The 55,278-nt window shown below is 68.7% G+C and carries 58 protein-coding genes and 1 pseudogene; 30 read left to right on the forward strand and 29 right to left on the reverse strand.

The window, feature by feature from the left end; all coding sequences use genetic code 11:
- Positions 1-291: pseudogene (locus tag BM228_RS09990) on the reverse strand (transposase); the annotation flags it as partial.
- 654 nt (positions 292-945) lie between these two features.
- On the opposite strand from BM228_RS09990, the gene BM228_RS09995 reads away from it, so the two are divergent.
- The 6 genes from BM228_RS09995 to BM228_RS10020 all read left to right on the forward strand — a co-directional run bounded on the left by BM228_RS09995 (position 946) and on the right by BM228_RS10020 (position 7,203).
- Positions 946-1,242 (forward strand): hypothetical protein, encoded by a 297-nt coding sequence (locus tag BM228_RS09995; protein WP_139234073.1) that lies wholly within the window; start codon positions 946-948, stop codon positions 1,240-1,242.
- On the forward strand, positions 1,196-2,635 hold the full coding sequence (locus BM228_RS10000; RefSeq protein ID WP_244537088.1) for a COG3904 family protein: 1,440 nt from the start codon (positions 1,196-1,198) through the stop codon (positions 2,633-2,635). The genes BM228_RS09995 and BM228_RS10000 overlap by 47 nt, the downstream gene beginning before the upstream one ends.
- A gap of 90 nt (positions 2,636-2,725) precedes the next feature.
- Positions 2,726-3,523: a MetQ/NlpA family ABC transporter substrate-binding protein gene (locus tag BM228_RS10005; RefSeq protein ID WP_092039525.1), complete on the forward strand. Its 798-nt coding sequence runs from the start codon at positions 2,726-2,728 to the stop codon at positions 3,521-3,523.
- Between the two features lie 293 nt (positions 3,524-3,816).
- Positions 3,817-5,526, forward strand: a complete 1,710-nt coding sequence (locus tag BM228_RS10010) for a methyl-accepting chemotaxis protein (RefSeq protein ID WP_092039527.1) — start codon at positions 3,817-3,819, stop codon at positions 5,524-5,526.
- Positions 5,527-5,677: 151 nt separating this feature from the next.
- Positions 5,678-6,700, forward strand: a complete 1,023-nt coding sequence (locus tag BM228_RS10015) for a substrate-binding domain-containing protein (protein WP_092039529.1) — start codon at positions 5,678-5,680, stop codon at positions 6,698-6,700.
- Between the two features lie 218 nt (positions 6,701-6,918).
- On the forward strand, positions 6,919-7,203 hold the full coding sequence (locus BM228_RS10020) for a DUF1640 domain-containing protein (RefSeq protein WP_092039531.1): 285 nt from the start codon (positions 6,919-6,921) through the stop codon (positions 7,201-7,203).
- A 103-nt stretch (positions 7,204-7,306) separates the two neighbouring features.
- Here the strand turns inward: BM228_RS10020 and BM228_RS10025 are convergent, their stop codons facing one another.
- The 8 genes from BM228_RS10025 to mdcA form a co-directional block, all read right to left on the reverse strand.
- Complete coding sequence (locus BM228_RS10025; protein ID WP_092039533.1) at positions 7,307-8,788, reverse strand: aldehyde dehydrogenase; 1,482 nt, start codon at positions 8,786-8,788, stop codon at positions 7,307-7,309.
- Positions 8,789-8,867: 79 nt separating this feature from the next.
- Positions 8,868-9,851 carry a GDP-mannose 4,6-dehydratase gene (gmd, locus tag BM228_RS10030; RefSeq protein ID WP_092039535.1) on the reverse strand — a complete coding sequence of 328 codons (984 nt, stop codon included), beginning with the start codon at positions 9,849-9,851 and terminating at the stop codon, positions 8,868-8,870.
- 175 nt (positions 9,852-10,026) lie between these two features.
- On the reverse strand, positions 10,027-10,947 hold the full coding sequence (locus tag BM228_RS10035; RefSeq protein ID WP_092039537.1) for an ACP S-malonyltransferase: 921 nt from the start codon (positions 10,945-10,947) through the stop codon (positions 10,027-10,029).
- Entirely contained in the window at positions 10,944-11,639 is a 696-nt protein-coding gene (gene mdcG / locus BM228_RS10040) for a malonate decarboxylase holo-[acyl-carrier-protein] synthase (RefSeq protein ID WP_092039539.1), read from the reverse strand. Before mdcG ends, BM228_RS10035 begins: the two co-directional genes overlap by 4 nt.
- Positions 11,640-12,007: 368 nt before the next feature.
- Positions 12,008-12,724 carry a biotin-independent malonate decarboxylase subunit gamma gene (gene mdcE, locus BM228_RS10045; protein WP_092039540.1) on the reverse strand — a complete coding sequence of 239 codons (717 nt, stop codon included), beginning with the start codon at positions 12,722-12,724 and terminating at the stop codon, positions 12,008-12,010.
- The gene (locus BM228_RS10050) at positions 12,711-13,640 is read right to left on the reverse strand and encodes a biotin-independent malonate decarboxylase subunit beta (protein WP_092039542.1); all 930 of its coding nucleotides are present in this window, start codon (positions 13,638-13,640) and stop codon (positions 12,711-12,713) included. Before BM228_RS10050 ends, mdcE begins: the two co-directional genes overlap by 14 nt.
- A gap of 2 nt (positions 13,641-13,642) precedes the next feature.
- Entirely contained in the window at positions 13,643-13,951 is a 309-nt protein-coding gene (mdcC, locus tag BM228_RS10055; protein WP_091859811.1) for a malonate decarboxylase acyl carrier protein, read from the reverse strand.
- A gap of 149 nt (positions 13,952-14,100) precedes the next feature.
- Positions 14,101-15,747: a malonate decarboxylase subunit alpha gene (gene mdcA, locus BM228_RS10060; protein ID WP_092039544.1), complete on the reverse strand. Its 1,647-nt coding sequence runs from the start codon at positions 15,745-15,747 to the stop codon at positions 14,101-14,103.
- 225 nt (positions 15,748-15,972) lie between these two features.
- Between mdcA and madL the strand changes: the two genes are divergently transcribed.
- From madL to BM228_RS10080, 4 genes are all read left to right on the forward strand, one after another.
- The gene (gene madL / locus BM228_RS10065) at positions 15,973-16,410 is read left to right on the forward strand and encodes a malonate transporter subunit MadL (RefSeq protein ID WP_092039546.1); all 438 of its coding nucleotides are present in this window, start codon (positions 15,973-15,975) and stop codon (positions 16,408-16,410) included.
- Between the two features lie 23 nt (positions 16,411-16,433).
- The gene (gene madM, locus BM228_RS10070; protein WP_092039914.1) at positions 16,434-17,198 is read left to right on the forward strand and encodes a malonate transporter subunit MadM; all 765 of its coding nucleotides are present in this window, start codon (positions 16,434-16,436) and stop codon (positions 17,196-17,198) included.
- 29 nt (positions 17,199-17,227) lie between these two features.
- A complete protein-coding gene (locus tag BM228_RS10075) occupies positions 17,228-17,899 on the forward strand; it encodes a GntR family transcriptional regulator (protein WP_092039547.1) in 672 nt (223 codons plus the stop codon).
- A gap of 413 nt (positions 17,900-18,312) precedes the next feature.
- On the forward strand, positions 18,313-18,636 hold the full coding sequence (locus tag BM228_RS10080) for a hypothetical protein (RefSeq protein WP_092039549.1): 324 nt from the start codon (positions 18,313-18,315) through the stop codon (positions 18,634-18,636).
- 49 nt (positions 18,637-18,685) lie between these two features.
- On the opposite strand, the gene BM228_RS10085 is transcribed toward BM228_RS10080, so the two are convergent.
- From BM228_RS10085 to BM228_RS10095, 3 genes are all read right to left on the reverse strand, one after another.
- Positions 18,686-19,537 (reverse strand): outer membrane protein, encoded by an 852-nt coding sequence (locus BM228_RS10085; RefSeq protein WP_342030170.1) that lies wholly within the window; start codon positions 19,535-19,537, stop codon positions 18,686-18,688.
- A 234-nt stretch (positions 19,538-19,771) separates the two neighbouring features.
- A complete protein-coding gene (locus BM228_RS10090; protein WP_092039551.1) occupies positions 19,772-20,167 on the reverse strand; it encodes a cell division protein ZapA in 396 nt (131 codons plus the stop codon).
- A 38-nt stretch (positions 20,168-20,205) separates the two neighbouring features.
- A complete protein-coding gene (locus tag BM228_RS10095) occupies positions 20,206-20,496 on the reverse strand; it encodes a DUF4164 family protein (protein WP_092039553.1) in 291 nt (96 codons plus the stop codon).
- A gap of 485 nt (positions 20,497-20,981) precedes the next feature.
- Here BM228_RS10095 and gap point away from each other — a divergent pair, with 485 nt between their 5' ends.
- From gap to BM228_RS10130, 7 genes are all read left to right on the forward strand, one after another.
- Positions 20,982-21,986 carry a type I glyceraldehyde-3-phosphate dehydrogenase gene (gene gap / locus BM228_RS10100; protein WP_007568089.1) on the forward strand — a complete coding sequence of 335 codons (1,005 nt, stop codon included), beginning with the start codon at positions 20,982-20,984 and terminating at the stop codon, positions 21,984-21,986.
- Positions 21,987-22,071: 85 nt separating this feature from the next.
- Positions 22,072-22,530: a hypothetical protein gene (locus BM228_RS10105; RefSeq protein WP_092039555.1), complete on the forward strand. Its 459-nt coding sequence runs from the start codon at positions 22,072-22,074 to the stop codon at positions 22,528-22,530.
- Between the two features lie 15 nt (positions 22,531-22,545).
- On the forward strand, positions 22,546-23,748 hold the full coding sequence (locus BM228_RS10110) for a phosphoglycerate kinase (protein ID WP_092039557.1): 1,203 nt from the start codon (positions 22,546-22,548) through the stop codon (positions 23,746-23,748).
- Positions 23,749-23,851: 103 nt separating this feature from the next.
- The gene (locus tag BM228_RS10115) at positions 23,852-24,109 is read left to right on the forward strand and encodes a hypothetical protein (RefSeq protein ID WP_092039559.1); all 258 of its coding nucleotides are present in this window, start codon (positions 23,852-23,854) and stop codon (positions 24,107-24,109) included.
- 151 nt (positions 24,110-24,260) lie between these two features.
- Positions 24,261-25,331: a class II fructose-bisphosphate aldolase gene (gene fba, locus BM228_RS10120; protein ID WP_092039562.1), complete on the forward strand. Its 1,071-nt coding sequence runs from the start codon at positions 24,261-24,263 to the stop codon at positions 25,329-25,331.
- Positions 25,332-25,347: 16 nt separating this feature from the next.
- The gene (locus BM228_RS10125) at positions 25,348-25,992 is read left to right on the forward strand and encodes a thiamine phosphate synthase (protein ID WP_092039564.1); all 645 of its coding nucleotides are present in this window, start codon (positions 25,348-25,350) and stop codon (positions 25,990-25,992) included.
- Positions 25,989-27,011: a tetratricopeptide repeat protein gene (locus tag BM228_RS10130; protein ID WP_092039566.1), complete on the forward strand. Its 1,023-nt coding sequence runs from the start codon at positions 25,989-25,991 to the stop codon at positions 27,009-27,011. Before BM228_RS10125 ends, BM228_RS10130 begins: the two co-directional genes overlap by 4 nt.
- 178 nt (positions 27,012-27,189) lie before the next feature.
- On the opposite strand, the gene BM228_RS10135 is transcribed toward BM228_RS10130, so the two are convergent.
- From BM228_RS10135 to BM228_RS35825, 9 genes are all read right to left on the reverse strand, one after another.
- Positions 27,190-27,630 (reverse strand): cupin domain-containing protein, encoded by a 441-nt coding sequence (locus BM228_RS10135; RefSeq protein ID WP_092039568.1) that lies wholly within the window; start codon positions 27,628-27,630, stop codon positions 27,190-27,192.
- Positions 27,627-28,037, reverse strand: coding sequence for a carboxymuconolactone decarboxylase family protein (locus BM228_RS10140; protein ID WP_092039570.1), 411 nt, complete (start codon positions 28,035-28,037; stop codon positions 27,627-27,629). Before BM228_RS10140 ends, BM228_RS10135 begins: the two co-directional genes overlap by 4 nt.
- A 16-nt stretch (positions 28,038-28,053) precedes the next feature.
- Entirely contained in the window at positions 28,054-28,479 is a 426-nt protein-coding gene (locus tag BM228_RS10145) for a DUF779 domain-containing protein (protein ID WP_092039572.1), read from the reverse strand.
- 337 nt (positions 28,480-28,816) lie between these two features.
- Entirely contained in the window at positions 28,817-30,340 is a 1,524-nt protein-coding gene (adh, locus tag BM228_RS10150; protein WP_092039574.1) for an aldehyde dehydrogenase, read from the reverse strand.
- A gap of 347 nt (positions 30,341-30,687) precedes the next feature.
- Positions 30,688-31,035, reverse strand: a complete 348-nt coding sequence (locus BM228_RS10155; protein ID WP_092039576.1) for a DUF3325 domain-containing protein — start codon at positions 31,033-31,035, stop codon at positions 30,688-30,690.
- Positions 31,032-32,558, reverse strand: a complete 1,527-nt coding sequence (locus tag BM228_RS10160) for a PepSY-associated TM helix domain-containing protein (protein WP_244537089.1) — start codon at positions 32,556-32,558, stop codon at positions 31,032-31,034. Before BM228_RS10160 ends, BM228_RS10155 begins: the two co-directional genes overlap by 4 nt.
- Positions 32,555-32,866 (reverse strand): iron transporter, encoded by a 312-nt coding sequence (locus BM228_RS10165; RefSeq protein WP_092039580.1) that lies wholly within the window; start codon positions 32,864-32,866, stop codon positions 32,555-32,557. Before BM228_RS10165 ends, BM228_RS10160 begins: the two co-directional genes overlap by 4 nt.
- Positions 32,867-33,267: 401 nt before the next feature.
- Positions 33,268-33,531 (reverse strand): hypothetical protein, encoded by a 264-nt coding sequence (locus tag BM228_RS10170; protein ID WP_092039582.1) that lies wholly within the window; start codon positions 33,529-33,531, stop codon positions 33,268-33,270.
- A gap of 95 nt (positions 33,532-33,626) precedes the next feature.
- Positions 33,627-34,424 (reverse strand): cold-shock protein, encoded by a 798-nt coding sequence (locus tag BM228_RS35825; RefSeq protein ID WP_092039584.1) that lies wholly within the window; start codon positions 34,422-34,424, stop codon positions 33,627-33,629.
- A gap of 313 nt (positions 34,425-34,737) precedes the next feature.
- On the opposite strand from BM228_RS35825, the gene BM228_RS10180 reads away from it, so the two are divergent.
- The 4 genes from BM228_RS10180 to BM228_RS10195 all read left to right on the forward strand — a co-directional run bounded on the left by BM228_RS10180 (position 34,738) and on the right by BM228_RS10195 (position 37,905).
- Positions 34,738-35,211, forward strand: coding sequence for a response regulator (locus BM228_RS10180; RefSeq protein ID WP_092039586.1), 474 nt, complete (start codon positions 34,738-34,740; stop codon positions 35,209-35,211).
- Between the two features lie 123 nt (positions 35,212-35,334).
- Positions 35,335-36,417 (forward strand): Ppx/GppA phosphatase family protein, encoded by a 1,083-nt coding sequence (locus BM228_RS10185; protein WP_092039588.1) that lies wholly within the window; start codon positions 35,335-35,337, stop codon positions 36,415-36,417.
- The gene (locus BM228_RS10190; protein WP_092039590.1) at positions 36,414-37,139 is read left to right on the forward strand and encodes an RlmE family RNA methyltransferase; all 726 of its coding nucleotides are present in this window, start codon (positions 36,414-36,416) and stop codon (positions 37,137-37,139) included. The genes BM228_RS10185 and BM228_RS10190 overlap by 4 nt, the downstream gene beginning before the upstream one ends.
- A 10-nt stretch (positions 37,140-37,149) precedes the next feature.
- The gene (locus BM228_RS10195; RefSeq protein WP_092039592.1) at positions 37,150-37,905 is read left to right on the forward strand and encodes a hypothetical protein; all 756 of its coding nucleotides are present in this window, start codon (positions 37,150-37,152) and stop codon (positions 37,903-37,905) included.
- A 200-nt stretch (positions 37,906-38,105) separates the two neighbouring features.
- Here BM228_RS10195 and BM228_RS10200 read toward each other — a convergent pair whose 3' ends face one another.
- From BM228_RS10200 to BM228_RS10220, 5 genes are all read right to left on the reverse strand, one after another.
- Entirely contained in the window at positions 38,106-39,233 is a 1,128-nt protein-coding gene (locus BM228_RS10200) for a DUF4167 domain-containing protein (RefSeq protein WP_092039594.1), read from the reverse strand.
- Positions 39,234-39,653: 420 nt separating this feature from the next.
- Positions 39,654-40,547 carry a peptide chain release factor N(5)-glutamine methyltransferase gene (gene prmC / locus BM228_RS10205; protein WP_092039596.1) on the reverse strand — a complete coding sequence of 298 codons (894 nt, stop codon included), beginning with the start codon at positions 40,545-40,547 and terminating at the stop codon, positions 39,654-39,656.
- An 8-nt stretch (positions 40,548-40,555) separates the two neighbouring features.
- Positions 40,556-41,641, reverse strand: coding sequence for a peptide chain release factor 1 (gene prfA / locus BM228_RS10210; protein ID WP_092039598.1), 1,086 nt, complete (start codon positions 41,639-41,641; stop codon positions 40,556-40,558).
- A 225-nt stretch (positions 41,642-41,866) separates the two neighbouring features.
- Complete coding sequence (gene ptsP, locus BM228_RS10215) at positions 41,867-44,128, reverse strand: phosphoenolpyruvate--protein phosphotransferase (RefSeq protein ID WP_092039600.1); 2,262 nt, start codon at positions 44,126-44,128, stop codon at positions 41,867-41,869.
- A gap of 305 nt (positions 44,129-44,433) precedes the next feature.
- On the reverse strand, positions 44,434-45,669 hold the full coding sequence (locus BM228_RS10220; protein ID WP_092039602.1) for an aspartate kinase: 1,236 nt from the start codon (positions 45,667-45,669) through the stop codon (positions 44,434-44,436).
- Between the two features lie 264 nt (positions 45,670-45,933).
- Between BM228_RS10220 and ubiG the strand changes: the two genes are divergently transcribed.
- The 6 genes from ubiG (at position 45,934) to BM228_RS10250 (ending at position 50,116) form a co-directional block, all read left to right on the forward strand.
- Positions 45,934-46,695, forward strand: a complete 762-nt coding sequence (ubiG, locus tag BM228_RS10225; RefSeq protein WP_092039604.1) for a bifunctional 2-polyprenyl-6-hydroxyphenol methylase/3-demethylubiquinol 3-O-methyltransferase UbiG — start codon at positions 45,934-45,936, stop codon at positions 46,693-46,695.
- Between the two features lie 46 nt (positions 46,696-46,741).
- On the forward strand, positions 46,742-47,314 hold the full coding sequence (locus BM228_RS10230) for a YbhB/YbcL family Raf kinase inhibitor-like protein (protein WP_092039606.1): 573 nt from the start codon (positions 46,742-46,744) through the stop codon (positions 47,312-47,314).
- A 153-nt stretch (positions 47,315-47,467) separates the two neighbouring features.
- Positions 47,468-48,085 carry a PAS domain-containing protein gene (locus tag BM228_RS10235; protein ID WP_092039608.1) on the forward strand — a complete coding sequence of 206 codons (618 nt, stop codon included), beginning with the start codon at positions 47,468-47,470 and terminating at the stop codon, positions 48,083-48,085.
- Positions 48,086-48,251: 166 nt separating this feature from the next.
- Positions 48,252-48,377, forward strand: coding sequence for a type B 50S ribosomal protein L36 (gene ykgO, locus BM228_RS10240; RefSeq protein WP_003601867.1), 126 nt, complete (start codon positions 48,252-48,254; stop codon positions 48,375-48,377).
- A 129-nt stretch (positions 48,378-48,506) separates the two neighbouring features.
- Complete coding sequence (locus BM228_RS10245) at positions 48,507-49,109, forward strand: tetratricopeptide repeat protein (protein ID WP_092039610.1); 603 nt, start codon at positions 48,507-48,509, stop codon at positions 49,107-49,109.
- Positions 49,106-50,116 (forward strand): alpha/beta fold hydrolase, encoded by a 1,011-nt coding sequence (locus tag BM228_RS10250; protein WP_092039612.1) that lies wholly within the window; start codon positions 49,106-49,108, stop codon positions 50,114-50,116. Before BM228_RS10245 ends, BM228_RS10250 begins: the two co-directional genes overlap by 4 nt.
- A gap of 3 nt (positions 50,117-50,119) precedes the next feature.
- Here the strand turns inward: BM228_RS10250 and pyk are convergent, their stop codons facing one another.
- From pyk to BM228_RS10265, 3 genes are all read right to left on the reverse strand, one after another.
- Complete coding sequence (gene pyk / locus BM228_RS10255) at positions 50,120-51,556, reverse strand: pyruvate kinase (RefSeq protein ID WP_092039614.1); 1,437 nt, start codon at positions 51,554-51,556, stop codon at positions 50,120-50,122.
- Between the two features lie 122 nt (positions 51,557-51,678).
- The gene (locus tag BM228_RS10260; protein ID WP_092039616.1) at positions 51,679-52,104 is read right to left on the reverse strand and encodes a DUF1036 domain-containing protein; all 426 of its coding nucleotides are present in this window, start codon (positions 52,102-52,104) and stop codon (positions 51,679-51,681) included.
- Positions 52,105-52,135: 31 nt separating this feature from the next.
- Positions 52,136-53,455, reverse strand: coding sequence for a glycerate kinase type-2 family protein (locus BM228_RS10265; RefSeq protein ID WP_092039618.1), 1,320 nt, complete (start codon positions 53,453-53,455; stop codon positions 52,136-52,138).
- A 193-nt stretch (positions 53,456-53,648) separates the two neighbouring features.
- Here BM228_RS10265 and BM228_RS10270 point away from each other — a divergent pair, with 193 nt between their 5' ends.
- The 3 genes from BM228_RS10270 to BM228_RS10280 all read left to right on the forward strand — a co-directional run bounded on the left by BM228_RS10270 (position 53,649) and on the right by BM228_RS10280 (position 55,181).
- Positions 53,649-54,413 (forward strand): N-formylglutamate amidohydrolase, encoded by a 765-nt coding sequence (locus BM228_RS10270; RefSeq protein WP_092039620.1) that lies wholly within the window; start codon positions 53,649-53,651, stop codon positions 54,411-54,413.
- 61 nt (positions 54,414-54,474) lie between these two features.
- Positions 54,475-54,783 carry a DUF1244 domain-containing protein gene (locus tag BM228_RS10275; RefSeq protein ID WP_092039622.1) on the forward strand — a complete coding sequence of 103 codons (309 nt, stop codon included), beginning with the start codon at positions 54,475-54,477 and terminating at the stop codon, positions 54,781-54,783.
- A gap of 101 nt (positions 54,784-54,884) precedes the next feature.
- A complete protein-coding gene (locus BM228_RS10280) occupies positions 54,885-55,181 on the forward strand; it encodes a DUF2312 domain-containing protein (protein ID WP_092039624.1) in 297 nt (98 codons plus the stop codon).
- The last annotated feature ends 97 nt before the right edge of the window (positions 55,182-55,278 follow it).

Genomic DNA, 55,278 nt, shown 5'->3' on the forward strand with positions numbered 1-55,278 from the left:
GTCGGCGCGCGGGGCTCAGAAGTTTCCCCGGGACGCCTCCTGCAAGATCAGCTTGTCCAGTGTTAAGTCGGCAATAGCTTTCCTGAGACGTTGGTTCTCCGTCTCAAGATCCTTCATCCGCTTCACTTGATCCGACTTCAGGCTGCCGTACTCCTTGCGCCAGCGATAGTACGTCACCTCGGTCACGCCGATCGCCCTGATCGACGCGGCAACGCTCTGTCCTTGTGAGACCAGCACGTCGACCTGACGCAGCTTGCTCACGATCTCCTCGGGCTTGGGTCGTTGGGCCATCGGTTCCGTCCTCTGTCGGCTCAAAAGCCATACTTCAGGGCGGACCACTCCCAAGGGGGCCGGTCATCGCGCCGGTCGACAAGCCGGATCGGCATGATGCGTCCGCTCGACGACAGTTAAATGGTGCGGTCAAGCTTACGTCCGACCTTCCTGAATGACCCGCTCCTTGCCGAGCATTGCTGGGACTGGTGCAAATCATACGGCAATCGGCACCGCATTGTCGGGCAAATACCGGAGCAGAACGGCTCCGCCGTGATGCAACGGCAGTGGGCGGTCGAATCACTCTCCGCCTCCGAGCTGCGTGAGCGGACGATATGATTTGTCATTCGCGCCCTTTGTCATCCGGTCAAGATCCGAACGCCATCCGCCCCCGCAACTGCCAAAGCGCAATTCCATCCCAGAACCGCTCTCTGCTGCGGTATGGCGGTTGCGCGAAGGATCTACTCTGCGGCGCAACCTTAATTTGGGAGCACATTTCCGGCGCGCGATACTAATCTGCCTTCATCCCCGATGCAGATCGGCACAGCTGTCGGATGGAGGGTCGAGTGGTCGTCTACGCATACAAAGCCATCGCGGCGACGTCGTCCTGGGCGCGGTGTTGTGGGTTCGATGAACCGACGCTGACACGCACCCCCACATTGGAGACGACCGACGATGCGCACGCACACCACTCTGAAGTCCGCCACGCCTCATAATCCGGCGGCCCCTCAAGGGATCTTGTTCTTCGAGTCCGCGCTTGATGCGGCTCCAGCCGGCGATCTGCCCCGCTATCATGCGCATGGGCGCGCGGCCCTGGCGAATGCCCTCGATGAAGGGCTGATGGCCGACGAGGTCGAGCAGATCCTCGACGGGCGGAAGATCGTCGACGCCTTCCCGGTTTGGCGGGGCGAGAGCCCGGCGGATTATGCGGCGCGTGCCGTGGCCGAGATGTTCGTCGCCTATCTGCAGTAAGCCTTCCGCTTTCGCCGAACGCAATCATTCCAAAACTTGCATCCTAAGAACTCGGCTGCCGCCTCGGTGGACGCCGCGGAGCATTCTTGCCCGCGGCGTATCCCGCGCACAGCGCTATGGGCTGGAATCTCTCGCCATGCCGACGATGGACATGCCCGGGTGGGATCGCCCGGCGAAGGCGGTTCTGCGTGCCCTTGTGATCGGGGTCGCCGGCTTCGCCGCGATCTTGCCCCTGGCGGAAGTGACAGCCTCGGTGCCTGTTCCGGCGATCGCTCCGCAATCCGGTGGATCTGGCGGCGAACCGCCCGAGGTGGCGGCGCGGGTGGCCCTCGGTCCGGGCGGTCGGGATATCCGGCTGGCCGGCGACCTCACCGAGGGCGTAGCGACCCGCGTGGCGGCCCTGCTGGCGGCCAATCCGGGGGTGGAGCGCCTCCATCTGACCAGCGATGGCGGCTTGGTCGAGGAGGCGGAGGCCATTGGTGCGCTGGTTGCCGAACGGGGGCTCGCCACCTACGTACCCGATGCCTGCGCCTCGGCCTGCACTCTCGTCTTCGTGCGCGGACGGACCCGTTATCTGGCCGCCGGCGCGCATCTCGGTTTCCACGCCCCCTACGAGTTGGGACCGGGTGGGCGGATCGAGGCGGTCGATCCCGGTGCCGAGCGCGCAGCGTATCTCGCCGCCGGCCTGACGCCGGATTTCGTGGCTCGGACCATGACGGTGGCGCCCGAGGATATCTGGATCCCGGAGCCGAAGCTGCTGCGCGAGGCGGGCGTCGTGACCGAGATGGTCGGGAGCGACCGCTTTCCCGATTCGACCCTCGATGCCGATCCGAGTCCGCAGGCTGCCCGAGCCGAAGTTTTGCGTAATATCCCGATTCTGTCTGCGGCGGATCCCGCCGCAGTAGACGAGGCGGCCGCATGGTATCGGGCCGGGTATCTGGCCGGCCGCACGGAGGCGGAAGCCATCACGGGTCTGCAACAGCGGGCCTCGGCCGAATTGCGCCGGCAGTTCCGCGCGGCCGGCGACGCAACGGTTCGCGCTTTGGGACGCGTCGTCCTCACAAACATAAATGCGGCCGATGCTTGCACCGCTGTCGCACAAGGCGACCTCGTCACGCTGGACGAGGTGCTCAGGCGCGCGCGGCCGGGCAGCCCTGGGCTGGCGCCGCTCCTCGTGCGGCGTTCGCCCGAACACGGCAGCGCCGCGGGTGTCGACGCGAAGCCGAAGCGCACGGCATGGCCGGACCACCAGCTTGTTCCGCCGGTCTGCGCGGGGCCGCTGGCGGCCGTCCGCCGCGCTCTCGCGCGCGCGCCGCACGAAGCGGCGCTGGCCCTGCGGTCGATCCTGCTGAGTGATCCGCCGGCCACGATCGCCAGCGCCGCGCTTCCGTAACTGGATCCCACGTCGTTGAGCAGCCGCGACTGGCGCCTGGCGACGGACCGGTCCTACCCCCCTCCCCGCAATCCTGCACGCGAGACACCGATGGCATCGACGACACGCCGCACCGTCCTGGCCGGAGCGCTGGCCCTGGCGGCCAGCGGAGCTAAGGCGGCGAGTGCCCTGCGGGTGGTGGCGTCTTCGGTGCCGCATGCAGAGATCCTGGAATTCGTCACGCGCAGGCTGGCGCCTGATTTTCCCCTGACGCTCATCGAGACGAGCGGCGAGATCCGGCCGAACGCGCTGCTGCGCGACGGCGATGCCGATGCGAATTTTTTTCAGCACGTCCCGTTCCTGCACTCGGAAGAGGCGCAACTCGGGGTCACGTTCGCGGTGGTGGCGGCCGTGCATATCGAGCCGCTCGGGATCTATTCCCGTCGGGTCAAGACTTTGGCTGAGGTGCCGCAGGGGGCGAGCGTCGCCCTACCGAACAACGTCACGAATTTCACCCGCGGCCTAAAACTTCTTCAGGAGAACGGGCTGATCCGGCTGCGCCCAGGCGCTGACGGCAGCTTTGCGACCGTGCAGGACATCGCTGAGAATCCGAAGGACCTCCGCTTCATCGAAGTTCTGTCAGCGCAGTTGCCCCGCTCCCTCGACGATGTCGCCCTAGCGGTCATCAACGGCAACTACGCGCTCGAATTCGGCCTCGTCCCGGCTCGGGATGCGCTCGCCCTAGAGCGCGCCGACGGCAATCCCTACGCGAATGTCCTGGTGACCACGCAGGCTTTGGCGAAGGATGAGCGAATCCTGCGCCTCGCCGCCCTGCTCACATCCGCGGACGTCGCCAGTTTCATTCGCGATCGGTATCGCGGTTCGGTGATCCCCGTCCGGGCTGTCTGATCGGATTATCGGCACGGGGCGATCCCGGCTTTGCCTCAACCGTTCGGGACAGGGGCTGCATCGATCCGGCTTGCATCACGCAAGACCGGTCCGCGGATCCGCAGATGATGTTTGCTGATTTCGTGCGATGAATGCGCGTATAGAAAACGCGGATATTTCCTGAACTGTGTCGACATATCTATCGATAAGGAATGTTGAAAAAGCAATCCTCAGATCGAATGCATCATGATAAATTATTGACTAATTAACGGGGATATGCTAGAGAATAAATACAAATATCGTCAGGTTTTCATATGGACGCCAGTTCATTACAGCCAAAAAACACGTCGTCTATCAATTTACGTTCCATCATCATCGGGTCGTCGGTCGCTCTGTTCGTCATATCGGCGGCCATAGGAGTATTTTCTGTATTCCGCATCGGTCTGATCAATGACGTGAGCCAGTCGATCTCCGGGGAGATCAAGGCGGTCACGATCCTCGAGCGGATGAAGGAGTTGAGCCAGGAGCTTCGGGCTCTCGACGTCCTGGCCCACAATTCCCATTCGGAGGACGAGCGCCGCCGCTATCTGACGGATGCCGTCAGGGCCCAGGAGGCGTTCTCCGCGGCCTGGAGCGCCTACGCGCCGACCATCGCGGGGGCCGACGAGAAGCAATTGGCGCATCGATTGCGCGAGGCTTGGCAGCACTTTTTGGCCGTGGAGGCCGAGGCGACTGCGCTGGACCGGGCCGGCGAGCGCGAACTGGCCGATACGGTGTTCGCCGAGCCGTTTCAGACTGACGCCGTGGCCTTCACGCAGGCCGTGGATTCCGTTCTGGTCCATCGGCAGGCGCGCGCCTTCGAGCAGACGGCGGCGGCCGATGCGGTCGGGGCGACATCGCGGCTGGCGGTGCTCGCGGCCTTGGCCATCGCCGCTTTTCTGACCCTGGCGATCAGCTGGTTCATCGTCCGTCGGGTGGCCGCGCCGATCGCGACGATCACCCGGGTGATGGCGCGCCTCGCCGAGAACGATCTCGCGGTCACGATCCCCGGGGGGGACCGGGCCGACGAGATCGGCGCCATCGCGGGCGCCGTGCAGGTCTTCAAGGAGAACATGCTGCACGCCAAATTCCTGGAGGCGGAGGCCGCCCGGGTTCGCCTGGAGGCGGAGCAGCAGCGCAAGGTCGTGCTGCGCGACATGGCCGAGCGCTTCGAGGAGACGGTCGGCGGGATCGTCGGCACGGTCGCCTCCGCGGTGACGCAGCTTCAGGGAACGGCGCATCAGATGAGCGAGGCGGCCGGGCAGACGGCCAGCCAATCGACGACGGTGGCGGCCGCGGCCGAGCAGGCCGAATCCAACGTGCGGATGATCGCGGCTGCGGCCGACGAGCTCGGCGCGTCTGTCCAGGAGGTCGGGCGCCAGGCCGAACGTTCGGCCACCATCGCCAACGGCGCGGCTGCGGAGGCGGCCCAAACCATCGCGTTCGTGCAGGTGCTCAGCGGCGCGGCGGACCGGATCGGTGACGTGGTCCGGCTGATCGCCAAGATCGCCGCGCAGATCAACCTGCTCGCCCTCAACGCCGCCATCGAGGCGGCGCGGGCAGGCGATGCCGGCCGGGGCTTCGCGGTGGTCGCGGCCGAGGTCAAGCAATTGGCCGGCGAGGCGAAGCGCGCCACCGACGACATTGCCGGCCATGTCTCGGTCATCAAGGCGTCCACGTCCGACGCCGTCGCGGCGATCGAGGGGATCGCCACGCGGGTCAAGGACATGAGCGGGGCTGCCGCCTCGATCGCCGCGGCCGTCGAGGAACAGGGCGCCGCAACCCAGGACATCCTGGCAAACATCTCGCAGGCCGCCAGCGGCACCGGCGCGGTGACGGCGAACATCACCACGGTCGCCGGCACGGCGGAGCATACCGGCGCCGCCGCCGACCGGATGCTCACCTCGGCCAGCGCGCTGTCGCAGGATGCCGCGCGCCTGGGCGACGAGGTCCAGCGATTCCTGAACAGCATCCGGGCGGCCTGATGCGATCTTTCCGCCGGGTCGGGGCCGGTCAGGCCGCTACCCGGCGGGGCACCGCCAACCGGGGCCATCGCGAAACCTTTGATTTCACACGCTCGCCGGTGCCGAACCGGCATCCACCCGGCGGCGAGCGCTCCAGGCAGGTGCAAGTGCCATGATCCGAACGCTCCGCGGCTGGGCCATCGTCCGGAAGCCTGAGGCGGCACGGAAGACTCGCCGGTCGCGCATCGGTTGCGTCCGGGCCTCCATCGTCGCCACGATCCGGCGGTTGGCCGCCTGCGCCGTCGTGCTCGCCGGCTTGGCGACGCCGGCCCTGGCGACGACGATCGGCGTCGCGATGGTCCAGCCGACCGGCTTCACGCAACTGCTGCGGGACGGCATCGAAAGTTACGCGAAATCCGTTCCCGGCGTCTCCGTGCAATTCACTTATGCGCCGGAGGGCGCCGGCGCGACTCAGGTCGAGCAGGTCCGGCAGTTCATTGCCGCGAAGGTCGACGCCTTGCTGATCCTCCCGGTCGATCCGCAGGCCAACGCGACGATCACGCGCCTCGCCCAGGAAACCGACATCCCGCTCGTCTACGCCAACAATGGCCCCCGCGAGGACTGGTTTGCCGGGCGGATCGCGTTTGTCCTGCCGAATGATCTGGTGGCCGGTCGGCTCCAGATGCGGAAGCTCGCGCAGATGCTGGACGGCAAAGGCCGGATCGCGATCATCGCGGGGCATCCGAGCCACTCGGCGACTGCCCTGCGCACGCGTGGGGTCAAGGAAGTGGCCGCGTCGTTCCCCGGTCTCAGCGTGGTCGCGGAAGGCGCCGCGGACTGGGATCGCAAGAAGGCGGCGGCCCTGGTTGCCGGATGGCTGGCGACGGGGATCGCCCTCGACGCGATTGTCGCCAACAACGACGAGATGGCGATCGGGGCCTCCGACGCGGTCGAGGCGGCTGGGCTCCCGTCCGATCGGATCCTGATCGGCGGGGTCGATGCGACGCCCGACGGCCTGAAGGCGATGCAGCGCAAGCGCATGGCCGTGACGGTCTATCAGGATGCCGGCTTGCAGGCGCGACGGGCGATCGACGACGCCCTCAAGCTGATCCGCCGTGAGACGGTGCAGCAATATGATTGGGTGCCGTTCGAACTCGTGACCGACCGGATGTCGACCACGCATTTCTCGAAATAGACAATGCGGCGTTCGATTCTATCTTGCTGCGTTTGCCGTCTCACCGATCACATGATCGGATCTTACGGCGTAAGATGTCGGCTTCGCTATTCTGGAGCGCAGGACGGATTGGTGATGTTGTCCGGGCGGGAGAGCTGCTCGCCAATGGGCTATGCAAAGGGGCGGGGCGCGCGTGGTAACGGTCAGCCAAGCTCTGAGCTTGACGTGGGGTTATCGGCATGACTGTCGCTGCCCTCGACACGCTTGCCATCGTCCGCAAACTACGAGCCTCCGGCCTGCCCGAAGATCAGGCAGAGGCGATCACCAGCGTTATCCGAGATAGCCGCGACGCCGACCTCACGGCACTCGCCGCGAAGACGGGCATTCGCGAGACCGAGCTGCGCCTTGAAGCCAAGATCGAGGCCACGAAGGCCGGCATCATCAAATGGGTGCTGTCGGCGATCGGCTTCCAGGCGTTGATCATCGTGGGCGCGATCATCGCTATGGCGCGTGTTCTGCACTGACGCCGGCGCAAGCGAAAGGTTTGCTCGCGCCGGCATTGTCACCGTGTTGGCAGAAGGCAATCGCTACTGCACGAAGTGGTGACCGGACACTCAGCTACACGCTCTACCGCATCACGAACGGGTTCTCGGGCGCGTCGCGGCTGGTGGAGATCCAGACGCTCTTCGTCTCTAGGTACTCGCCGATCGATTCGATGCCGCTCTCGCGGCCGATGCCGGAGCGCTTCATGCCGCCGAACGGCATCATGTAGCTCACCGCCCGGTAGGTGTTCACCCAGACGGTGCCGGCGCGCAGGCCCTTCGACATGCGCAGGGCCCGGCCGATATCCTGGGTCCAGACACCGGCCGCCAAGCCGTAGATCACGTCGTTGCCGAGCCTGAGCGCCTCGGCCTCGTCCTCGAAGCCGATGATCGACAAGACCGGGCCGAACACCTCCTCCTGGGCGATCCGCATGTCGTTGGTGACGCCGGTAAAAATCGTCGGCTCGACGAACTGGCCGCCGATCACGCCGGGACCGGAGGCCGGGTTGCCGCCGAGCACGCAGCGCGCGCCCTCGCTCTTGGCGAGCGCGATGTAGTCCAGCACCTTGGCGTATTGCGGCGGCGTGGTGATCGGCCCGATATTGGTGTTCGCCTCCATCGGGTCGCCGAGCCTGGCCGTGCGCGCCAACTCGACCAGTCGCGCGACGAAGTCCTCGCGGATGCTGTTCTGCACGAGCAGGCGGGAGCCGGCGATGCAGGTCTGCCCGGTGGCAGCGAAGATGCCCGAGATCGCGCCCGCGGCGGCGGCCTTCAGGTCGGCATCGGCGAACACGATGTTGGGCGACTTGCCGCCGAGCTCGAGGGACACGCGCTTGATCTGGCGGGCGGCCGCTTCGTAGACTTTCGCACCGGTCACGTCCGAGCCCGTGAAGGTGATCTTGGCGACGTCAGGGTGATCGACGATGGCGCTGCCCGCCTCGCCGCCGAAGCCCGTGACGACGTTGAACATGCCGTCCGGCAGCCCGGCCTCCTTGGTCAGGCGGGCGAATTCCAGCGTGCTGGCGGAGGCGAATTCCGACGGCTTGACCACCACGGCGCAGCCGGCGGCGAGGGCGGGCGCGCATTTCCAGGCGACGAACAGCAGCGGCGAGTTCCAGGCGGTCAGTGCCCCGACCACGCCCACCGGCTCGTGCCGGGTGAACGCGAAAGTCTCGGGCTTGTCGATCGGCACCTGGGCGCCCTCGACCTTGTCGGCGAGGCCCGCATAGTACCACCACCATTCCGGCTGATAGCGGGTCTGGCCGTACATCTCGGCGAACAGCTTGCCGTTGTCGCGGACCTCGACTTCGGCGAGGGCCTTGGCCTCGCGCTCCACGAGGTCGCCGACCCGGCGCAGCACCTTGCCCCGGGCCGACGCGGTCATGGTCGCCCAGGGGCCGTCCCACATGGCGCGCTTGGCGGCGGCCACCGCCTTGTCAACATCGGCCTTGGAGGCGCGCGGGATCCGGGCCCAGGGCTCGCCCCGGTAGGGGTCGATCGACTCGAACCACGAGCCCTCGACCGGATCGACGTCCTGGCCGTCGATGTAGAGCTGATAGGTTTTCACGGCGCGCCTCTCTCGCGAATGACGCGCGCGATATGGGCCGGAACCCGGCCGGTGGCGAGACCGGCCGGTGCAGGGCCGCTCAGGCGTTGGCGCTGAGGCGCTTGATGTCGGCGTCGACCATCTCGGTGATCAGCGCTTCGAGGCTGGTCTGCGCCTCCCAGCCGAAGGTCGCCTTGGCCTTGGCCGGGTTGCCCAGCAGCACCTCCACCTCCGCCGGGCGGAAGAACGCCGGATCGATGACGAGATGGTCGTCGATGTTCAGCCCGACATGCTTGAACGCGATCACGCACATGTCCCGCACCGTCGTCGTGCGGCCGGTGGCGATGACGTAGTCGTCCGGCTTGTCCTGCTGCAGCATCAGCCACATCGCCTGCACGTAGTCCCGGGCGTGGCCCCAGTCGCGCTTGGCGTCGATGTTGCCCAGCCGCAGCTCCTTCTGCTTGCCGAGCTTGATCCGCGCCACCGCGTCCGTGACCTTGCGGGTGACGAACTCCACGCCCCGCAGCGGGCTCTCGTGGTTGAACAGGATCCCGTTCGAGGCGTGCAGCCCAAAGCTTTCCCGGTAGTTGATCGTCATCCAGTGCGCGTAGAGCTTGGCCACGCCGTAGGGCGAGCGCGGGTAGAACGGCGTCGTCTCGCTCTGCTGCGCCTCCTGGATCAGGCCAAACATCTCCGAGGTCGACGCCTGGTAGTACCGGGCCTGGGGGGCGACCGAGCGCAGGCATTCGAGCATGTGCACGGCGCCGAGGCCGGTCACCTGGCCGGTGAGCAGCGGCTGCTGCCAGGACGAGGTGACGAAGGACTGGGCGGCGAGGTTGTAGATCTCGTCGGGCTTGGCGGCCTGGACGATGCGCAGCAGCGCCGACTGATCCAACAAGTTGCCGTCCACGAGTTCGACATCGTCGAGGATGCCGAGCCACTTCAACCTGTGATCGAAGACGCCGGCATGGCTGGAGCGGCGCACGATGCCGGTGACCGCGTAGCCCTTCTGCAGCAGCAGCTGCGCCAGGTACGCGCCGTCCTGGCCCGTCACCCCCGTGATCAGCGCGCGCTTGCCCGTCATGAATCCGTCCCGTCCCGTTCCTGCCCGGCTGCTACGACCGCGGCGGCCTGCGCGTCAAGGTGAGGCGGCTCTTCGAATAGTCTTCGCGCATTGGCCGGACCGGACGCGCCGTTGCCGGTTTCTGCGAAGAATTCTGGGATGCCAGGCCAAGTCTTCGCAGAAACCGGGCTACGCCCTACGGTTGGGCCAGCCAGTCTGCGACGCCCGAGATCGACCGGAATTCTTCCAGCGCGTGGACTCGGGCATCGGGCAGCGCCGTCCGGGCCATGGTCGCCAGGGCGTGGCCGGGGCCGAGCTCTAGGACCCGGTCGGCGCCGTATTCCCGGCAGGCTTCCAGGCAGGCGGCCCAGTCAATGGTGTGGGAGATCTGGCGGGCGAGCTTGTCGAGGCCGTCCTCGGGTCGGAAGATCGTGGTGCCGTCGAGGCCGCTGACGAGGCGGGGTGCGCCGGCGGGCGGGCGGCGCAGCGTGAGGGTGGCGAGGGCGGTCCGGAATGCATCACTCGCCTCCGCCAGCAGCGGCGTGTGCGAGGGCGTGTGCACCGGCAGCAGGATTGCCCGCTGCGCCCCGGCGGCGGTGGCCTCCCGGCACAGGGCGTCGAGGGCGTCGCGTCGGCCCCCGACCACGAAGCTGTCGGGGGCGTTGCGGATGGCGAGATGGCAATCGTGCCGCTCGGCCAAGGCATCCAGCGGGTCGAGGGTGAGGCCTCGGATCCCGGCGAGCCCGAACCCCACCCCCGAGGCGGCGTCCATGGCCTCGGCGCGGCGGGCGGCGAGGCTCAAGATGTCGGCCTCGGCGATCCGCCCGGCGACGCCCCAGGCGGCGAGGTCGCCGATGCTGTAGCCGGCCACGATGGCCCGGCCGGAAAAACCCAGCGCCCGCCAGGCGGCGAGCGCGGCGGTGCAGCACAGGATCTGACCGGCCCGGTTGGCGTGGAGCGCATCGCCGCCGCTCCGGGCGAGGTCGCGTGGGTCGGTACCGCCGAGGAGTGGCGTCGCGGCCGAGAAGACGGCCTGCGCGTCCGGATGGTCGGCGGTGAGGTCGAACATCCCCGGATGCTGGCCGCCCTGGCCGGAGAGCAGGATCGCGACGCTCATGCGGGCTCCCCGATGCGCAAGGCGGCGGCCGGGCGCATCGCCAGACTGTCCAGCCCCTTCGCCAGCACCGTCCCGCCGTCCGGGGCCTCGCGCAACTCGCGCCAGTGCAGGCCGGTCCCGTCCGGCAGCAGGATCTCGCCGTCGAGGCGCATCGGGGCCGTCTCCGCGATGGTGGCGAGCCCGTCGAGCAGGCCGGTGGGCACCGGTTCCCGGCAGGGCCAGAGCAGGTCGAGGTCGGAGGTGGCACTCAGGTAGGTGAGCCCGGTCACCGCCTGCCACAGCAGGCTGCCGAACGGGCGCGGTTTCAGACCGAATCGATCGCCGAGCGCCACAGCGGCCGCGATCGTCGCCTGCCAGGCGGCGGGAGCGTAAATTGCGGCTTCCGTCAGGCTCGGGCCGTCGAGGCGGGTGAGGTGTTCGGCCGGCAGGGCGAGCCCGATCCGGCGCTTGCCGTCGGCGGGTGGCAGCGGCAGGCCAAGCGGCACCGCCTCGGCGCCCTCCCCTGGCACCCGGCGGCGGACGATCAGCGGACGGCCCGCCTCGGCCCAGCCGGCGAGATGTGGCACGCCCGTGAGATCGTCGCGGGTGCGGAGCCAGGACGCCCAGGCGTGGGGATCGGCGCGGACGAGGTCCTGCCGGGTGACGGTGTCGGGCGGGAGAGTCTCGATGATTGGTTGAGGGATCTGTCCCATCCGCGACCGTTTTTTGAGGCGTTGGAGGATCGTATCGGGAAACACGATTTTTGGGTTGGTTCTGACAGGTCACGGACGGCGGAGCTGCCACCCCGTCACTCCGAGGCGCCGTAGGCAGGCCTGGACTCGAAGAGGCCGCCGACGGTGCGAAGTCTTGCTCCACCTGCGCATCTGGATTCCGGGCTCCGCTTCGCGGCCCCGGAATGACGCGGCGGTTTAATCTGCCCCATCCAATCTGCGGTGCGGCGATCTTCAGCATCCCGCTCCCTCATTACGAGTGTCGCGAAGCAACCTAGGGCAGCGCGCGATCTCAGGACGTTGCGCATCACTGGGTTGCTTCGCTGCGCTCGCAATGACGAGTGTCGGCCCTATCCGCGTCCGGCCTGGGTGATCACCGCCGCGCTGATTCCCCGCGCCACCGGCCGGCCGCCGCGCTCTTCGCCGAGGCGGTCGCGGTGGTCACCGGGCTGGAGGTTGGTAATCAGGTCGCGGATCTGGCCGTCGAGCGGCTTGGCCGGATCCAGCACGACGTGAACAGCCCCGGTCGCCACCATGTTGTCGATCCCGGGGGCGAAGACCGGCGTCGATTTCGCCATCTCCTGGAGCTTGTCGAGCGGCAGCTTGGTCACCTTCGCCACCGAGGGCAGGTCCATCACGCTCGGGTTGGCACCAGGTAGCGCCGCCAGGATCCGGGTCGCCAGCGCGGTGGCGATGAAGGCGCCGGCGGCGGAGTGGCCGTAGATCAGCCCGATGGTCGGGTGGCCGGAGCGGTCGGCCAGCAGCAGCGCCTTGGCGAGATGGGCCAGGCACTCGTTGAGACCCAGGAGCTCGTCGCGGCGGCTCATGCGCTGGCTGTCGGAATCGACCACCACCAGGATCGGCGTCTTGTCGCCGGCCCGCACTGCGTCGAGCACGGCGCGGGACAGGACGAGCGCCCCGTCGACCCCGAGGGGCGTGTCGCCGTCGACCCCGACGACGTGGAGTTTTTTGTCCGCGAACGGGCCGCCCCCGGTGACGAGGCCGTCGCGCACGGTGACGGAATGGCCCTGCGGAAACAGCCCGGCCAGGATCTCAGCGAGCGTCATGGTCGGCCTCCCTCACCCGGGACACGGTCTCGTCGAAGGCGCGCGTGGCCATGGCGGGCACCGCCTCCGGGTCGTTCACGCCGAGCCGGGCCCAGATGTCGGTGGCGTCCCGGCAATCGCCGAAGCGTTCGATCCGGGATTCGAGCCGGGCCTGCTCGGCCTCCAGCGTCGCGAGGTCGAAGGCGGGCGCCCGGCCGATCAGATCCAGCGCCGCCTGCCGGAAGGCCGATACGGTGTCGGCGCAGAACACGTCGGCGCCGCCGATCAGCCGGCGGTGCTTGCCGCCCATGGTCCGCCAGACCAGTGCCCGGTCGCGAGAATCGAACTCTTCCGCGCCTTTGTTGGTCTCGATCACCTCGGGGCCCGAAACCGAGATCCGACCGCCCTCCGAGACGGCGAGCCGCGAGCAGGTGCCGGCGATCAGGCCGCCGCCGCCGTAGCAGCCGGCCCGGCCGCCGATCAGGCCGATCACCGGGATCCCGGCCGCCCGGACATCGACGATCGCCCGCATGGTCTCGGCGATGGCGGTCTCGCCGGCATTGGCCTCCTGCAGCCGGACGCCGCCGGTATCGAACAGGATCAGCACCGCCGCCGGCTTCAGGGTGAGCGCGGCGCGCAGGAGCCCCACGAGCTTCGCCCCGTGGATCTCCCCGAAGGCCCCGCCCATGAACCGGCCCTCCTGGGCGGCCACCAACACCGTCTTGCCGTCGAGCTTGGCGCGGCCGACCACGATGCCGTCGTCGAAGGCGCGCGGCAGGTCGAACAGCGGCAGGTGCGGGCTCATGCGCCGCTCGGTCGGGGGCAGGAATTCCTGGACACTGCCGGGATCGGCGAGCGCCACCACGCGCTGGCGGGCGGTGGCCTCGTACCAGCTCAGGGCGTTGGGGTCGGTGCTCGCGGCGTGCGCGCCAGCCATTCTCAGGCCTCCATCAGCCGGGCGCCCTGGAGCAGGCGCAGGGACACGGTGTCGGGACGGGCGCCGCCGTCATTGATGCTGATGCGCAGGCCGCCGGGCTGGGCGCGGGCGACGAAATCCGCCACCACCGCCTCCCAGACGGGCCCGTAGCCCGCGATCGGCGTCTCGATCGCGACCTCGCAGGCATCGGGCGGCAGCACCCGCTCCAGCAGGATCTCCAGATTGCCCGAGGCCACCACGCCGGTGATGGCGTTCGGCACCGAGCCGGGCAGCGGTTTTTTCGTGGTGTGGCGGAAGGTCAGGGATTCCATCCGACTGTTCCTTGCGAACGCCTCTCCTCCCCCTTGCGGGGAGGAGATGGAGGTGGGGGTGGTTCAGGAGGCACCGGGCCGCTTGGTTCTGCACCACCCCCACCCCTGACCCCTCCCCGCAAGGGGGAGGGGAAATATCGTGATCGATTTTACCAGTTCCGGAACTTCGCGGGCGGCTCGTAGAGGCCTCCCGACCAGTGGACCAGATCCTTGATCGACTTGGCCGCAAGTAGCGCCCGGTCGGCGTCGAGGGGCTCGATGCCGAGATCCTCGGGCCGGCGGATCACGCCGCGAGCGCGCAGCTCCTCGACCTTGGCCCGGTCCCGGCCGCGGCCGACATCGGTGTAGCCGGCGACCCCGCGGATCGCCTGCTCGCGCTCGTCCGCGTCGCGGCACAGCAGGAGGTTGGCGATGCCCTCCTCGGTGACGATGTGGGTGACGTCGTCGGCGTAGATCATCACCGGCGCCAGTTCGAGGCCGATCTTCTTCGCCAGCTCCAGGGCATCGAGCTTCTCTACGAAGGTCGGCACCAGCTTCTCCCCGAAGGTCTCGACCAGTTGCACCACCAGCTTGCGGCCGCGCATCAGCGCCGGATCGCCGACGACCTGGCCCTCGCGGCCCGCCTTCATCCAGGCATCGGACGGGTGGCGGCGGCCATGCGGGTCGGAGCCCATGTTGGGCGCGCCGCCGAAGCCCGCCACCCGCGACTGCGTGATGGTCGAGGAATGGCCCATCAGGTCGATCTGCAGCGTCGCGCCGATGAACATGTCGCAGGCGTAGAGGCCGGCCGTCTGGCAGAAGGCTCGGTTCGAGCGCAGGGAGCCGTCGGCCCCGGTGAAGAAGATGTCCGGCCGCGCGCGGATGTAGCGGTCCATGCCGACTTCCGAGCCGAAGCAATGGACCTGTTGGACCCAGCCGGATTCGATCGCCGGAATCAGGGTCGGGTGCGGGTTGAGCGCCCAATGGGTGCAGATCTGGCCCTTGAGCCCGAGTTTTTCGCCGTAGGTCGGCAGCAGCAGCTCGATCGCCGCGGTGCCGAAGCCGATCCCGTGGTTGAGGCGGCGGATGCCGTACTCGGCATAGATGCCCTTGATCGCCATCATGGCGATCAGGATCTGGGTCTCGGTCATCGCCGCCGGGTCGCGGGTGAACAACGGCTCGACGTAGAACGGCGTGTCGGCCTCGACCACGAAGTCGATCCGGTCGCCCGGGATGTCGACCCGCGGGACTTTGTCGACGATCTGGTTCACCTGGGCGATCACCACGCCGTTCTTGAAGGCGGTGGCCTCCACGACGGTGGGCGTGTCCTCGGTGTTGGGGCCGGTATAGAGGTTGCCGTCCCGGTCGGCCGAGACGCCGGCGATCAGCGCCACGTGGGGCGTGAGGTCCACGAAGTAGCGGGCGAACAGCTCGAGGTAGGTGTGCACGGCGCCGAGCTGGATCTGGCCGCCGTAGAGCATCTTGGCGATGCGGGCGCCCTGCGGGCCGGAATAGGAATAGTCGAGCCGCTTGGCGATGCCGGTCTCGAACACGTCGAGATGCTCCGGCAGCACGATGCCCGACTGGACCATGTGCAGGTCGTGGACCTTGCCCGGGTCGCAGGCGGCGAGCCCCCGGGCCAGGCAGTCCGCCTGCTTCTGGTTGTCGCCCTCCAGGCAGACCCGGTCACCGGGGCGGAGCACCGCCTCCAGCAGGTCGACCACGGACCCGGCCGGGACGACCTTGCCGTCGGCATGGGCGCGACCCGCCTGGATGCGCGCATCGCGGGCCTGCCTCTCGCCGCGCCACTCTGTCATCCGGCTGTCTCCCTCGGTATGTGAGAGGCAGGATATGCCCGCCGCTGTGCATTTTCAAAGCCGGTCTTATCACGGTTTCGTATACGGGATTGCTGAAGTGTCAATGTCCTGCATACTGGCCGACAATCAACACAGAACTGATTCGGGAAGGAAACGCCCCATGCCGAGCGCGTCGAGACTGGCGCCGTCTTGCGCCGAAACCGGTCCTGCCGGAGGGCCGCGCCGATGATCGTCCTAGGCGTCGCCCTCCTGGCCGCGTGCACGCTGATCGGCGTGTATCTCGGCGATCTCCTCGGCGTCGCGCTGGGGGTGAAGGCCAATGTCGGCGGCGTCGGCATCGCCATGATCCTGCTGATCGTCGCCCGGCTCTGGCTCTCGCGCCGGGGCCGCCTGACCAAGGGCGTGCAGTTCGGCGTCGAGTTCTGGGCCGGCATGTACATCCCGATCGTGGTCGCCATGGCGGCCCAGCAGAACGTGGTCGCGGCGGTGAGCGGCGGGCCGATCGTGATCATCGCGGCCACCGGCTCCCTGGTCCTGTGCTTCGGCGCGGTGGCGCTGCTGAGCCGAATCGGCCGGCGCGACCCGGGCAGCCCAGAGGTCGGGCATGGCGGGTCGGTGATCGGTGGCGACGCCGATCCGATCCCGGCCGGGAAGCAGGGGTGAGCGCCATGGAACTCGGACAACACATCTGGCACGGCATCGAGCACGTCTTCGTCGAGCAGAGCCTGGTGGCGGCCTTCGCTTTGGTCGGCGCGCTGATCCTGGTCTCCAACCTGGCAGCCAAACGCTTCACGAGGGGCCGCGTTCACGGCTCGGCCATCGCGATCGTGCTGGGGCTGGTGCTCGCCTATCTCGGCGGGCTGTATACCGGCGGGAAGAAGGGCATCGCCGACATCCCGGCGCTCGCCGGGATCGGCCTGATGGGCGGGGCGATGCTGCGCGACTTCGCCATCGTCGCCACCGCCTTCGAGGTGGACGTGACCGAGGCCCGCCGGGCCGGGCTGATCGGCGTGCTGGCTCTGGCGCTCGGCACGATCATCCCGTTCCTCGTCGGCACGCTCACGGCGGTCGCGTTCGGCTACCACGACGCGGTGTCGATCACGACCATCGGCGCCGGGGCGATCACCTACATCGTCGGCCCGGTGACCGGGGCGGCGATCGGGGCGGATTCCACCGTCATGGCGCTCTCCATCGCCACCGGGGTGACCAAGGCCGTGATGGTGATGGTCGGCACGCCGCTGGTCGCCAAGCTGATCGGCCTCGACAACCCGCGCTCGGCCATGGCCTATGGCGGGTTGATGGGCACGGTGAGCGGGGTCGCGGGCGGGCTCGCGGCCACGGACCCGAAGCTCGTGCCCTACGGGGCGCTCACCGCCACCTTCCACACCGGAATCGGGTGCCTGGTCGGTCCCTCGATCTTCTACTTGACGGTGCGGGCGCTGGTCGGTTGAGCCTGCCAAAAGGGGCGCGGGACCAGCGGATGCACGGTGAATTCCAGACGATCGACAGCGGGCTGCTCTCGGACCGGATCCGCAACGCGCTGACCGACGCGATCACCTCGGGCGAGCTCCCGGCCGGGACGGCGCTGGACGAGCAGAACCTCGCCCAGCGCTACGGCGCCTCGCGCACGCCGGTGCGGGAGGCGCTGCGCCAGCTCGCGGCCTCGGGGCTGGTGGAGGTCCGCCCCCGGCGGGGCGTGGTGGTGGCGCGGCTGACGCCCGAGCGCATCGCCGACATGTTCGAGACCACCGCGGAGATCGAAGCCCTCTGCGCCCGGCTCGCGACCTACCGGATGACGCCGCTGGAGCGCGGCCGGCTGATGGATCTCCACGAGGAATCCGCCGCCGCCGTGGAGGCTGGGGACGTGGACGCCTACGACCGGCTCAACCGCGCCTTCCACGAGTCGCTCTACGCGGCGACCCATAACGGCTTCATGGCCGAGCAGGCCCTGGCAATCCGCGAGCGCCTGGCCGCCTTCCGCCGAACCCAGCTCCGCCACGCCGACCGGATCCGCCGCTCCCGGGACGAGCACGGCGAAATTCTGTCGGCCATCGCCGAGGGCGACGGCGAGCTGGCCGCCCGGCGGATGCGGGCGCATATGCTGCGGGCGGCGGCGGCGTTGGGGCGGTATATTGCGGAGACGGTAAATTGAGTGGGCCAGCCACGGTTCCCCAAAACGAAGCGCGGAACGGATGATCGCTGGTTTCTTTGCATTAGGGCTGGCGAAGAGGCTGTTGCCAACGATCCCCGCCCTTACACGTGATGCATCTGTCTTTCCTCGGTAATCTAAATGATGCCGGCTCTTGATATGAATAGTCATCGACCTGATTATCATAATATCGAATTTTTATGATAAATTGTTTTAATTCTTGAGCTGTTCTGCGATTAAAAAATTCCAGATTAATCCCCCGATCGAAAATGATCGATCGAAATAAGAAAGTTGTACGCAGGAACATTCTCGGGTGTTTGAGGGAGCCGAAATAAAAGCCGAGCTTGTTATTGATGAATTTGCGACGTATTGTTTAATGCCAATCTACCGCAACAGCAAAGATTGAGGAGGGTCGTATGGCGTTCGGTGTTCTCCTCTACGACCGCTTCGAGACGGATCCTCCAGGCGACGAATACGCCTCGCAATCCCGCGCATTGATCAAGCGCGTTCTGTCGATGCCCGGAGCCGTGTCCTTCATGGGCTACCGTTCTGTGTCCGGCAGTCCGAATACGATCAGCATCACAGAGTTCAAGACGCTCGAGGACGTTCAGCGAGCCGCCGCCTCCGATGAGCTGAAAGCCGTTTTCAAGGCGATGGAAGCGTCAGGCACGAAGCCGACGCTTCTCATCATGGAGCGGTCGCCCCTCACGCCGGAGCCCATCAAAGCGCCGAACGCGTGAGTTTGTGCGAACGAGTCGTTACACAAGATCCTCAGTCTGGCGCTTCTCACTAGCTGCCGAATTTGTAGTTAATGCCGCCCCGGACAAGGTTGCCTTCGGTCTGGAAACGAACCAGCCCCGTTTGTCCGACAGGCAGGATGCCGCCGGCACCGAAAACCGGACCGACACCCGTCGCCGTCAGCCTTTTCTGGCCGAGATCATAATGAAGGTACTCGGCCTTCACGGTGACAGCTGCGGCGCCAACGAAATTCAGGACGCTATCTCCGGGTATCGCGACCTCGACGCCGCCACCATACGCATACCCGGTCGTCAGATCGCTGAAGCGGCTTGCATCGAACGGGACGCCGCCGAAAAGCGAGATGTCGGCACGGGTCTCGTATCTGACGTCGCCGTAAGCGAAGCCACCGGTGCCATAAACGAGCACTCGATCGAAGGCGTATCCAACACGCCCACGCACGGTGCCGAGAAAATCGAGGCTCTGGCGTCCCGAGACCGTAAACCTTCCACCGGCGAAATCGAACGCGGAACTCCGCGTACGATCAAGATCGGTGTATTGAGCGTCGGTTTCGAACCCGATCACGACGCCGCTGCCTGGCGAAAACTGCAAATTGTACCCGAGTCCGCCGCCGACGGTTGCACCGTCCTGCGCAAACCCCACGGAACCGACTCCGCCCGTATCAATCAATGCTTGATCAATCGCCGTTAGGCCGGTTGTCCGAACGATTTGCCGCTCGCTGAACGCGTATCCGGCATTGAGGCCGACATAAAAGCCGCTCCACGTGAAAACGGGAGCCGCGAAGACCGGCGGAGACACGGCACGCTTGGGCAGATCGGCCGCTGAAACCGTCGCGATCATCAGGTAGCCAGCGCATCCGGAAATCAGAATCTGTTTCAGCATCATGCAGCCCACCGCGATTAGTGATCTGCAATTTGCTGGCGGATTTTTGAACTGCATAGAGCGACAGAGCAACACTCCGAAAAAAGTAATTCGGAGCTGTTGGGCGACGCAAATGGCCGGTATGCTTCGATGTCGAGGTTTCGCCTGTCCGAAGATCAGATATCCGGAGACGATGACGGTGTCGTGCTGTCTCAGAGGTTTTGATCAGCGACGTGCTGCGAGCGATCTGAGACCACCTCACCCCACCTCCCGAGCCACCCCACCCTTCCCAACCCCACTCCCCCCCAAAGAGTCCGCCAGCTTCCCGATCCGCTCGGCCGCCCGCCCGATCCCGTCGGCGGCGCGGGCGGCGTCTTCGGCGCGGCTGCGTTCGGCGGCCTCGGCGGTCTTGCGCAGCGCGGCCGTCTCGGCCTCCAGGGCGGCAAAGCGGGTGCGCATCTCGGCCAGCTCGTCGGCGATGGTCAGGGCGGCCATCACTTGCAGGCGCATGTCGCCGATCTCGCCGAAACTCTGGCGCATCTCGCCGATGCGCGTCCCAAAACTCTCGGCGAGCCCGGTGAGGTGGGCCTCCTCGCCGGCCCCGCAGGCCATGCGGTAGAGCTTTCCGTCGATGGTCACGTTGATCTGGGGCAAGGATCGCTCCGAGGGGCGGCTTTGCGGGGGAGAGGCGGTCAGGCGCGGCCGAGGACGCCCTGCACCGTCTCGATCGCGCGGTCGAGCCTCTGGCCCACCGCGCCGGTCGTGGCCTCGACATCGGCGAGATGGGCGCTGGCCGCGTCGAGGGCAGCGGCGAGGCGCGCCCGGTCCTCGTCCATCAGCGCCAGCTCGGCATCCCGGTCGTCCGGCTCGGCCTCGGCCTCCAGGCGGCGGGCCACGACCGCGTCCAGGCGGGCCAGCGCGGCGTCGAGCCGGGCGAAGGCATCGTCGATCGGGCGCGTCGTCTCTGTGCTGTCGTCGGCCATGGGGCTCCGCTCGCCGCACGCATCGTCCCGAAACGGGGTGGCCGGCTTCCGGGCGACGTCGATGCTTCAGGGGTGCAAGTTTCGGCCGGATGAGCCGGGAATGCCAGTCCGAAATGTCGGTGCGCGTGCAATCCACCGCGGCTCAGCAATCGCCAACGCCCGCATCTTTTTATTGGATGTGGGATACCGCCATGTTTGTCACGCGCGTGCGTTTGACAGGTGGAGACGCCATGTTAGACAGCCGCGCGCTCTCGAAAGGGTCCGCAAACGACATGCCGGATGGCCGGTCCGTGACAGTCCCGAGGCCCCCGCCGCCACCGTCGGACCCGACGTGTGAGGGCAGCGGAGCCCGGCCTCTCCCGGCCCGGTTCATCCCAGGTTCAAACCCGCCCGCCCAGATCCGCCCGGTCGGCCTGGAGGCGGGCCAGCCGAGACCGTTCTGCGGGTCCGGCGCGCGGTGAGCCGCATCAGGAAGGAGTGACGCCGTGACGAAGGTTGCCATCAACGGGTTCGGACGCATCGGCCGCAACGTCCTTCGCGCCATCGCGGAAGCCGGCCGGACCGACATCGAGGTCGTGGCGATCAACGATCTCGGCCCGGTGGAGACCAACGCCCACCTGCTCCGCTTCGATTCCGTGCACGGCCGGTTCCCCGGCGAGGTTGCGGTGGACGGCGAGTTCCTGGTGGTCAACGGCAAGCGCATCAAGGTCACGGCCGTGCGCAACCCGGCCGAGCTGCCGCACCGCGATCTCGGCGTCGACATCGCGCTGGAGTGCACCGGCATCTTCACCTCGAAGGACAAGGCCAAGGCCCATCTCGATGCCGGCGCCAAGCGCGTCCTGGTCTCGGCCCCGGCCGACGGCGCCGACCTCACCGTGGTCTACGGCGTCAACCACGACAAGCTGACCGCTGAGCACCTCGTGGTCTCGAACGCCTCCTGCACGACCAACTGCCTGGCGCCGGTCGCCCAGGTGCTGGACGCGGCCGTGGGCATCGAGCGCGGCTTCATGACCACGATCCACTCCTACACCAACGACCAGCCGTCGCTGGACCAGATGCACAAGGATCTCTACCGGGGCCGCGCCGCCGCGCTCTCGATGATCCCGACCTCCACGGGCGCCGCCAAGGCGGTGGGCCTGGTCCTGCCGGAGCTGAAGGGCAAGCTCGACGGCACCGCGATCCGCGTGCCGACCCCGAACGTCTCGGCGGTGGACCTGGTATTCACGGCCAAGCGCGCGACCTCCGTCCAGGAGATCAACGACGCGATCAAGGCCGCCGCCGCCGGCCCGCTCAAGGGCGTGCTCGGCGTGACCGACCGGCCGAACGTCTCGATCGACTTCAACCACGACCCGCACTCGTCCACCTTCCACCTCGACCAGACCAAAGTCATGGACGGCACCTTCGTGCGCATCCTGTCCTGGTACGACAACGAGTGGGGCTTCTCGAACCGCATGGCCGACACCGCCGTGGCGATGGCCAAGCTCATCTAAAAACCTGCCGCCCGCCGGCCCGGAGAGGGTCGGCGGGCGTTTTTTCGACCGAACGGCTCAACCTCGAACCAGGGATCATCCCGGGATGACCGACGCTTCGCAGGGCACGTCGAGCGGACAGGGCGCCGTCGTGACGCCCGCGCCGAAACCCGTAGCGCCTTCGCCGGCCGCGGCGCCGGTTGCCACGACGCCCTCGCAGGGGCTGCCGGCGAGCCACCTTCTCGACCAGCTCGCGCGCATCGAGGACAAGTGCTCGCGGATCGAGGACAAGTACGCCCGCTCCGAAGCTTTGCTGTCACGGGTCGAGGACAAGGTCGAGAACGCCGCCAACCGGATGAACGAATCCGCCCGGCAATCTGATCTCGCGGCCCTACGCACCGAGATGCGCGGCCTCGCCGACCGCACCCGGCGCCTGCCCGGGACCGGCGCCTTGGTGCTGACCGCCGTGATCACCGCGATCCTCACCGTCGTGCTGATGGTCGCCGTGCAGCGCCTGAATCTCGACCGCCTGATCCCGGCGCCGGCCGCCACCACCGCCCAGTAATCGCAACAGGACCGCATGAGCGCCTTCCGCACCCTCGACGACGCCGGCGCCCTGACGGGCAAGCGCGTGCTGATGCGCGTCGATCTCAACGTGCCGATGGTGAACGGCCGCGTAACCGACGCGACCCGCATCGCGCGAGTCGTCCCGACCATCCGGGAGGTCGCCGACAAGGGCGCCAAAGTGATCCTGCTGGCCCATTTCGGCCGCCCCAAGGGCAAGCGCGAGCCGAAGGATTCTTTGGAGCCGGTGGTGCCGGCGCTGAGCCAGGCGCTCGGCCGCCCGGTCGCCTTCGCGGCCGATTGCGTCGGCGACGACGCGGCCCGGGCCGTGGCGGCCCTGAAGGACGGCGACGTTCTGCTCCTCGAAAACACCCGCTACCACGCCGGCGAGGAGAAGAACGATCCGGCGTTCGCCGACGCGCTCGCCGCCAACGGCGACATCTACGTCAACGAGGCCTTTTCCGCGGCCCACCGCGCCCACGCCTCGACCGAGGGATTGGCCCACCGCCTGCCGGCCTATGCCGGCCGCGAGATGCAGGCCGAGCTGGAGGCTCTGACCAAGGGCCTGGAGGCGCCGCAGCGTCCGGTCATCGCGCTGGTCGGCGGCGCCAAGGTATCGTCGAAGATCGACTTGCTGGAAAATCTCGTCGCCAAGGTCGACATGCTGGTGATCGGCGGCGGCATGGCCAACACCTTCCTGCACGCGCAGGGCAAAGCGGTGGGCAAGTCCCTGTGCGAGAAGGACCTCGCCGAGACCGCCACCCGCATCCTGGCGGCGGCGGACAAAGCCGGCTGCCGGATCATCCTGCCGGTGGATGCCGTGGCGGCGACCGAGTTTAAGGCGCAGGCCCCGCACGAGACCGTGCCGGTGGATGCCGTGCCCGAGGGCAGCATGATCCTCGATGCCGGGCCGCGTTCGGTCTCCGAGATCAACGCCGCCATCGACGGCGCCAAGACCCTGGTCTGGAACGGCCCACTCGGCGCCTTCGAGCTCGCCCCGTTCGACGCTGCGACCGTGGCCGCCGCGAAGCATGCGGCTGCGCGCACCAAGGCCGGCGAGCTCGTCTCGGTGGCCGGCGGCGGCGACACGGTGGCCGCCCTCAACCATGCGGGCGTGGCGGCCGACTTCACCTACGTCTCAACGGCGGGCGGCGCCTTCCTCGAATGGCTTGAGGGCAAGGCCCTGCCGGGCGTCGAGGCGCTACGGGCCAAGGGCTGAGAACCGCGCTGAGAACCGCGCGGCGGAGACTTGTGAGCGCTCCTCCCCGGGCGGCGCGCACCTATCTATACTCCCGGCGTCGGACGGCGGGGGTCCTGAGTCGATGAGTGACACTGTGGAGAACGCGACGATCGAGATCCTGAAGGGCATTCAGGGCAGCATCGCGCAGTTGCGGGCGGAGACGACGGCGTTCCGGGTTGAGACGCTTGCGCGCTTCGACAAGCTTGAGGCGAGCCTGCGCAAGGATCGGCGCAACGCCGCCGGCATGCTGGTGATGATGCGCGCGACCGCGGGCGACTTCGATGCCCGCGTCAGCGAGGTCGAAGAGCGTGTCACGGTCCTTGAGAACAGAGCGAGCTGAGCTTTATTCGCCGAACGGATAAGCCATTCGGCGTTTGATACGATGTACAGGTAAGAAGCTCGGCAGACTTGCCTGTGCAAGTCCACTGAGGTTTCCGGCGCCGGAGGCGATCGGGCGGACCACCAGACGGCAAGCGGGAAGACAGACGACGATGGCACGGATCACCCTGAGGCAGCTCCTCGACCACGCGGCCGAGTACGAGTACGGCGTACCGGCCTTCAACCTGAACAACATGGAACAGGGCCTGGCGATCATGGCGGCGGCCGATGCCACCGACTCGCCGGTGATCCTGCAGGCGAGCCGCGGCGCCCGCGCCTACGCCAACGATGTGGTGCTGGCCAAGCTGATCGACGGCCTGGTCGAGATCTACCCGCACATCCCGGTCTGCATGCATCTCGACCACGGGAACAACGAGGCGACCTGCGCCACCGCGATCCAGTACGGCTTCACCTCGGTGATGATGGACGGCTCGCTGAAGGCCGACGGCAAGACCCCAGCCGACTACAATTACAATGTCGAGATCACCCGCAACGTCACCAAGATGGCTCATTGGGCCGGCGTCTCGGTGGAAGGCGAGCTCGGCGTGCTCGGCTCGCTGGAGAGCGGCCAGGGCGAGGCCGAGGACGGCCACGGCGCCGAGGGCACGCTGAGCCACGACCAGCTGCTGACCGACCCGGACGAGGCGGTGAAGTTCGTCGAGGCCACCAAGGTCGATGCCCTCGCGGTCGCCATGGGCACCAGCCACGGCGCCTACAAGTTCACCCGCCAGCCCGACGGCGACGTGCTGGCGATGAACGTGATCGAGGAGATCCACCGCCGCCTGCCGTCCACCCACCTGGTGATGCACGGCTCCTCGTCGGTTCCGCAGGACCTTCAGGACATCATCAACCAGTATGGCGGCCAGATGAAGCCGACCTGGGGCGTGCCGGTGGAGGAGATCCAGCGCGGCATCAAGCACGGCGTGCGCAAGATCAACATCGACACCGACAACCGCATGGCGATGACCGGCCAGATCCGGAAGATCCTGACCGAGAACCCGTCCGAGTTCGATCCGCGTAAGTATCTTAAGCCCGCCATGGACGCGATGACCAAGCTGTGCAAGCAGCGCTTCGAGGAGTTCGGCACCGCCGGCAAGGGCTCGACGATCCGGCCGATCTCCGTCTCGGAGATGGCCAAGCGCTACGCCAGCGGCTCCCTCGATCCGAAGATCGGCGCGCAGTAGCGCGCCGGCCGATCCGATGAGCAGCCAGCAGCGCCTCGCCCTCCTGGGCCCCCATGGGTTGGACGCCGACGGCATCGACGCCTTCGCGGCCGCGCTCAGCGCGGCCTGCGAGGTGGGCGATGTCGCGGCGGTGATCCTGCGCCTCGCCGCCACCGACGAGCGCGGGCTCACAGCCCGGGTGAAGCAGGTCGCGCCGATCACGCAGGAGACCGGCGCGGCCCTGGTGGTGGCCTGTCCGGCCTTCACCGGCGACCTCGTCTCGGTGGCGACACGCGGCGGCGCCGACGGCGTGCATGTCGACAAGCCCCGCGACCTCAAGGACCTGCGCGAGCGCCTCCGGGACGGCCGCATCCTCGGGGCGGGCGGCATCGAGACCAAGCACGGGGCCATGGAGGCGGGCGAGACCGGCATCGACTACCTGATGTTCGGCGGCCTCTATCCGGACGGCGTCGCCCCCGACGCCGAAACGGTGCTGGCCCGCGCCGAATGGTGGGCCGAGATCTTCGAGACGCCCTGCGTCGCGGTCGCAGCGGCGGCGGAGGAGATCGGTCCGCTGGTGGCGACCGGGGCCGAGTTCATCGGCCTTGAGAGCGCGCTCTGGCTGACCGACGTGGATGCCGTGGCGCGGGCGCAAGCCCTGCTCGGAGGGCAGGCCGCGTGAACCTCCGCGCCTTGGGGCTTGCGGTGCTCCTGACGGGGGCGTGGCCGCTGCCGGTGCTCGCCGCGTCCGGGCCCCTCGACCCGGCCAAGACCGCCGCCCCCTCCGACAAGAAGGCGATGCCGGAGCTTCCGAGCCCCTACACGCCGAACTATTCCCGGGGCGCCGTGCCGCCCGCCAATGGCCAGCCGGCTGACCTCGCCTACGGCGCCTACCAGCGCGGCCAGTACGTCACCGCCTTCCGGGAGGCGACCAAGCGCATCGAGGCGAACCCCAAGGATGCGGCGGCGATGACGCTGCTGGGCGAGCTGTACAACCAGGGTCTCGGCGTCAAGCAGAACCCGGTAAAGGCGGCCGAATGGTATCGCCTCGCGGCCGCCCAGAACGACGCCGCCGCGATGTCTTCGCTGGGCCTGATGGCCCTCGACGGGCGCGGCATGCCCAAGGACCCAAAGGCCGGCCGGCGCTGGCTGGAGCAGGCCACCGCCAACGGTTCGGCGACGGCGGCCTACAATCTTGGCCTGATTCTGATCGGCACCGGCGCCACCGCCGACGAGGCGGCCGCCGCCGCGCAATTCCGCAAGGCCGCGGATGCCGAAATCGGCCCGGCTCAGCACGATCTCGGCGTGCTCTATCTCCAGGGCCGCGGCGTGCCCAAGGACGCCAGCCAGGCGGCCCAGTGGTTCCGGCGCGGCGCCGATAACGGCGACCTCGCCAGTGAGGTCGAGTACGCGATCCTGCTGTTCAACGGCAACGGCGTCACCAAGGACGAGCGCTCGGCCGCCCGCTACTTCCTGCACGCGGCCTCCCGCGGCAACGCTATCGCACAGAACCGGGTCGCCCGGCTCTACGCGGTCGGCCGGGGCGTCGCCAAGAACCCGATCGAGGCCGCGGCCTGGAACCTCGCCGCCGCCGCGCAGGGCCTGTCCGACGCCTGGCTCGACCAGACCCTGTCCGGCCTGTCCGGCGACGAGCGCACCCGCGCCGAGCGGCTGGCCAATGAGCGCAGCGAGCAGCGGTAGCGCTGAGGCGGCAAGAGCCGGGCCGAACTGGTTGGATCTCTCCCACCCACGCCCTCATCCTGAGGTGCCCGGCGATCGAAGATCGCGGGGCCTCCTTCGAGGCCTCCGCTTCGCTTCGGCACCTCAGGATGAGGTGTTTGGTTTGGGAATTCGTTCGCCAGGCGAACCGACCTGACGCCTACCTCTCCGTCTTCGACCAATCGACTCCGGCTTCGAGTTCCGGCAGGAGCACCACGCTCTCCTGCTCGTTCGGGTCGGTCCGGGCGATCAGCGCGGTGACCGGCTCGGTCTGGCTGCGGTTGTAGGGCAGGTGCGGCACGTCGGCGGCGATGTAGACGAACTCGCCGGCGCCCGCGATCACGTGGTGCTCCAGGCGCTCGCCCCAGAAGCAGCCCGAAACGCCGGACAGGACGTGGATCGCGGTCTCGTGGTGTTCGTGCTTGTGGGCGTGGGCGCGCTCCCCGGGCGGGATCTCCAGGAGCTGCATGTGCAGGGCCTTGGCACCCACCGCCTCGGCCGAGATGGCCGGGCGATAGATGTGACCCTGCTTGCCCCGGAACGGCGCGCTCTCGCGCAGGACCACGAGGCCCGGCCTCTCGGTCTCGGATGTGGTGCTCATGATTCGCCCACCTTGAACGCGGCGTCCACGGGGATCTGCATGCCGTTGACCAGGGCGTTGGTCTGGTTCGCCATGCCGACCACCGCCAGGAACTCCCCGTGCTGCTCCGGGGTCAAGCCCTTCGCGCCCGCCGCGGCGGTGTGGGAATGGATGCAGTAGGGGCAGCCATTGGCGATCGAGACCGCGATGTAGACCAGCTCCTTGGTCAGCGGGTCGAGGCTGCCCGGTCCCATCACGGTCTTGAGGCTGGTCCAGGTCCGCTCCAGCAAGCCCGGGTCGTTGGCGAGGCCCCGCCAGAAATTGTTGATGAAGTCCGAGCCCCGGGTCGCCCGGATATCGGCGAACACGGCCCGCACTCGCGGGTCGGCCTCCGCCTCGGCATCGCTCCAGAGCTTCACGGTCGCCATCGGTTTCGTCCTTGGTTCAGAGCTTGCACGCCCCTTCGAGGGCCCGATTTTCGGCTTCGGTGAACAGGCGCGAGCGGATATGGAAGCGCTTCTCGCGGCCGTTTTCCAGGGAGAACATGCCGCCGCGCCCCGGCACCACGTCGAGCAGGATGTGGGTGTGCTTCCAGACCGCGAATTGTGAGCGGGAGATGTAGAAATCCGCGCCGCCGACCGTGCCAAGGTGGACGTCGCCGTCGCTGATAATGAAGTCGCCGAGCGGGTAGCACATGGGCGAGGACCCGTCGCAGCAGCCGCCGGACTGATGGAACATCACCGGGCCGTACTCGGCGCGGAGCTCATCGATCAGCGCCAGCGCCGCCGGGGTGGCGGTGACCCGCAGCGGCGTGCCGTCGGCGCCGACCTGCTCGGCGGTGGTGGCTTCTTGCGTCGAGACTGCGCTCATACGGCCCTCCCCTGCTGTTTGTTTGATATGCGTGCTGGGATTCGAATTTCCACGGCAGATCTCATCGGGGATGCCGGTTTGCCGCCGGCTCCCCCCACTCACCCCCTCATCCTGATATGCGAGCGCAGCGAGCCTCGAAGGAGCCCTCCAGAAGGCTCTGCGATCCCGGGAGGCCTCCTTCGAGGCCTCCGCTTCGCTTCGGCACCTCAGGATGAGGGGGTGGGATTGGACAGCCGTCGCGTTCGGGATGGTGACGCGAAGCCCCCCTCCCCCAAACGAAAAAACCCCGGCCGTGAGGCCGGGGTGAAGTCGGCTCGGGGGGAACCCGGACCAGAACTCAGAAGAATCCGAGCTTTTTGGCCGAGTAGCTGACCAGCATGTTCTTGGTCTGCTGGTAGTGATCGAGCATCATCTTGTGGGTCTCACGGCCGATGCCGGACTGCTTGTAGCCGCCGAAGGCCGCGTGGGCGGGGTAGGCGTGGTAGCAGTTCGTCCAGACGCGGCCGGCCTGGATCGCCCGGCCGAAGCGGTAGGCGCGGGTGCCGTCGCGGGTCCAGATGCCGGCGCCGAGGCCGTAGAGGGTGTCGTTGGCGATCGACAGCGCGTCGGCATCGTCCTTGAAGGTCGTGACCGACAGGACCGGCCCAAAAATCTCCTCCTGGAAGATCCGCATCTTGTTGTGGCCGCGGAACACCGTCGGCTGCACGTAGAAGCCCTCGGCGAGCTCGCCGTCCTTGACGTTGCGCTCGCCGCCGGTGAGCAGCTGCGCGCCTTCCTGGCGGCCGATATCGATGTAGCTGAGGATCTTCTCCATCTGCTCGCCCGAAGCCTGGGCGCCGATCATCGTGGCGGGATCCAGCGGCGAGCCCTGGGTGATCGCCTCGACCCGCTTGATCGCCCGCTCCATGAAGCGGTCGTAGATCGACTCGTGCACGAGCGCGCGGCTCGGACAGGTGCAGACTTCGCCCTGGTTGAGGGCGAACATGGTGAAGCCTTCGAGGGCCTTGTCGAAGAAGTCGTCGTCCTCGTTGGCCACGTCGCCGAAGAAGATGTTCGGCGACTTGCCGCCCAGCTCCAGGGTCACCGGGATCAGGTTCTGCGAGGCGTATTGCATGATCAGGCGGCCGGTGGTCGTCTCACCGGTGAACGCGATCTTGGCGATGCGCGGCGAGGAGGCGAGCGGCTTGCCGGCCTCGAGGCCGAAGCCGTTGACGATGTTGATCACGCCCGGCGGCAGCAGGTCGGCCAGCAGCTCCATCACCACCAGGATCGAGGCGGGGGTCTGCTCGGCGGGCTTGAGCACCACGCAATTGCCGGCGGCGATCGCAGGGGCGAGCTTCCAGACCGCCATAAGGATCGGGAAGTTCCACGGGATGATCTGGCCGACGACGCCGAGCGGCTCATGGAAGTGATAGGCCACGGTGTCGTGGTCGATCTCGGAGATCGAGCCTTCCTGAGCGCGGACGCAGCCGGCGAAGTAGCGGAAATGGTCGATCGCCAGGGGGATGTCGGCGTGGGTCGTCTCGCGGATCGGCTTGCCGTTGTCCCAGGTTTCGGCGAGCGCGATTAGATCGAGATTCTCCTCCATCCGGTCGGCCAGCTTGTTCAGGATGCGGGCGCGCTCGGCCGGGGCGGTGCGGCCCCAGGATTCCTTGGCCGCGTGGGCGGCGTCCAGCGCCTTCTCGACGTCGGAGGCGTCGGAGCGGGCGACCTCGCAGATCACCTTGCCGGTGATTGGGGACGTGTTCTCGAAGTAGCGGCCGGCGGACGGGGCGACCCACTGGCCGCCGATAAAGTTGTCGTAGCGGGCCGAGAAGGGCGACTTGGTCCGGGCGTCGCCGAGGAATTCCGGCTTGTTCATGGCTCTGTTCCCTCCATAGGCCCCGGCCTCGCGAACCGCGGCTCTTGGGCTGAAGCTGGTACGCGGACCGCCGGTTATTTCGGCTCGGTCCGGTTCGGCTCGGATGGCAGCCAATGGCTTTTGGCGTGCCGAATCAAGGTGGACTTTTGGCCAGTGCGCGAGCGGGCGGATCCTACGCCCTCCCCGTCAGGATCGCGAGAGGACAATCCTCCGTCAAGTCGATTGCGGCCGAAGCGCGTGCTAGAATGGGGCGATTGCCATGAGATGCCTGCATGTGCACGGCCAACACTTTGGCATTATTCTCAAGACAGGCTGCTGACCTTGGCCTTAAGCGCGGCGACTTTGCTTCACGCTCCCAAGGCGAACGGCAGGGCGAGCATTGCCAGCGGCAGCGCGGCGACCGCGGCGGCCCGCAGCCAGGCCGGCCGGTAGGACATCACCGCCACCACCAGGAGCGCCGCCCCGGTCAGGCCGCCGATCCACTGGACGGGACCGAAATTCCAGCCGCTGCAGGTGACGGAGGCGGCGAACGCGACTGCGAGACCCGACCAGCCGGCGGCGCGCAGGCTCCGGGTCCGGCTGCGCGGTGCGGGCACGCGGAACACCGCGCGGTGGTGCCGGTCGAGGCTGAGCGCCAGGGCGGCAAAGCTCGAGAAGCTGAGACAGAGGCTCAGCGCCAGCGCGGAGGCAGTCACGCTTCCACCGCCCGCGACAGGTTCGGCCGGGCCGCCCGGAACCCGTTCGGCCGCTTGGCCGCGAGGCGGGCGCCGAGGCCGAGCAGGAGCGACACCGCCAGCATCGCCGCGTCGAAGCCGAGGAACCGCGCCTCGCCCACGGCGAGCGCATCGACCACCGGGATCGCCAGGAAGCCGAGAGCCGCAATTCCCAGCGCCGCCGGCCAAGCCTTGGCCTTCGGGTAGAGGGCGGCTGCCAGGGCGGCAAGGATCCAGGCGGCGAAGAAGGCGCGCACCTCCCAATCCGCCCGGCCCACGAGGTCGAGGGGCAGTAGGCGATTGGCGAGGAAGTAGGCAGCGAGCCCGGTGGGCAGCCCGGCGATGGTGCCGAGGTTCAGCACACGCACGAGACGTAAGCCGAACCCCGCCGGATCCGCGCCCTTCGGCGCCCGGGCGACCGTCCAGAGCACAAGGCCTGAGGCGATGGTCGCGGCACCCATGAGTCCGCAGAGGAAGAACACGATCCGCAGGGGCGCGGCGGCGAAATGCGCCTCGTGGAGGCCGATCATCACAGCGCCGGTGCGGGTCGCCGCACCGACATCGCCGGTGCGTGAGAGTTCGGCGCCGGTATCGCCGGCATAGACGATCTGCGGATGGAGATGGGCGAGGCCGGGGGGCTCCTCGAAGAACGTCGTGACACTCGACGCCGCATCGCCCGGCATCGTCACCATCACGACCTCGGGCGCCTCTCCATGGGCCGCGGTCGCGCGCGCCACGATCTCGCCCAGGGGCATCAGGGTGCCGGGCTGGCCCGCAGGATTGCGCGTCGCCGCCATGATCCCGGCTTCGTCGTAATAGGCCAGGATATCGTGCTGGTAGGCGGCCTTCACGCCCCAGGGCATTAGCATCGGTCCGAGCTCGATGAGGCCGGTATAGACGATCATCAGATGGAACGGCAGCGCCAGCACGCCGACGATGTTGTGGGCGTCGAGCCAGCCGCGTTGGGCCGACCTGTCCCGCCGGAAGGTGAAGAAGTCGGCGAAGATGCGCCGATGGGTGACGATGCCGCTGATCAGAGAGATCAGCAGGATCATGGCGCAGGTCCCGACGATCCAGCGGCCCCAGATCGGCGGCAGGCTCAGCTCGAAATGGAAGCGGTAGAGGAAGTCGCCGCCCTTGGTATCGCGCGCCGACGACGCCTCGCCGGTGGCGGGATCGAGATGCGCGTGGTGATACGGCCCGGCCGGGGTATTCCACCAATAGACTTCCGCCGTCGGGTTTTCAGCAGTCGGAAGCTTCACGGACCATGCCAGGGCATCGGGCATCTGCCGCCCGAGATAGGCCGCGGCTCGGGTGGCCGCGGTGGTGGGATCGGCCGTGGGCTCGGACAGTTCGGGCCGCATCCAGTGGGAAATCTCGGCGCGGTAATAGCTCGCCGTGCCGGTGACGAAGATCGCGAACAGCACCCAGCCGACCACGAGGCCGGACCAGGTGTGCAGCCACGCCATCGACTGCCGGAAGCCCTTTTTATTCGGACCGCTCACGGGACCACCGCCGGGGAGAACGCACCGGCGAGCCACAGGCCTGCCACCAGCAGCACCGCGATCAGCCCGAGGACCGAAGCCGCGTGCCCGAGGGTCCGGGCGGAAAAAACCCAGACCACCGCGCCGGCCATGATCGCGAAGCTCGCCAGCGTCCCTGTGGAGACCGCCTCGGAGCGCGGCATCGGCAGGGCGAGGGCCAGGAGCATCGCCGACAGGGCCGCGACCCCGTAGCCGCCAAGCGCCGCCAGCACGACGCGCCCGGCCACCGCCAGACGGTAGGTGAGTCCCGGTAGGGGGCGGGCGCTCATCACGCGATCTCCCGGTTTCGTGATCTCATGAGGCGGCCTAGCAGCGGCCGACCGGGACTCGCAACGCCTATGTTCCGGAACGATTCCAGTGTGCCGAGAGCCGCTTAAGGGATGGACGGACCGAGCGCCAAGCATTGCCGTGCGCTCTTCCAACTCTCCGCCTCATCCTGAAGCGGCGACGCGGAGCGGCGCCCCCGAAGGCGGGGGCCAGCGATCACGGAACTATCTGGAGGGCTCCTTCGAGACCCACCGATCTTCGATCGCCGGGCACCTCAGGAGGATGTGGTGGGTAGGATCAGCCTCTGGCTTGGCTCAGCCGATTCTACTTCGGGGCATTGCCGTATTGCCGAACCTCGGACTGTCCGATGCGATGGGGCCGATCCCCGCCGAAGCTCCGTGGGTTAGCGTCCAGCCGCAGAGGAGCCTCGGCTTGACCGCTGCAAACCAGCTGCGGCGTCGCGCGCGCTCGGGGGTAGATCGGGACCGGTGCCGGTCCGGCCGGGGCCGGCGCCCGGCTCGGTGCCGGGGATCCCGACTGATCGGTCACGCACATTGCCCAAGGCATAGCCGGCGTTGACCCCTGCGTAGAAGCCGCTGAAATCCTCGGCGCGCACCGGGGCGCTTGCGAGGGCGAACAGGATGATCGGCATCAGCAGGCGGCGCATTGGGGTCCCGAAACGCGAAAGGCGGCGACCCCGCGTGGGATCACCGCCTTCCAGCATTCTCACGGATCGCGGCAGTAAGACGGCCGCGGGACCGATCAATCCTCGACGTTGATGCTCGAAGCCTCGCGGCCCTTTTGGCCCTCGACGACGCCGAGGGTGACCTGCTGGCCTTCGGCCAGCGATTCCAGACCGGCGCGGGACAGAGCCGAACGGTGGACGAACACGTCCTTGCCGCCGTCATTGACCGAGACGAAGCCGAAGCCCTTGGCCGGATCGTACCACTTCACGGTGCCGCTCATCTCGACCGAGGGGCCGGAAGCCGCGCGGCCACCACCGCCGCCGCCGTAGCCACCGCCGGCACCACCACCGTAACCGCCGCCGCCACCACCGTAGCCGCCACCGCCGCCGCCGCCGAAGCGATCGGCGCCAAAGCCGCCGGTGCGCGGGCGCAGCTCGCGCCGGGGCGCAGGCGCCTCGGCCGTGGAGGTGTCGACGCTGGTGACGCTCGTGACCTGCGGGCCCTTCTGACCCTGGGCCGTGGTGACCGTCAGCCGGGTGCCCGGCAGAAGGTCGGCATGGCCGGCAGCCTCGACGGCGCGGATGTGGAGGAAGGCATCGCCCGACCCGTCACCGAGTTCGACGAAGCCGAAGCCCTTCTCCTTGTTGAACCACTTGACCGTCGCATCACGCTCCGGCCCGGTTGCGACCGGTGCCGCACCGCCGCGGGCCGGGCCACGGTCGAAACCGCCACCACCGAAACCGCCGCCGCCGCCACCACCGAATCCACCACCGCCGTATCCGCCGCTGGGGGGAGCCTGATCAGGCCATCTCGGCTCGCCAGCCTCGTCGAAGCCGCGCTTTTGCGGCCCCCTGAAATCACGACCACGTCCCATCGAAAGCTCGCAAAAACCGTCCGCCGCCCTGGTCTCGAATACCGCGTGCGCGCCATCCCAGACAGCCCACGCCCCGCACTATCATTACCCCCGGTCGCGGTAACCAAGAATAACGCCCCAGTCCTGACGCAATCGGGCCTTGACCGCAAGGACCTTCTTGGCCAAGACGCGCCGGTTTCGTTACTTTCTTGCAGCAAACAACGCGGCTGGATGCCTTCAATGCGCCGGTCGTTCGCCTTGCGGACAAGGGCGTTAGCGAAACGCAAAGGCTGTTCGGCTAGCCTCGCGGCGCGCCCCGCAACGGCACCCGGCCATGATCGCGACTCCGACCTTCCCCGATCTCTCGGCCCTCGTGGTCGACGAGAGCCTCTATATCCGGCGAATCGTGCGCGACATGCTCATGCGGGTCGGCATCAAGCGCGTCCTGGAGGCGCCGGACGGGGCCGAGGCCCTGGGCGTACTGGCCGAGAGCAAGCCGGATATCAGTATCATCGACTGGGATCTGTCGATTCTCTCAGGGGAAGAGTTTATCCGGCTCGCGCGCACGCCGGCGACCTCCCCCTGCCCCACCATCCCGATCATCCTGATGCTCGCCCAGCCGCGCCGGAACGTGGTCGACCGGGCGGTCGCGCTGGGGGTCAACGAGATCATCGCCAAGCCGTTCTCGCCCAAGACCCTATGGTCGCGGCTCGACGAGGTGATCAACCGGCCGCGCCCCTATTCGCAGGTGAAGAGCCTGCTGCGGCCGATCCCGCGCCGGACCAGCGCCATGAAGGCCGTCGCGTAAAGGCCGGCGCCTGAGCCCGGGACGATCGGACGTTGCAGTTCCCGACCGACCCTGTAGGGTCCTCTTCTAAGAATGGCCGAGCGCAACGCTCCTGGCCGACCCGAAGGACCGACGGCCGCGCCGATGAGGGACGAGACCGCTGCGGCCGCGCCGTCCCGCATTTCGCCCGGCGCTGCGCCGCTCCAGACGCCGGCCCCGCTCCCGGGCCGTGACCGCCGGCGCGTCGCTTATGCGGCGCTGGACCTCGGCACCAACAATTGCCGCCTGCTGATCGCCGAGCCGACCTTCAGCGGCTTCCGGGTGATCGACGCGTTCTCGCGCATCGTCCGGCTCGGCGAGGGCCTGGGCACCTCCGACCGGCTCAACGAGGCCGCGATCGAGCGCACCGTCGAAGCCCTGCGCATCTGCCGGACCAAGATGCAGAGCCGAGGCGTGCGGCGGGCTAAGGTGATCGCCACGGAGGCCTGCCGCCTCGCGGTGAACGGCGCAGCCTTCGTCGAGCGCGTCCGGCGCGGCGTCGGCCTGGATCTCGAGATCGTCGACCGGCAGACCGAGGCCTATCTCGCGGTGACGGGCTGCGCGGCGCTCGCCGACCCGGACGCCGAATCCGTGGTGATCTTCGATATCGGCGGCGGCTCTACGGAGATCGCCTGGCTCGACGGCGCGGCTGCCAACCCCTCCACCGACCCGACCCTGCGCATCCGTGCCTGGGATTCCCTGCCGGTGGGCGTAGTGACCCTGGCCGAGCGCCATGGCGGCGCCGAGGTCACCCGGCGGATGTTCGAGGGCATGGTCGAGGAGGTGGCGGAGAAGCTGTCGGCCTTCGCGCTCCGGGCTGCGGCCGCCGCGACGGCCCCGCATTTCCACCTGCTCGGCACATCCGGCACGGTGACGACCATCGCGGCCATGCATCTGAGGCTCGCCCGCTACGAGCGGCGCCGGGTCGACGGCTTGTGGATGAGCGACCATGAGGTCTCGACCGCCATCGACGATCTGCTCGACACGCGTCTGGAGCAGCGGGCCGACAATCCCTGCATCGGCCGCGACCGGGCGGATCTGGTGCTGGCGGGCTGCGCGATCCTGGAGGCGATCCGCCGGGCGTTCCCGTCGGAGCGCCTGCGCATCGCCGACCGGGGCCTGCGCGAAGGATTGTTGATGAACATGATGCGAGAAGACGGCGTCTGGAACCGGAAAGCGGTTCGATGAGCGACCGGCGCGGCGGCGCGGGCTCCACCGGGGGCGTGCGCGGCGACCTCAAGCAGCGGGTGAAGACCGGGCGTGGCCGGACCCTGTCCCAGAAGCGCTGGCTGGAGCGCCAGCTCAACGACCCCTACGTGGCCCGGGCCAAGCGCGAGGGCTATCGCTCGCGCGCGGCCTACAAGCTGATCGAGATCAACGAGCGCTACAAGCTGCTCAAGCCCGGCCAGCGCGTGGTCGATCTCGGCGCGGCGCCGGGCGGCTGGTCGCAGGTTGCGGCGCGGATCGTCGGCGCCATGGGCCGCGTCGTCGGCATCGACCTCCTGGAGATCGAGCCCATGGCGGGGGTCGAGTTCATCACCCTCGACTTCCTCGATCCCGAGGCGCCGGCCAAGCTCACCGCGATGCTAGGCGGGCCGGCCGATATCGTCCTGTCCGACATGGCGGCCAACGCCACCGGCCACAAGAAGACCGACCATCTGCGGATCATCGGGCTTGCCGAAACCGCGGCCGAATTCGCCCGCGAGATCTTAGGGCCGGGCGGCGCCTACCTCGCCAAGGTGCTGCAGGGCGGCACCGAAAACGCCCTTCTGGCCGACCTGAAGCGGGATTTCACGGCCGTGCGCCACGTGAAGCCGGCGGCGAGCCGGTCCGATTCGAGTGAGCTCTACGTGCTGGCCACCGGCTATCGCAGCGCGTCGGCCCGGGCCGCGGCTGCGGACGAGGCCTGAGCCGTCCTCCATGCTGGTCGCGTGGGCGCTGTCGCTGGTCAATCCCGCGCCGCTGCGCCTGCGCCGGCTCGGCTATGTCCGCCAGAGCGGCCTGCTTCATGCCCGGTCCCGCCGCTGCCGCGCGGCCTGGGCGCCGCATCTCACCCGGGCCCACAGCGTCATCATCGCCGCCACCGAGGCGACGGCGCGGCGTCGATCCGTGGTGGTGCTGGGCTCCGGGCTCCTCGATGACGTGCCGCTCGACGCGCTCGCAGACCTGTTCAACCGGGTAATCCTCATCGACGCCGTCCATCCGTGGCCGGCGCGGCTCGCTGCACGGCGACACCACAACGTCGCCCTCGTGACCGCGGAGATCAGCGCCGGGCTGACCGATCCCGGCCTCTTGGAGATCTGCACGGCTGCCGACCTGATCGTGTCGGCCAACCTTCTGTCGCAACTTCCGATCGTGCCGATCGAGGCTTACGAGGCGCGGGGTCGCGAGGCGCCGCCTGAACTCGGCACGCAGCTCATCGAGACGCATCTGGCGGCCCTGGACCGGCTCGCGGCCGGGACCGGGCGGGTCTGCCTCATCACCGATACGGTGCAGCGCGCGGAGGATCGGGCCGGCCGGGTGACGGACAGCCTCGACCTGATGCTCGGCGTCTCGCTACCGCCGCCGTCCCAGACCTGGGACTGGGAGATCGCGCCCTTCGGCGAGATCGGCCGGCGCCACAGGCTGATCCACCGGGTCCATGCCTATCCGGACTGGCGGACCGCCCGGGCGTGATTTTTTTCGGGTAGCGCGCCCACACCGTCATTGCGAGCGCAGCGAAAACCCAGTGAGGCGCTACGTCCTGAGATCGCGCGCTGCCCTGGGTTGCTTCGCTGACGCTCGCAATGACGGCGAGCGGTGCGTTCAACCCCAAGAAAAAGCCGCCCCGGTTTTCCAGGACGGCTTTTGTCGTTTCAAGATACCGAAGAACCGCCTTACTCGGTCGGTGCGTCCTCGGTCGGTGCGCGGGCCTCGCCCTCCTCCGGGGCGATCCCTTCGAAGCGCGGCCGGCGACGGCGGCGCGGCTTCACGGGCGCTTCCTCGGCGGCGGCCTCGGGCGCCGGTGCGGAGGGCTGCTCGACCGGGGTCGTCGCGGCCACCGGGCGGGGGGGCGTCATCAGGAAGGCCGGCAGGCTGGCCGGATCCTCGGCGGTGACCGGCGCCGCGACCGGCTCCCGGCGGCGCTCGCGACGAGGCGCGGGCTCGGCCTGGCGCGGCGTCTCGGTGCGCGGCGCGGCCTCGGTCCGGGGCTCGGCCCGACGCGGCTGGCGCTCGTCCGAGCGGGCCTCCTGCCGGCTGTCCTGCCGATTGTCCGGCTGCCGGGTCTCTGGCCGCGCGGTGTCGGACCGGTTGGACTCGTAGCGGTTCTGGTCGCCGCGCGACTCCTGCCGGTTGTCCTGACGGGACTCCTGGCGCTCCTGCCGGTAATCCTGCCGGCCGTAATCCTGGCGGTTCTCTTGGCGGGTGTCTTGCCGGTTCTCCTGCCGATTATCCTGCCGGTCCTGGCGGTAGTCCGGGCGCTGATAATCCTGCCGCTGCGAATCCTGGCGCTGGTAATCCTGCCGTGGCTGCTGGTCCTGGCGCCGGTAATCCTGGCGGCCGTTACTGTCGAACCGGCGCTGGTCGCGGTTCTGGAACCGGTCGCGGCCCTGCTGGCGGCCGTCCTGGTTCACGTCCTGGCGCATCTCGTAGGGCTGAGGCTGCTGGCCGGGATCGTTGTCGTCGTAGCCGTTATAGGCGTGGCCGTTCTGGCCCGCGCCATTGCCCTGGCCCTCGTCGTCCCCCTCGTCCATGTCGTCCTCGTAGGAACGACTGGCATAGCCGCCGGTATTGGCCGGGCGGTTCTGCTCCTGGGCGCCGGAGACGATCCGGAAGTAGTGTTCGCCGTGCTGGAAATAGTTCTCGGCCGCCACCGGGTCGCCGGCCGCCTGCGCGTCGCGGGCGAGCTGCGCGTATTTGTCGGCGATATGCTGCGCGGTGCCACGGATTTTGACGTCGGGGCCGTTGGATTCGTACGAGCGCGTCAGCGGGTTCGGACCTTTGGGCCGGTTGCGGCCGCGCATCCGTCGATTCTGGTTTGGTCTCATCGGTCTTCAGTGACCCTCGTTCACGCAAACGACAGTTCTTCGGGGCGTCCGGCGTCGATCTTCAGACGCGCTCCGGCCAAATGCACCCGGTGAAGCCGCGCGTTCGACCGCTCCGCGGTCCGCGCGTCTGCCTGACCATCCCTCGCACCGCGCGTCCGGGCCAGACGCCAGAAACCAGTCGATTGTCAGGTTCGAGTGCTGTCGAACCGCCGCGCATTCGCACGCGCGCTCCAGTCCAACGGTACGGGGGATCAGCGAACCAGGCGGCGACCAGAGATCGTCGCCGACCCTACAATCGTCCGTCTTAACGAACCGTTCGCGATCTTCAAGCGGACTCTAGCGTTCCCAACGAGATGCAACAAGCATTTTCTCAACGCACCGATCGTCGTTCCGGACTTAGGCATCCGTGTGACCGGATGACAGGCCGAAGATCAGCACCCGATCATGGCCGGCCAGATCCTGCTTGAGGCCGAAATCGGTGAAGCCGGCGGCTCGCGCCAGGGCGCGCACGGGATCCGCCTGGTCGTAGCCGATCTCGAACAGGAGCCGCCCACCCGGCGCCAGCAGGCCATTAGATCGAACGCCCGCCAGGATCCGGCGATAGGCGTCGAGCCCGTCCGGGCCGCCGTCGAGGGCGGCCAGCGGATCGTGCTGGCGGACGTCCCGGTCGAGTTGCTGGATGACGGCGCGGGCGATGTAGGGCGGGTTCGAGACCACGAGGTCGAACCGGCCGCGGAGCGGATCGCACCAATCCGCCGCCGCGAAGGCAGCCCGGTTGCCGAGCCCGTTTGCCAGCGCGTTGTGCCGCGCCGTGCGCAGCGCTTTTTCCGAACGGTCGAGACCGATCCCAGCAGCGTGCGGTAGCTCGCTCAGCAGCGCCACCAGGATGCAGCCGGAGCCGGTGCCGAGGTCGAGGCAGCGCAGCGGCGCGTTTCGGTCCGGCACGGAAGCGAGCGCCGCCTCGACAAGGATTTCCGTATCGGGGCGCGGGACCAGCGTCTCGGGGGCGAGCCGGAACGGCAACCCCCAAAACTCCCAGGCGCCGAGGATCCGCGCCACGGGCTCACCCGACAGCCGCCGCGCCAGGGCGGCGTCGAGCTTCTCTGCCTCGTCCGCATCGAGGATTTTTTGGCCGTCGAGCAGAAGGTCCCGGGTCTCCAGGCCGAGGAGACCGAGTATCAGGAAGCGCGCATCGCCCGCTGCCTCCGCGATACCGCCTTCGCTCAAGCGAGCGGCGCTCCGGCGCAAAGCCTCCCGACGCGACAGGCCCTGGCTGGTCGCCGCGGTCACGGCGCCGCTCAGGCCATGCCCTCGGAAGCCAGCAACTCGGCCTGGTGCTCGGTGATCAGGGCGTCGACCACCTCGTCCAGCGCCGTGCCGGCCATCACCTCTTCCAGCTTGTAGAGGGTCAGGTTGATGCGGTGGTCGGTGACCCGGCCTTGCGGGAAGTTGTAGGTCCGGATCCGCTCGCTGCGGTCGCCGGACCCGACCTGCGCCCGCCGGTCGGCGGCCCGCGCCGAATCCTTGGCGGTGCGCTCGGCGTCGTAGAGCCGGGCGCGCAGCAACGACATGGCGCGGGCGCGGTTCTTGTGCTGCGAGCGCTCCTCCTGGACGAAGACCACGATGCCGGTGGGCAGGTGGGTGATGCGGATCGCCGACTCGGTCTTGTTGACGTGCTGGCCGCCGGCCCCCTGGGCGCGCATCGTATCGATCTTCAGGTCTGCATCGTTGACAGTGATGTCGACCTCCTCGGCCTCCGGCAGAACCGCCACGGTGGCCGCGGAGGTGTGGATGCGCCCCTGGGTCTCGGTGTCGGGCACCCGCTGCACCCGGTGGGCGCCGCTCTCGAACTTCAGGCGGGCGAACACGCCCTTGCCCTTCACCTCGGCCACGACTTCGCGGAAGCCGCCGACCGTGCCCTCGCTCTCCGAGATCACCTCGACCTTCCAACCCTTGGACTCGGCGTATTTCGCGTACATCCGGAACAGGTCGCCGGCGAACAGGGCCGCCTCGTCGCCGCCAGTGCCGGCGCGGACTTCCAGGATCGCACTCTTCTCGTCGGCCGCATCCTTGGGCAGCAGCATGAGCTGGAGCGCCCGGTGGGTCGCCTCCAGCCGCTCCTGCGCCTCGGGCTTCTCGTCGGCGGCGAGCGCGCGCATCTCCGGGTCGGTGCCCGGCTCGTCGATCAGCGTCTCGAGATCCGCGAGGTTTGCGAGCGCCGCCCGGTAGGTGCGGATCGCATCCACCACGGGATCGAGGTCGGATAGCTCCCGGGAGAGCTGGATCACGGTCTCGGATTCGCCCTCGCCCGTGGCGAGCTGTGCGGTGACGAATTCATGCCGCGCCAGGATGGCGTCGAGGCGCTCGGTGGGAAAGGGGATCATCGCCCGTGTTTCTGCAGGTTTTTGCGCGCGGCGTTCCGGGCCGGGCGGGGTCTCGTTTCAGGGGTCGGAGCGCAGGATCGGAAAGCGGACCGACGCTTCAAGAAAGCTCCCCCCACCCCGACTCGGCTTCGCTTCGAGAGCCGAAGCCATGGCGCACCGACCCGAAATCGTCGCGGCTTTGCCGTACAACCCCGGCCGAACCTTCGGCAAGGGTCGCCTCACCGGTTAGATAGGTATGCCGTGGGCCTGTGCGAAGGCGGTGAGCGCAGGGCGCAGGGAATCGCCGTCGTGCATCCGCGCCATCTCGGCATCGATCAGCTCGGTGATAGCCCCGGCATCGAGGCTCAGCACCATCGCCTTGACCGGGCCGATCGCGGCAGGCGACATCGACAGGTTGCGGTAGCCGAGGCCGATCAGGGCCATCGCGTCGAGCGGACGGCCGCCGATCTCGCCGCAGACCGTCACCGGGCAGCCGACGGCGTTGGCGCGCTCGGCGATCAGCCGGAACGCCCGCAGGGCCGCGACGCAGAGCGGGTCGAACCGGTCGGCGACCCGGCGGTTCTCCCGGTCGACCGCGAACAGGAACTGCATCAGGTCGTTCGAGCCCACCGAGAGGAAGTCTGCCTCCCGGGCGATCTCGTCGATCTGGAACAGCAGCGAGGGTACCTCGACCATCGCGCCGAGGCGGCATTCGGTGGGAAGCTGGTAGCCGTGGCGGCGCAGATAGGCCTTCTCGCGCTCGACGATGCCTCGAGCGCGGACGAACTCGTCCACGGTGGCGACCATCGGGAACATGATCTTGAGCGGGTCGCCATCCGCGGCCTTCAGCAGCGCGCGCAGCTGCATCCGCAGCAGAGCCGGCCGGTCAAGGCCGATGCGGATCGCCCGCCAGCCGAGGGCCGGGTTCTCCTCCTCGAGCTTGGCCATGTAGGGCAGAATCTTGTCGCCGCCGATATCCAGCGTCCGGACGGTCACCGGCTTGCCAGCCGAGGCCGCAAACACCTTGCGGTAGAGCTCCTGCTGCTCCGCCGCCGAGGGCATGCGCTGGGCGACCATGAACTGCAATTCGGTGCGGAACAGGCCGACGCCCTCCGCGCCGGTCTCGTGCAGGTGGCTGAAATCCACCAGCAGGCCGGCATTGAGCTGAAGCCCGACCCGCACCCCGTCCCGGGTCTGGGCTGGAACGTCGCGGAGCGCCCGGTACTGCTCCTGCCGGCGGGCGCGCAGGCGCACCATCTCGGCATAAGCGGCCTCAACCTCGGGCCCGGGCCGGACATGGACTTCACCGGCCACGCCGTCGACGATGATGGCATCGCCCGCGTCGCAGAGCGCCGAGGCGTTCTCGACCTCGCCCACCGCCGGGATGCCGAGCGCCCGGGCCACGATGGCGACGTGGCTGGTGGGCCCGCCCTCCTCCAGGACGATGCCGCGCAGCGTCGAGGAATCGTAGTCGAGAAGCGCCGCCGGCCCCATGGTGCGGGCCACCAGGATGGCATTCTCGGGCAGGACGACGGTGCCGCCCGCCTCCGGGCCGGTCAACGTGCGCAGCAGCCGGTTGGCAAGGTCGTCCAGATCGTGCAGGCGCTCGCGCAGATACGGATCGGACTGGCGCATCATCCGGGCGCGGTTGTCCGACTGGACCCGCTCCACCGCGGCCTCTGCGGTGAGGCCGGAGGCCACGGCCTCGCGCATCCGCCGGAGCCAGCCCTTGTCGTGGGCGAACATCCGGACGGTCTCCAGCACCTCGCGCGATTCGGCGGTGCCGATCCGGTCGCCGCGCTCCACCAGCGCGTCGATGGCCGAGCGGACCTCCTCGATCGCCGCGTCGAGCCGCGCGACCTCGCGCTCGACATTCTCGGCGATCAGCGTCTTCACGACGACGCGGGGCTCGTGCAGCACCACGTGGCCGAGGCCAATCCCGTCCGCCAGGGCGATGCCCCGGGCGACCACCGGGCGGCGGGCGGCGGTGCCGGCATCCGGCGCCAGTCCCTCCAGCTCGCCCGAGGCGATCATCTCCGAGAGCACCATCGCGGTGGTCTGGAGCGCCTCGATCTCCTCCTCGGAATAGACCCGGTAGGTCTTGTTCTGGACGGTGAGCACGCCGAGCGTGTTGCCGGCCCGCAGCAGCGGCACGCCCAGGAAGGCGTGATACGCCTCTTCCCCGGTCTCCGGCCGGTACGAGAAGGCCGGATGGTTCTGGGCGTCCGAGAGGGAGAGCGGTTCGGCGGTGCGGGCGATCAGGCCGACGAGGCCCTCGTCGGCATGCATCCGCGTCAGGTGCACAGCCTCGCGGTTCAGACCTTCCGTGGCGAACAGTTCGAGGGTGTTGTCATCCCGCAGGACGTAGACCGAGCAGACCTCGGCCACCACGTTGGCGGCGATCAGGACGACGATGCGGTCGAGTCGCGCCTGGGGGCTGACCGGCTCCGCCATCGCTTCGCGGAGGCGGCGCAGCAGCAGGCGCGGGCCTCCGGGCGCAGCGGGCATCGATTCGTCGTTCCAACGTGGCGAGTGGCCTTGGCGTCGACCACCCTGCAACCTTGGCGCCACCATCGCAACGGCCGGCGCCTGATGGACCGAGCCGCCTTCCTCCAGAGCACCTCTGGGATCTGCGGACCGGCCCGTGACTGTTCTAGCTCAAGACACCCGATCCGCTCCCGAAGTCGTGTTCGCTCGCCCCGCGATCGGACACGATTTCCAGCCCTTGTCCAAGCCCTTATTTCAGAGCGGGCCCGCTTACCAAACCGGCATCCGTTCGGCGCGGAAACGCTCTAGACTGGACCCTTCCGGGCTCAGGCCTGATCCAGGCCGTATAGCGAGTGGAGCGTGCGCACGGCAAGCTCCGTATAGGCTGCATCGATCAGCACGGAGAACTTGATCTCCGAGGTGGTGATCGCGCGGATGTTGATGCCCTTCTCGGCCAAAGCCCGGAAGGCCTTGGCGGCGACGCCCGCGTGGCTGCGCATTCCGACGCCGATCGCCGAGACTTTGACCACGTCGGTGGCGCCCTCGATCTGCGCGTAGCCGATCTGCGAGCTGGCCTGGTCGAGGATCGCCCGGGTGCGCGCGTACTCGGCGGCCGGCACCGTGAAGGTCATGTCCGTGGTCGACTGGTCGCCCGACACGGTCTGGATGATCATGTCGACGTTGATGTTCGCGTCGGCCAGCGGCCCGAAGATGGCGGCGGCCACGCCGGGGCTGTCCTTGACCTTGCGCAGGGTGATCTGCGCCTCGTCCCGGGAAAACGCGATCCCGGTGATGATCTGCTGTTCCACGATGTCGTCCTCGTCGCAGATGAGGGTGCCCGGGCGCGCGGTGTCCGGCGGATCGAAGGAGGACCGGACCGTAGTCGGTACCCGGTGGACCATGGCGAGTTCCACCGAGCGGACCTGCAGCACCTTGGCGCCGAGCGACGCCATCTCCAGCATTTCCTCGAAGGTCACGCGCTCCATGCGCCTTGCCTTCGGCACGATCCGCGGATCGGTGGTGTAGACCCCGTCCACGTCCGTGTAGATGTCGCAGCGCTCGGCCTGGATGGCGGCCGCCACGGCCACCGCCGAGGTGTCCGAGCCGCCGCGCCCGAGGGTCGTCACCCGGCCGGTCTCGGCATGGATGCCCTGGAAGCCGGCGATCACCGCGACCTCGCCCTTGGCGAAGCCCGCTTCGAGGTTCTTCGGGTCGATCTCGGCGATGCGGGCCGAGCCGTGGGCGTCCGAGGTCACCACGGGGATCTGCCAGCCCTGCCAGGAGCGGGCCTTGATCCCGTCCTTCTGCAGGGCGACCGCCAGGAGGCCGGCGGTGACCAGCTCACCCGAGGCCACGACGGCATCGTACTCGCGCGGGTCGTAGAGCGGGTTGGCGTCCTTGACCCAATCGACCAACTCGTTGGTCTTGCCGGACATCGCCGACACGATCACGGCGACCTCGTAGCCGGCCGCGACCTCCCGGGCGACGTGGCGGGCCACGTTGCGGATGCGCTCGACGTTGGCGACGGAGGTGCCGCCGAATTTCATCACCAGACGGGGCATGTTGGTTCTTCGCGGATTCCCGGCGTCTGGGAAGGGGACCGCCCTGGCGGGTCCCGGACAGTGCCCGGCGGGTACAAGCGGCTCGGCAGGGTGTCAACAACCGCCCGGGCATGGCTCCGGCGCCGCGGCGACGGCCGTGGGACAGGCATGCTATGGGCGGCGCAGGACCTGTCCCGCCGGCCCCTCGACCCCGATCGCTCAGCGAGCACCGTGGTTTTGGGCCAGGAGCGGACGGGGCCGGAATATCGTCTGGACGGAACGCGCATGGACAGGGCAGCCACGAATCCCGGTACGGACGGCTTCGTCGATCGCGGCGAGGTCGCGCGGTTCGACGCGCTCGCCGCCACCTGGTGGGACGAGGCCGGGCCGATGCGGGTGCTGCACCGGTTCAACCCGGTGCGGCTCGCCTATATTCGCGACGCGCTCTGCCGGCGCTTCGGCCGGGACCCGCAGACGCCGTTCCCGCTGGACGGACTGACGATCTGCGATGTCGGCTGCGGCGGCGGGGTCCTGTCGGAGCCCCTGGCCCGGCTCGGTGCCACGGTGACCGGCCTCGATCCCGCGGAGCAGAACATCGCGGTCGCCCGCGCCCATGCGGCGTCGGCCGGCGTGCCGGTGGATTACCGCAGCGAGACCATCGAGGCCGTGGTCGCCGCCGGCCAGAGCTTCGACGCGGTGTTGATCATGGAAGTGGTCGAGCACGTCTCGGACAGGCCGGCCTTCGTCCGCACGGCCTGCGCGGCGGTGAAGCCCAGCGGCATGTTGTTCGGCGCAACCCTCAACCGGACGCTGCGCTCCTTCGCGCTGGCCATCGTCGGCGCCGAGTACGTGCTCGGCTGGCTGCCGCGGGGCACCCACGATTGGGAGAAGTTCGTGAAGCCGGAGGAGTTCGCCCGCGCCATCCGGGCGGGCGGCCTCGACGTCACTGACACGATCGGCGTCGCCTACAACCCGCTGACCGACGGCTGGCGCACCAGCCGGGACAAGGCCGTGAACTACATGGTCGCGGCCGAACGTCGGGCCTGAACCGGAGCCGCCGTTCGCGGTTGAGACCGCAGCGGAGACCCAGAGCATGCTCGAGAAGATCCCAAGTGCGGTCGGCGAGGCCCTGTCCGGCCTCAAGGCCGGGATGGAGAAGACCGCCTATCACGCGGTCTTCGCCGACATCCCGGAGACGCTGACGCTGACGAGCCCCGCCTTCGCGGACGGCGGCGAGATCCCCGCCCGCTTCACTGCGGACGGGCCCGGAACCTCACCGCCCCTCGCCTGGAGCGGCCTGCCGACCCAGACCGCCGCCCTCGTCCTTCTGGTCGAGGATGCCGGCAGCCCGACGCCGCAACCGCTTGTTCACCTTATCGTGTGGAATCTGCCACTTACGCCTGACAGTCTCGATGAGGGGGCCCTGCCGAGCCCCGGCCGACCTTTGCCCGGACCGAGCCTCGGCAAGAACAGCTTTCTGCGGCCCGAATGGCTGCCGCCCGATCCACCGAGCGGTCATGGCAGCCACGCCTACCTGTTCCAGCTCTACGCGTTGGCCAGCGCTGTCGATCTGCCCGAGAGCCCCGGCCGCGGCGCCGTTCTCGATGCGATGCGCGGGCAGGTGATCGGCAAGGGCGGGCTGGTCGGAACCTATGCGCGTGCCTGAGGCCGGCTCGTCGACGCCTGGGGATTGGCGCGTGGGGATTGGATTGCGGCTTGAGGCCATTCGCGTTGTACCGGCGTCCGCCGGGCGTTACTGTCTCGACCCGATACCGCCTCTGCGGACAAGAACGGAAATTCAGTTTCGGAGACGGGATCTGTGGGCGTCGATGCACGGCTGAAGCGGCTGGATACCGAAATCGTCGCGCGTGCGTTGGCCGCTACGAATGTCGGAACCTGGGAATGGCGCATCGCCGACGATGTCGTGCGCTGCGACTCGGTCGCCGCGACGATGCTGGGCATTCCTCGGGACGCCACCGGGCGCGGCACCACCTACGCGCTGTTCTTCGAGCGGATCCATCCGGAAGACCGGCCGCGCATCGCGTCGATCGTGAAGAATCTTCAGCGGCACGGCGGCCTGTACGTCGCCCAGTACCGCACCGTGCTCGCCCCCGACGACGTGCGCTGGGTGCTGGCGCGCGGTCGCTTCGTCATGGGGCCGGACGGGCTGGTGAGCGAGGCGCGCGGCATCGTCATCGACGTAACCGAGAGCAGCCGTGACGGCTTCCTCGACGAGGCCACCTTCTGCGCGATCGACTCTCCCGGGGGTGGGATCGATCGGGTGGCCGAATTGGCGCTGGCGCTGTTCACGGCGGCAGAGGGCCTGTCGGGCGTGGATTTTGAGCGCCTGAAGCCGCTGATGGACGGGCTGCTGCACGAGATCGGCCGCCAGCTGGTCGGAACGACCGCGGTCCCGGCCTCCGACAGCGTGCATTGAGGCGCCGCGCCTGCGACGCCTTGCCTTGCGGTGGCGAATCCTGATATGGCGGCGCCATCCCGCGATGCGTGTGCCGTGATCGCTGGACGCGATCGCCGCGTCCCGCCTCGTGACCACGTTCCCGATCCCCCGTGAATGGACGGCCCCACCCGGGCTCGAGAAACCGATGAAGATCCGTAATTCCCTCAAGTCCCTGCGCGGCCGTCACCGCGACAACCAGCTCGTGCGCCGCAAGGGCCGGGTCTACGTGATCAACAAGACCCAGAAGCGCTTCAAGGCCCGCCAGGGCTGAAGCCTGCGCCCGGCTTCGGTCGGGTAGATCATCACGAAAGCAGCCGCGCCCGTCCGGGTTGCGGCTGCTTTCGCGTGCGCGGCACCGCGGCACGTTGACGAGGGCCGCACCCGCGCACACTCTGGCGGGATGACGTCGACCCGCCTCCTCGCCGCCCTGGTCTGCCTGCCGGTCCTCGTGACGGTCGCCGCCGCGGCGCCGGATGCCGGACGATCCGGCCGCACGGCGCCCGAGGCGAAGCCGGCACCGAAGCCCGTGAGCCTCGACGACTTGTTCGCCCGCCTGCGCGCCAGCGAGGATCCGGCGCAGGCGAAGGGCATCGCCAAGTTAATCGAGCGCCGCCTTGACGCCTCGGGCAGCCCGACCGCCGACCTGCTCACCGACCGCGCCCGGCAAGCCATCGCGGCCCACGACTTTCCCCTGGCGGCCGAGCTGATGGATCGGGTCACCGCTCTGGAGCCGAACTGGTCCGAGGGCTGGAACCGGCGCGCCACGGTGTTCTGGCTCCTGACCGACAAGGACGACGCCATCGCCGACCTGCGCCGCGCCCTGGTGCTGGAGCCGCGTCACTTCGAGGCGTGGGCCGCGATGGGGCGGATCTACGAATCCCTCGATGACAAGGCCCGGGCATTGGCGGCGTTCCGCCGGGCCAAGGCGCTCTATCCGAAGATGGAGAAGATCGGCGAGGCGGTCGACCGCCTGGCCCCGGAGGTTGACGGCCGCGACCTGTGAGCCGGGTGGCCGCACTTCTCATCACGATCCTCTCCCTTCCCTTCGCGCTTTTGGGTCTGGTCCTCGCGCTCGGCGCGGTGGCGAGCCTCGTGATCGCCCTACGGGTCGGTGCGGAAAATCCGCCGGCCGGACCCTTTGTCGAGGTGGCCGGCGGACGCCTGGCGACCATCCAGGCCGGACCCGCCGACGGTCCTCCGGTGATCCTGCTGCACGGAGCCTCGGCCAACGCCTCCGACCCGATGGAGGGCATCGGTCGCAGGCTCGCCGAGAAGGGCTTCCACGTCATCGCCTTCGACCGGCCGGGCTTCGGCTGGAGCGACCGCATCGACGGGAGTGAGGCCGCCGCGCCGGCCGTCCAGGCACGGATCATCGCGGAGGCGCTGGAAAAGATGGGCGTCGGTCCGGCTTTGGTGTTCGGCCATTCCTGGGCCGGTGCGCTGGCCCTGGCGCTCGCCCTCGACCATCCGGAGCGGGTCTCCGGCCTCGTCCTCGCGGCCCCTGTCGCCATGCCGATGCCGGCGCGGATGCTGGTGCTGCCGTGGTACTGGCGGCTCGCGCTCAAGCCGCCCGTGGCCTGGCTGCTGAGCCGCACCATCGGGCCGCCGCTCGCCCAATATTATCTCCCCGAGACGGCCAAGCGGGTGTTCCAGCCCCAACCGGAGGTCCCCGGCTACGCGGAGACGGTTCGCGCATCCCTGGTGCTGCGGCCCGGAACGCTGCTCGCCAACGTGCAGGATCTCGTCGGCCTGCCGGCCGCCCTGGCGGCGCAGAGCCCGCGCTACGGCGACCTGCGCGTCCCGACCCTGGTGATCTCCGGCGCGGCGGATCCGATCGTCCGCAGCGAGACCCAGGCGACCCCCTTGGCGAAGGCGATCCCCGGGGCGCGGCTCGTGCTGCTGCCGGGAATCGGTCACATGATCCATTTCGTGGCGGCCGACCGTCTCACCGCGGAGATCGTCCGGTTCACCGCCGAGCGGCGCGAGGCCGCCCCTTTCCTGAAGGACTAGTCCTCACGCCTTCTCGGCGTGCTCCCGCGTGATGAAGGTGAGCCGCACGAGGTTCGTGGCCCCGGGCGTCCCGAAGGGCAGGCCGGCGACAACGATCACCCGGTCGCCCACCGCGGCGAATTTCTCACGGACCGCGAATTTGGCGGCGCGGAACGACATGTCGTCCACGTCGCTGGCATCCTTGGTGACGATCGGGTGCGTGCCCCAGGCGAGCGCCAGGCGGCGGGCGGTCTCGCGCCTCGGCGTCAGCGCGATCACCGTGGCGTTCGGGCGCTCGCGCGACAGGCGCAGGGCGGTCGAGCCGGAATTCGTCCAGGCCATGATCGCGTCGAGGTTCAGGGCGTCGACCATCTGGTGCGCGGCGGCTGCGATGGCGTCGGCGGCGGTCTCGTCCGGGGTCGCACTCTGCGCCCGGATGATCGACCAGTAGACCGCATCGCGCTCCACCTGCTCGGCGATGCGGTTCATGGTCTCCACGGCACCGACCGGGAAGGCGCCCGACGCGCTCTCGGCCGAGAGCATCACGGCGTCCGCGCCCTCGTAGACGGCGGTGGCCACGTCCGAGACCTCGGCGCGGGTCGGGACCGGCGCCGTGATCATCGATTCGAGCATCTGGGTCGCCACCACCACGGGCTTGCCGAAGCGGCGGGCGCTGCGGGTGATCCGCTTCTGCACGCCGGGGACTTGCTCCAGCGGCATCTCCACGCCGAGATCGCCGCGGGCAACCATCAACCCGTCCGAAATCTCGATGATCTCGTCGAGCCGGGTCAGGGCCTGCGGCTTCTCGATCTTGGCCATCACCAGGGCGCGGCCGGCGCAGACCTTCTTCACCTCGGCCACGTCCTCGGGCCGCTGCACGAAGGAGACGGCGATCCAGTCGGCCCCAGCATTGAGGCCGGCATCGAGGTCGGCCCGGTCCTTCTCGGTCATCGCCGGCACCGGGATCACCGTGTGGGGCAGCGACACGCCCTTGCGGTTCGAGATCTTTCCGCCGACCTCGACGCGGGTCACGGCCCGGTTCTCCGAGGTCTCCAGAACGGTCAGCCGCAGCTTGCCGTCATCCAGCAGGATCGCGTGGCCGGCCTCCAGGGCCTCCAGGATCTCCGGATGCGGCAGGTGGCAGCGGCTAGCATCGCCCGGGGTCGGGTCGCCGTCGAGTACGAAGGTCGCGCCGGTCTCGATCATCACGGCGCCCTCCGCGAAGGTGCCGAGCCGGAGCTTCGGCCCCTGCAGATCGACCAGGATGCCGATCGGGTGCTTGGCCTCGCGCTCGATCGCCCGGATCACCTCGACCTTTTCGGGCAGTTTTTCGCGGGGGAGATGGCTCATGTTGAGCCGGAACACGTCCACGCCCGCCCGGAACAGGCGTTCGATCATCTCCGGCGAGTCCGAGGCCGGCCCGAGGGTGGCGACGATCTTGGTGCGGCGCGAGCGTTTCAAGCGTGATCCTCCGTGTGGTCTGCCGCGTCCGCGCGAGTTTGTCCCCGGCGGCGTCGGTTCAATTCGTTGGGTGCGGGTGTAGGCATCCTGTCCGGGGCAGCGTCAAGGGCGCCCCGGCAGCCTCACGGCTTGGCCGGCGCGTCCGCCCGGTTGGGATCGGTGAGCTGAATCGTCCAGCTCTTCTGCTCGCCGGTATCGACCTCGAAGAAGCCGTTCCGGTCGTAGCCGCGGGCGAGGCAATCCTCGACGCCGCGGATCGTGAACTCGGAGTCGCGAGTGCACATCAGCGAGCGGCCGCTCCACTCGCCGCCCCGCGTGTAGTCGACCGCGAACACGTAGTAGAACCGCGCCGCCAGCGCGCCCTTGAGCAAGGTCTCGCAGGCCTTCGGAGCCAGATCCCACCAGCCTTCCGTGACCCAGCCCTGCGGGTCCCGGTAGCCCAGCGAGATGCCGACCTTGCTGGCGGTCTGGTTGCACAGGCGCAGGTCGGCCTTGGCGGGGCCGGTGCCGAGAAGCGCGACGCCGACCCCCAGGACCACCGAAAGCATGAGCGGCGACGCGGCTCCGCTCCTAGAAAAACTACCCGACGAGGATGATGCGGCAATCGTTGACATTGGTACGCGTCGGACCGGGGTTCACGAGGTCGCCAAGGGCCGCGAAGAACGCGGTCGAGTCGTTCTGCGCCAGCATCGCGGCCGGGTCGAGGCCGGCGGCGCGGGCGCGTTCCAGGGTGGTCGGGTCGACCAGGCCGCCGGCCGGGTCGGTGGCGAGGCCGCGCCCGCCATCGGTGCCGTCGGTGTCGGCGCTGATCCCGAAGATGCCGGGCTCGCCGTCGAGCGCCACGGCCAGCGCCAGGGCGTATTCCTGGTTCGGCCCGCCATGGCCCTCGCCCCGGATGGTCACGGTGAGCTCGCCCCCCGAGATCAGCGCGACGCGCTGGCCGGCGGCCTTGTAGCGCTTGGCCTCGCTGGCATGCACGGCGGCGATTTCCCGTGCCTCGCCTTCGAGGTCGGCGCCCAGCATGATCGGCTCGTAGCCCGCCTCCCGGGCTGCCGCGGCGGCAGCCTCCAGGGCGTCGATCGGCCGGGCGATGATCCGGTACTCGGCCCGGGCGAAGGCGGGATCGCCGGCCTTCGGGGTCTCGTTGTTCGGGTCGTTCAGCAGACGAATCGCCGTCTCCGGCAGAGGGATACCCCGGCGCTCGCAGATCGCGCGGGCATCCGCCAGGGTCGAGGGATCGGGCACGGTCGGGCCCGAGGCGATCACCGCCGGATCATCGAAGGGCACGTCGGAGATCGCGAGCGTCAGGATCCGACGGGCGTTGCGGGCGGCGACGGCGAGCCGGCCGCCCTTGATCCGCGAGATGTGCTTGCGGACCGTGTTGATCTCGCCGATCGGCGCGCCGGAGCGCAGCATCGCCCGGGTGATCGCCTGCTTCTCGGCGAGCGTCAGATCCCCGGCCGGGGCGATCCAGTTGGCCGAGCCGCCGCCCGAGAGCAGGACCAGCACCTCGTCGTCCGGGCCCGCCTCGGTGGCGAGCCGCAGGGCTTCCTGGGTGGCGGCGATGCCGGCTTCGTCGGGGACCGGATGGCCGGCCTCCACCATGTGGATGCCCGGCGCGTCCTGGCCGTAACCGTGGCGGGCCACCGCGAGGCCGACGATCCGGTCGTCGCCGAGCCCGTGCTGCTGCCGGTAGAACCGGCTCGCCACCGCGCTCATGCTGCCCGCCGCCTTGCCGGCCGCCAGGATGATCAGGCGGCCCGGGCTCGGCGCCGGCAGGTGTGCGGGCAGGCACAGGTCCGGATGGGCGGCGCGGATGCCGGCATACAGCAGGGTCTCGAGGAGCGCGCGCTGTTGCAGGATGGCGGGATCGGCGATGGGCGGGACGGTCTCGGGCATGGCGTCGGACGGGCTCCTCACTGTGATTTGCGCGTGCGATCCCCGCCCATTCGTTGGTAGGCGGCGGGCCCGTTTCTTGCCGTGAGCGCACGTTCTTTGGTAGGCATCGTGCCTTGTCACGTGATCTGCCCGAGCCGCCGCCTCACGGCAAGCGCGATCGGCAGCCTCACGCACATCCAACCCTCGGAGCCCCGTGACCCGTCCGGAGAGAGAAGCGCGCGCCCCGGCCCCGCACCCGTGCGAAATCATCCCGGGTGATCCCGCCTGCGGCCTCGTCATCGCGTGCGACCACGCGTCGAACTTCGTGCCCGCGGATATCGAGCTCGGCGTGCCGGAATCCGAGTTCGGCCGCCACATCGCCTACGATATCGGCGCGGCGGCGGTGACCCGGGGGCTCGCGGCCCGGCTGAACGTGCCGGCGATCCTGACGAACTTTTCGCGCCTGATCATCGACCCGAACCGCGGCCGGTCCGACCCGACCCTGGTGATGCGCCTGTCCGATGGCGCCGTGGTGCCGGGCAACGCTAAGATCGACGAGGCCGGCAAGCAGGCCCGGATCGCCCGCTTCTACGCGCCATTCGACGCCGCGATCGACGAAGCGGCCGCGGCCGCTCAGGCTGCCGGACGCCCCCCGGCGATCCTGACCATGCACAGCTTCACGCCCTACTGGCGCGGCATCGCCCGGCCCTGGCAGGTCGGCATCCTGTACGATCGGGACGCCCGCCTCGCCCGCCCGTTGATTGAGGCCTTGGAGGCCGATCCGGCCGGGCTTACGGTGGGCGACAACCAGCCCTATGGCGGCGGCCTGCCGGGCGACACGATCGACCGCCACGCGACCGCCCGCGGCCTGCCCAACGCCCTGGTGGAGATCCGGCAAGACCTCATCGCCGGCGAGGCCGGCCAGGAGGAATGGGCCGAGCGCTTCGCCCGCATCCTGCGCCCGCTGATCGCCGCTTGATCGGGACGCGCCGGATCCCGAGATCCGTGTCGACGGCCCTCACTGGAAAGCGTTTCCCACGATGCCCGAGATCGACCCGCAGACCCAGACCGAACTCGAAGCCGCGGTGTTCCGCCGGCTCGTGTCGCATCTGCGCAACCGCACCGACGTGCAGAACATCGACCTGATGAATCTGGCGGGCTTCTGCCGGAACTGCTTGTCGAACTGGCTTAAGGATGCCGCCGACGAGAAGGGCGTGCCGCTCACCAAGGACGAGAGCCGCAAGGCCGTCTACGGGATGCCCTACAGCGACTGGAAGGCGAAGCACCAGACAGAGGCGAGCCCCGAGCAACAAGCCGGATTTTCGGCCTCCCAGGCCAAGGATCACTGACCGGGCGGGAGGGGCCGCGAGAATCGGCTAAGCTTCCGGTAAGTTCGGCCCGTTAACCACCGGTCCAGGGCGCACCCGCGCCGCGCATCCCGGAGAGCCCCATGAACGCCCATTCGATGCCCACCGCGACAGCCCAGCGGCCCGGCGGCGACGTCTCGTCGTCCGAAGGCGTGGCCGCCGACGAGCTGAAGCAGTTCATCGAGCGCCTGGAGCGCCTCGAAGAGGAGAAGGCCGGCATCATGGGCGACATCAAGGAGGTGTTCGCCGAATTGAAGGGCCGTGGCTTCGACGCGAAGGCCGTGCGCACGATCATCCGCATCCGCAAGCAGGATCACAGCGAGCGCCAGGAGCAAGAGGCGATCCTCGAGCTCTACATGCAGGCCCTGGGCATGGCGTAGGACTTACGCTGCCGGGCGGGCATCAAGTTCGGCAGCCGGAACGAGATTGGAATTGAGCAGGGCCGTACCCCACCGGGTACGGCCCTTTGCTTATGGA

The sequence above is a fragment of the Methylobacterium pseudosasicola genome (assembly GCF_900114535.1).
GTDB classification, from domain to species: Bacteria; Pseudomonadota; Alphaproteobacteria; order Rhizobiales; family Beijerinckiaceae; genus Methylobacterium; species Methylobacterium pseudosasicola.

Bases quoted from the DNA above. Each gene is read 5' to 3' on its own strand.
- BM228_RS09995 (WP_139234073.1), top strand. From the start codon at position 946: ATGCGCACGCACACCACTCTGAAGTCCGCCACGCCTCATAATCCGGCG.
- BM228_RS10000 (WP_244537088.1), top strand. From the start codon at position 1,196: ATGCGGCGCGTGCCGTGGCCGAGATGTTCGTCGCCTATCTGCAGTAAG.
- BM228_RS10005 (WP_092039525.1), top strand. From the start codon at position 2,726: ATGGCATCGACGACACGCCGCACCGTCCTGGCCGGAGCGCTGGCCCTG.
- BM228_RS10010 (WP_092039527.1), top strand. From the start codon at position 3,817: ATGGACGCCAGTTCATTACAGCCAAAAAACACGTCGTCTATCAATTTA.
- BM228_RS10015 (WP_092039529.1), top strand. From the start codon at position 5,678: ATGATCCGAACGCTCCGCGGCTGGGCCATCGTCCGGAAGCCTGAGGCG.
- BM228_RS10020 (WP_092039531.1), top strand. From the start codon at position 6,919: ATGACTGTCGCTGCCCTCGACACGCTTGCCATCGTCCGCAAACTACGA.
- gmd (WP_092039535.1), bottom strand. From the start codon at position 9,851: ATGACGGGCAAGCGCGCGCTGATCACGGGGGTGACGGGCCAGGACGGC.
- BM228_RS10035 (WP_092039537.1), bottom strand. From the start codon at position 10,947: ATGAGCGTCGCGATCCTGCTCTCCGGCCAGGGCGGCCAGCATCCGGGG.
- mdcG (WP_092039539.1), bottom strand. From the start codon at position 11,639: ATGGGACAGATCCCTCAACCAATCATCGAGACTCTCCCGCCCGACACC.
- mdcE (WP_092039540.1), bottom strand. From the start codon at position 12,724: ATGACGCTCGCTGAGATCCTGGCCGGGCTGTTTCCGCAGGGCCATTCC.
- BM228_RS10050 (WP_092039542.1), bottom strand. From the start codon at position 13,640: ATGGCTGGCGCGCACGCCGCGAGCACCGACCCCAACGCCCTGAGCTGG.
- mdcC (WP_091859811.1), bottom strand. From the start codon at position 13,951: ATGGAATCCCTGACCTTCCGCCACACCACGAAAAAACCGCTGCCCGGC.
- mdcA (WP_092039544.1), bottom strand. From the start codon at position 15,747: ATGACAGAGTGGCGCGGCGAGAGGCAGGCCCGCGATGCGCGCATCCAG.
- madL (WP_092039546.1), top strand. From the start codon at position 15,973: ATGATCGTCCTAGGCGTCGCCCTCCTGGCCGCGTGCACGCTGATCGGC.
- BM228_RS10075 (WP_092039547.1), top strand. From the start codon at position 17,228: ATGCACGGTGAATTCCAGACGATCGACAGCGGGCTGCTCTCGGACCGG.
- BM228_RS10080 (WP_092039549.1), top strand. From the start codon at position 18,313: ATGGCGTTCGGTGTTCTCCTCTACGACCGCTTCGAGACGGATCCTCCA.
- BM228_RS10085 (WP_342030170.1), bottom strand. From the start codon at position 19,537: ATGATGCTGAAACAGATTCTGATTTCCGGATGCGCTGGCTACCTGATG.
- BM228_RS10095 (WP_092039553.1), bottom strand. From the start codon at position 20,496: ATGGCCGACGACAGCACAGAGACGACGCGCCCGATCGACGATGCCTTC.
- BM228_RS10105 (WP_092039555.1), top strand. From the start codon at position 22,072: ATGACCGACGCTTCGCAGGGCACGTCGAGCGGACAGGGCGCCGTCGTG.
- BM228_RS10110 (WP_092039557.1), top strand. From the start codon at position 22,546: ATGAGCGCCTTCCGCACCCTCGACGACGCCGGCGCCCTGACGGGCAAG.
- BM228_RS10115 (WP_092039559.1), top strand. From the start codon at position 23,852: ATGAGTGACACTGTGGAGAACGCGACGATCGAGATCCTGAAGGGCATT.
- fba (WP_092039562.1), top strand. From the start codon at position 24,261: ATGGCACGGATCACCCTGAGGCAGCTCCTCGACCACGCGGCCGAGTAC.
- BM228_RS10125 (WP_092039564.1), top strand. From the start codon at position 25,348: ATGAGCAGCCAGCAGCGCCTCGCCCTCCTGGGCCCCCATGGGTTGGAC.
- BM228_RS10135 (WP_092039568.1), bottom strand. From the start codon at position 27,630: ATGAGCACCACATCCGAGACCGAGAGGCCGGGCCTCGTGGTCCTGCGC.
- BM228_RS10140 (WP_092039570.1), bottom strand. From the start codon at position 28,037: ATGGCGACCGTGAAGCTCTGGAGCGATGCCGAGGCGGAGGCCGACCCG.
- BM228_RS10145 (WP_092039572.1), bottom strand. From the start codon at position 28,479: ATGAGCGCAGTCTCGACGCAAGAAGCCACCACCGCCGAGCAGGTCGGC.
- adh (WP_092039574.1), bottom strand. From the start codon at position 30,340: ATGAACAAGCCGGAATTCCTCGGCGACGCCCGGACCAAGTCGCCCTTC.
- BM228_RS10165 (WP_092039580.1), bottom strand. From the start codon at position 32,866: ATGAGCGCCCGCCCCCTACCGGGACTCACCTACCGTCTGGCGGTGGCC.
- BM228_RS10170 (WP_092039582.1), bottom strand. From the start codon at position 33,531: ATGCGCCGCCTGCTGATGCCGATCATCCTGTTCGCCCTCGCAAGCGCC.
- BM228_RS35825 (WP_092039584.1), bottom strand. From the start codon at position 34,424: ATGGGACGTGGTCGTGATTTCAGGGGGCCGCAAAAGCGCGGCTTCGAC.
- BM228_RS10180 (WP_092039586.1), top strand. From the start codon at position 34,738: ATGATCGCGACTCCGACCTTCCCCGATCTCTCGGCCCTCGTGGTCGAC.
- BM228_RS10185 (WP_092039588.1), top strand. From the start codon at position 35,335: ATGAGGGACGAGACCGCTGCGGCCGCGCCGTCCCGCATTTCGCCCGGC.
- BM228_RS10190 (WP_092039590.1), top strand. From the start codon at position 36,414: ATGAGCGACCGGCGCGGCGGCGCGGGCTCCACCGGGGGCGTGCGCGGC.
- BM228_RS10195 (WP_092039592.1), top strand. From the start codon at position 37,150: ATGCTGGTCGCGTGGGCGCTGTCGCTGGTCAATCCCGCGCCGCTGCGC.
- BM228_RS10200 (WP_092039594.1), bottom strand. From the start codon at position 39,233: ATGCGCGGCCGCAACCGGCCCAAAGGTCCGAACCCGCTGACGCGCTCG.
- prfA (WP_092039598.1), bottom strand. From the start codon at position 41,641: ATGATCCCCTTTCCCACCGAGCGCCTCGACGCCATCCTGGCGCGGCAT.
- ptsP (WP_092039600.1), bottom strand. From the start codon at position 44,128: ATGCCCGCTGCGCCCGGAGGCCCGCGCCTGCTGCTGCGCCGCCTCCGC.
- BM228_RS10220 (WP_092039602.1), bottom strand. From the start codon at position 45,669: ATGCCCCGTCTGGTGATGAAATTCGGCGGCACCTCCGTCGCCAACGTC.
- ubiG (WP_092039604.1), top strand. From the start codon at position 45,934: ATGGACAGGGCAGCCACGAATCCCGGTACGGACGGCTTCGTCGATCGC.
- BM228_RS10230 (WP_092039606.1), top strand. From the start codon at position 46,742: ATGCTCGAGAAGATCCCAAGTGCGGTCGGCGAGGCCCTGTCCGGCCTC.
- ykgO (WP_003601867.1), top strand. From the start codon at position 48,252: ATGAAGATCCGTAATTCCCTCAAGTCCCTGCGCGGCCGTCACCGCGAC.
- BM228_RS10245 (WP_092039610.1), top strand. From the start codon at position 48,507: ATGACGTCGACCCGCCTCCTCGCCGCCCTGGTCTGCCTGCCGGTCCTC.
- BM228_RS10260 (WP_092039616.1), bottom strand. From the start codon at position 52,104: ATGCTTTCGGTGGTCCTGGGGGTCGGCGTCGCGCTTCTCGGCACCGGC.
- BM228_RS10265 (WP_092039618.1), bottom strand. From the start codon at position 53,455: ATGCCCGAGACCGTCCCGCCCATCGCCGATCCCGCCATCCTGCAACAG.
- BM228_RS10275 (WP_092039622.1), top strand. From the start codon at position 54,475: ATGCCCGAGATCGACCCGCAGACCCAGACCGAACTCGAAGCCGCGGTG.
- BM228_RS10280 (WP_092039624.1), top strand. From the start codon at position 54,885: ATGAACGCCCATTCGATGCCCACCGCGACAGCCCAGCGGCCCGGCGGC.